Genomic DNA, 57,671 nt, shown 5'->3' with positions numbered 1-57,671 from the left:
ATAGGCTTCGGCGTGGATGTATGAAATTTCTTTGAGTTTTAATGCGCCCTCTAGGGCGATTGGGTAATGTAATCCACGGCCGAGGAATAAGGCATTTTCTTTGTTGGCGAATTCATCTGCCCACGCAATAATTTGCGGCTCCAGTGCCAACACTGCGCTGATCGCGACAGGCAAATGACGCATGGATTTGATGTGGGTTGCTTCTTCTTCTTCGGACAAACGACCTTTGCTTTGTGCCAGTGCCAGAGTCAGTAAGAATAAAGCGGCCAATTGTGTTGTGAATGCTTTGGTCGATGCCACGCCAACTTCGACACCCGCGCGGGTGATGTACGACAACGCGCATTCACGCACCATGGCGCTCGTGGAGACGTTACAGATGGTGAGCGTGTGATGCATACCTAGGCTGCGTGCGTGTTTGAGTGCAGCGAGGGTATCAGCGGTCTCACCACTCTGAGAGATGGTGACGACCAAGCTGTTTGGATTGGGCACACTATCGCGGTAGCGGTATTCACTGGCGATTTCTACATTGACGGGGATTTTTGCAATCGATTCAAGCCAGTATTTAGCAGTCAGACCTGCGTAATAGCTGGTACCGCAAGCCAAAATCAGTACTGAATCAATTTGTTTGAAAATGCCGTACGCATTATCACCAAACAACTCTGGCATGATGCCAGTGACGCCTTCTAAGGTGTCGCTGATGGCGCGTGGCTGCTCAAAGATTTCTTTTTGCATGTAGTGACGGTAAGGGCCTAGTTCGGCCGCACCGCTATGCGCATGCACTGTACGAACTTCACGGTCCACTGATTTGCCGTTCACATCGACGATCCAGACGCGTTGCAATTGCAAATCCACGACGTCACCGTCTTCCAGATACGTGATCTGGTCTGTCACGCCGGCTAAGGCCATCGCATCAGAGGCAATGAAGTTCTCGCCTTTGCCAATACCAACGATCAAAGGAGAACCATGGCGCGCGCCAACGACGCGGTGCGGCTCATCACGGCAGAAGACAGCGATGGCGTAAGCACCAGTGAGGCGCTTGACAGCGAGTTTGACGGTTTCAAATAAATCACCTTGGTACATATGATCGACCAGATGGGCGATCACTTCGGTATCTGTCTGACTTTCAAACACATAACCAAGTGCTGTTAATTCTGCGCGTAATTCTTCGTGGTTTTCAATAATGCCGTTGTGGACCAGTGCGATACGATCGCGTGAGAAGTGTGGGTGCGCGTTAGCAGAAGATGGAACACCATGGGTTGCCCAACGGGTGTGTGCAATACCTGTAAAGCCTGCTAAGCCTGTTTGCTCAATTTGAGCCTGCAACTCTGCCACGCGTGAGGTGCTGCGAGAGCGTTGTAACTGGCCATTGACATGCAAGGCCACGCCACAAGAGTCATAGCCACGGTATTCAAGTCGCTTTAAACCTTCAAGCAAAATAGGAGTGATGTTACGTTGAGCAACTGCCGCGACGATACCGCACATAATGACCTCACAAAGAAAAATAATATGACGTCATGCTAATCGAGTTTGAATGACGATTTATTTCAAATTTTTATTGATTTTGAAATAAATCATCGATACGATTAAAGACAGGTGTTATATTTCATTTTTAATTCTATTTTGAAATTTTATGTCAAAAATATTGATATTAGATGAGCTGGACAAACGAATTTTGTTGCAAATACAACAAAATTCTGCCTTAACTAATCACGAACTGGCAGCGCGGGTGCATGCGTCTCCTCCGACCAGTCTGCGGCGGGTAAAACGATTGGTGGATGAGGGGGTGATTTTGCGTCAGGTTGCGCTGTTGGCACCCGACAAGCTGGGACCAAGTCTGACTGCCATCGTTGAGATCACGCTGGATATGCAAACTAGTGAAAAAATGCAGGCATTTGAGGAGTTGGTCGCCCATGAAGGCGCGGTGCAGCAGTGCTACCGTGTATCACCGGGCCCTGATTTTGTGTTGGTCATTCAAGTCGCAGATATGCCCGCTTATCATGCACTTGCACATCGCTTATTTGCGACGCAGAGCAACATCCGTAACGTGCGGAGTTTTTTTTCAATGCATCGCAGTAAATTTGAGACGCAAATTGCGCTCTGATGCATTGACTCACAGCGGCCGAACGCCCTCTTGCAGGAGTTCTTCGCGATAGTAGCGGCGGAAGCCTTTCCAGACCAGACCTTTGCTCTCAATATAAAGAAAAATTTCTTGTAGGGCATGCCGATCTTCTATGCTTAAGGCTTTTTTGGAAAAATAAACACCGCTCTCCCCCCACGGCATTTCTGCCAGCGTTTCGTAACGCAAATGGTTAACCATGTCCTCGACGCGTTGATCAGTTTGTGATGTGCCAGCCAGAATTGTCGGCCCCATCAGCGCGTAATCGACACTACCCAGTTTTAACAACCGCGCCACAGACAACGGATCGGTATCCACCACCAGCCGTCCCTGCTTTTGTAATTCAGTGATCAGTTCCAAATAGCGCTCGCCATAATCAAAGCCGCGTACAACAGCGACTTTAGATTTTGGTTGTGATAACAGATCCTGCATCGTCTTGACGGCTGGCAGCGTTGTTTGTATTGACATCAACACAGCACGATTACGAATCAATGGAATGAACATTCCATATTGATCACGATGAGGCGTACGCGTTGCGGGGATCATGAGATCGGCTTCTCCCGTTTCAAACATCAACTCCAGACGTGCCCGCGGTACTAGGGTAATAAGAAAAACACAGCCCTTTTTAGCGGCAACTGAGCGTAATATTTCCGGATAAATACCGCTAATGATCTCGCCTTGATCAATCACACTCAGTCCAGTCGCTGCCACAGGCACATTCATCGGCCGCGAACAACGCGCCAAGGCAGATAACGACACGCCTGCTAACAGCAAAACAAGCAAGCCTTTTAAAGATCTGAACGATTGAAGGTTAGACATACTGAAGCTCAAGGGATGTGCGTCAGAAATAGTCTACCTGAAACATTCACTTTTAAAACAAAAAGTAGTAGGCAGGAGCGAAAAATAGGATGGAAATACAATGTGAAGTTATCTTGGGCGAGAGCCGAGGTTAAACGCGTCTGATTGATAATAATTTTTGAAAAGTTTCCATACAGCACCAGACTTCGTAAAAGCGGTAAATAAAGTCTTAAGACTTTGCTGATCTTGTTCATTCAATGTTGTCTGAGAAAGATAAACACCACTATCAAGCCAAGGCAATTCAGGCAGCACTTCATAGTGTAACTTGTCTTCTATATCGCGTATTCGAGCGTCCATCTGCACTTCACCAATCAAGATGTAAGGGGCAATGATGGTGTAATCGGCCGCACCCGCTTTTAACATCCGGGCAACCGACCCTGGATCCGCTTCATAAATCAGGCGGTCTTGCTTGGTAAGCTCTTGCATCAAATTCATATAAATTTCGCCATAGTCATAACCACGGACCACAACCACCTTCGACGTTTTTCTGTCGATCAACTCTTGGATATTGGCAACTAAAGGCAAATCCGTTCGCATCGACACTAACGTTGCCCTCGTGTAGAGGAGTGGAATAAAAATGCCAAATGCATCGCGCCGAGAGGTTTTGATGGCGGGGAGTAGCAAGTCAGTTTGGCCGTGTTGAAACATCAATTCCTGACGTGTGCGAGGCACCATCGAAAAATCAAATACGCACCCATCCTTGGCAGGGACAGAGGATAGCAAAGTTGGATAGACACCCGAGAGACCATTTTCCGAGGCAATAGCGGTCAAGCCCGTCGGCGAAAAGGTGACGTTGATCTTGCGAGTACACTTTGCATAAACTGCAGACATGATGCAATTGCAAAAGAAAATGATTAAGAAACAGCAACAATAACGAATCACTATGTGCGCCATTTAAAAAATCCAGGAACTGTGTCGGTTAATCTTTTAGGATAGAACATAAATATTCTTTTTACAAAAAATAATCATGCGGCGAACACCGTATTGCTCAATGCTGATCAGAATAATCGGATAACGCGGTTGCTGAGATGATATTGATTGCGCGGTATTTCAGTGCAATCACTCTTTGCTGCGACAAAAATTTCAATTCTTTTGATAACGTCTGACGACTCATTCCTAACATCATTGCCAGCGATTCCTGTGACACAGGAACGCAATTGTGCGAAGCGGATGTGTGCATCGTGTTACTGCCTGCAAGCAATAACAGGCGACGTGCAACACGTGCCCTTGGCGAACGCAAATGCGCATCTTCGACAATGCCATAGAGCAATCTAATTCTGTACGCCAACATGTGAGCAATCGCCGTTGCAAACACGGGATCTCGCATCAGTGCTGAAAAACAAAGTGGCGTCACAAGCAGCAGTTCAACGATGCCCACCGCAGTTGCATCATGCGTTCGGGGCTGGCCATCAATGAGCGAGATTTCACCAAACCAGGTACTCGGCTCAAGGATTGTCAGTATTCCTTCGCGGCCATCTTCACTTAGCGTCGACATTTTTATATTGCCTTTGAGTAAGGCATAAAAACCGCTGGGAGCATCTCCGCGCCTGAACAACATTTCACCTGCAACGAGGTGCACACTGGTTGCGTTAAGCAGCAATGCTTGACGCAATTCGGGTGACAACGCCGCAAACCAGCTATCCTCAGACAATGCTGATAAGTGAGACACAAAAGGAGTTTTATTTGGTAACACTGTGAATGACATTTTGTTACCATTCATTTGAAGAAATATTCTTTAAATCAATTGTAGAATATTTGACAGTTTGCTGCCCTGAATCACTGTATGGTTGTGTCAACATAAACCAACACTGTACGAGCCAGCCCTGAAAAACTCAATATCGTCTGCGTTTTTTTCGACATTGAAGTACAAACATGTTTTCAAGGAAGGTGTTACGTCGGTGTAATAATTCAACAGGAGTGAGACAAATGCATCATCGTAGTGATTTCGTCCGCATGGAAGACAGTAAAAAAGAAGACTGGCAAATTATCGGCGGCGAGTTCGTGCAATTCGCCCAAAAATTGCCTGAACGCATTATCCGCCATTTACAATTATTGGAAGGCGACTACGGCGGTTTTCCGATTGATCGCTATACCCATTCCCTTCAAACAGCAACGCGCGCATTACGCGATGGCAGAGATGAAGAATATGTTTGCTGCGCACTCTTGCATGATATCGGTGATACGCTGGGCAGCTATAACCATCCGGACATCGCCGCGGCCATCCTCAAGCCGTTTGTCAGCGAAGACAATGTATGGATGGTGCAGCATCATGGGATTTTCCAGGGGCATTATTTTTTTCATCACCTTGGTATGGACAGAGATATGCGTGAGCAATTCCGTGGTCACCCCCACTTTGAGAAGACAGCAGAATTCTGCGCTTTGTATGACAACCCCTCCTTTGATCCGCATGCAGAGACTTTTCCGATAATTGAATTTGAACCGATGCTACAACGTTTATTCGCCCGCCCTAAAAATACGATCTATCGGGCGGCATTAAGCGAGAAGAACTAAAAAAATACAGCATGACAGCGGTTACGCATTTTATTTATTCTGACACCGCGACGACGCTACGGTAGTTTTGTATACATCTTATAAAAAATAATTGGAGACATCATGTTAATACCCTCATTAAAAGACCAAGTCAGTCCTGAAGAATGGCAATTGCGTGTCGATCTCGCAGCCTGTTACCGCTTAGTTGCGCTGTATGGTTGGAGCGATCTGGTATTCACCCACATCAGTGTGCGCATCCCTGGTCCAGAGCATCATTTTCTAATTAATCCATACGGGCTGATGTTCGATGAAATCACCGCCTCATCGCTGATTAAAGTCGACCAGCAATGCCATAAGGTGATTGACTCGCCATTTCCGGTCAATCCGGCCGGCTTTGTCATCCACAGTGCCGTCCACGCAGCGCGTGACGATGTGCAATGCGTACTGCATACACATACGCGCGCTGGTGTGGCGGTCAGTGCACAGGAATGTGGAATTTTGCCGATTTCACAACAATCTACATTTGTATTGGCTTCACTCGCGTATCATGATTATGAAGGCGTGGCGTTTCGCGAAGATGAAAAACCACGCTTGCAGACAGATATGGGGCGCGCCAATTTTTTAATACTGCGTAACCATGGCTTGCTGACAGCAGGTAAATCCATTGCGGATGCATTTTTGTCGATGTACACCTTCGAGTCAACGTGCCAGATTCAGCTTGCAGCTCAAGCCGGTGGTGCACTGACACAGATCAATCCACAGATCGTCAAAGGTGTTTCCGAAGCGATGCGCGTGCAAACCGGCGGCCTTGGTGGTGCGTTTGTCTGGCCATCCCTTATTCGTAAACTCAACCGTATTGACGAAAGCTACGCATTATGACGAAACGACATCGCGTCATTGTTATTACCGGTGCCTCTGACGGCATTGGTGCTGAAATGGCGCGGCAACTTGCCCATAAATATAAAGGTGACTTGGGAATCGTGCTGGCGGCACGCAACGAAGAAGCGCTGCATGAGGTCGCCAGTGATTGCAAACTGTTTGGCAGTGTATGTCTGGTAGTAAAAACGGACGTTGGTTCCGAACCGGATTGTCGGCGTCTGATACGCGCCACGATTGAAGCGTTCGGTAGTATTGACTGTCTCATCAATAACGCTGGCAAATCGGCGCAAGCCTTATTTAGCGACGTAGAAGACCTAGGCTGGTACCAGGAACTGATGCGGATTAATTTCTGGGGCAGTGTTTGGTGTACCCATGCTGCGCTGCCCTATTTGAAAGAAACCCGTGGCAATATCGTCGCAGTGTCATCTCTGGCGGGCTTAATCGGTGTGCCCGGACGCACTGCTTACAGCGCCAGCAAATTCGCGATGAATGGCTTCTTTGAAAGTCTGCGCAGCGAAATCAGTGATACTGGTGTACACATCACGCTCGCCTACCCTGGTGTGGTTGCAACACGGATTCGCTATCACGGCTACAACGCCGCAGGTGATGCCGCAGGTCAGAGTGGACTCAAAGAAGACAATGCGATGTCCGTGACAGAATGCGCACGGCTGATCATCGACGGCATGGAAAGCAATAAACGCGAAGTGGTGATGACAAGCAAAGGCAAACTAGCACGCCTGCTCAAACTGCTAGCGCCTAGTCTGGTCGAAAAAATGGCAATGTCTGCATTGAAAAAAGAGGTTCGTCCGCAATAATTTCTTATCGCGGTCAACGAACCCTTTTTGTACAGATCAGCCAGTGAAGATCCACTGAAATAAGAAAAAACTCAGCAATCCAGCCGCGATGGTGAGTAACTGCCGCCTGCCTAATAAACATACGACAACCGCGACCAGCGATGCCAGCAATTGTGGATTATGTAGATTGAGTTCAAGATTTTCTCCATGGGGCGCGAGAATCATGGGCGTGATAATGGCGGTCAATACCGTCACCGGCACAAAACTCAGTGCCTGATTTAACCACGCCGGAAAACTCAGACGGTCACCTAGAATAAAAAAGATCGCTTTAATGAGCACGGTAATGACCGCCATGCCAAGAATGAGCAGGGTATAGTTCATACGCTCTCCTTGTTGCTCAACATCTGACGCGACAAGACCATCCCTACCGTCACCCCCACAAATACCGCTGTCAACAAACCCAGTTTGTAGGGCAGATCACGCAATAAAAAGGCAAAGCTACCCGCTGCCACCGCTGCCGCCAAGTAAGGCAGCTTATGCAGTTGCGGCACAATAATGGCAATAAACGTCGCCACCATCGCGTAATCAAGCCCCATATTTTGTAGCCCCGGAAACAGAGTGCCAAATAATAAGCCAATCAACGTCCAACATTGCCAATTACTGTACATCGCCAGTCCAGAACCCAAAAAATACCAATGCGCATACCGTCGTTCAGTAGCACTGAGGGGCTGTTGATGATGCCCTGCCACCACGGCAAAGGTTTCGTCAGTCAGTAAAAACCCCAGCAGCCAGCGCCAGCGTGCCGACAAATGTGCCACATGCGGCAAGAGCGTCGCCGCATACAGCATGTGTCGTAGGTTAACGATAAACGTGGTAAGCCAAATCACCAGCATGCCAGTATGACTGGCAACAAGCCCCGCCGCAATAAACTGACTCGACCCCGCGTACACAGACAAGGACATCAACTGCCCATGCCAAGGCATCATCGTACTGGTGGAAACCAGCGCCCCAAAAATCATCCCAAACGGCGCCGCACCCACCAACATCGGAATCGTATCTCTGGCACCTTTCACCAAATTGGACAGCTTGAGCGCGCGAGCAGACAGCGGCGTCTCGTTGTTAATAGTCATGAAGTCTCCTTTGGGGGAGAAGTATACATGGCGTTACGAGGGGTGCTAGATATATCAAAGACGAGTACGACTTCTTGCGGAAGATAACGAGTACAAGCAAAACCAAGCTATCATTTTTCATGATACCCCTATTTTAATTCCATATTTTCCCAAACCCACTTTCTGCCCTACACTGTGAACACAGCAGATTTCAAAGGAAGTCGAAGAAGCGCTGCAGCGAAATTTCGGAAAGCTTCTTTTGATGTCTCTTTGATTCGGCCAAAACAGATACCGATGTTCTTATTGCATGACACCCGACAATCGGCGTCGCGTTTATTTGGGTAAGCGCGCCGCCAATTGCACAGAGAGGCAATAAGCTAGCGTCTTGCTATCGAATTTTGTGCCGAATTCGAATAAAATGGCTGCCATCTCAGCCAACGCAACGAGAGCCTATACCCGATACCTCGCTATAGGTTACGAGCAGACTTGTGTCTTACCGGATGCAACGCATGTTCTTTGCGATCTAAATTACCCATTTTGGAGCCACACATGTCATCCGACACCCAACTGGAGTCTGCTGGACTCACGTCCGCGTCTTCCTCTGCGCAAGAACAAACATCGAGCGCAAACGCCACTACCACCCCTCAGTTACACGATGTCAGTCTCGACGATAAATATACGTCGAACAAGGGCATCATCTTTTTATCCGGCATTCAGGCATTAGTGCGCTTGCCGATGATACAACGACAACGTGATCTCGCTGCGGGCCTCAATACTGCCGGATTTATTTCTGGCTATCGTGGCTCGCCCTTGGGTGGTCTCGACGAGACATTGTGGAAAACCAAAAAATTACTCGAACAAAACCATGTGCAATTTGTACCGGGCGTCAATGAAGACTTAGCCGCCACGGCAGTCTGGGGCACGCAAACGGTCGATCTGATCGGTCCTGCCAAATACGATGGTGTGTATGCCATGTGGTACGGCAAAGGTCCTGGCGTGGACCGTAGTGCTGACGTGTTTAAGCACATGAACCACGCTGGCACCTCCAAGCATGGTGGTGTGTTGTTAGTCGCCGGAGACGATCACGGCGCGTACTCGTCAACCTTGCCGCATCAATCGGATCATATTTTTTCTGCTTGTATGATCCCAATGCTATACCCTGCCAACGTGCAGGAATATCTGGATCTGGGCTTGCACGCGTGGGCGATGTCCCGTTTTTCTGGTTGCGCAGTTGGCTTTAAAGCGCTGGCCGATACGGTTGAATCAACGTCGTCTGTCGATGCGGACCCATTCCGTCTCAAGATCACGATCCCTGAAGATTTTGTGATGCCAGAAGGCGGCCTGAACACCCGCTTGTCCTTGGATACGCTTGGCATTCAGGCGCGTAAGCAAGAAGCGCTGATGCAGGATTACAAAATCTACGCCGCGCTCGCCTATGCCCGCGCCAACAAACTCAATCACGTCACGATTGACAGTCCCCACGCCAAACTGGGGATTGTTGCCTCTGGTAAATCGTACTTAGACGTATTAGAAGCCTTAGAGGAACTCGGTATCGATGAGAAATTTGCGGCTGACATCGGCATTCGTTTATTTAAAGTGTCGATGCCATGGCCATTAGAGCCGGATGGCGTACGTGAATTTGCGCAAGGTCTGGATGAAATTCTGGTCATCGAAGAAAAGCGCCAGATGGTCGAATACCAGCTCAAAGAACAACTGTACAACTGGCGTGACGACGTGCGTCCACGCGTGATTGGTAAGTTCGATGAAAAAGGCGAATGGGTCCATCCGCGCGGAGAATGGCTGCTGACTTCAAAGGCCGATTTCTCGGTTGCGCAGATTGCCCGCGTCATTTCTTCACGGATTGCACGTTTCCATACCAGCGATCTGATCAAAGCGCGTCTGGCGTTTCTGGAAGCCAAAGATGTGGTGCTGACCAAGCAAGTCAACACACCAGCGCGTCCGGCTTACTATTGCTCCGGTTGCCCGCATAATACCTCCACCAAAGTACCTGAAGGTAGTTTGGCGCTGGCAGGGATTGGTTGTCACGTGATGGCGACAGCGATTTATCCTGAATTTAATAAGCTCACCACCCACATGGGCGGTGAAGGTGCGCCATGGATTGGTCAGGCCGCCTTTTCTACCTTGCCGCATGTGTTCCAAAATCTTGGCGATGGGACTTACTTCCATTCGGGTTATCTGGCGATCCGAGCGGCGGTTGCAGCCAAGGTCAATATTACCTATAAGATTTTGTATAACGATGCCGTTGCGATGACGGGTGGTCAACCTGTCGATGGCACGATCAGTGTCCCGATGATGGCGCAACAAATGGCCGCCGAAGGCGTCAAGCGTATCGCCTTGGTGACGGAAGATTTGTCCCGCTACACCGACCGCTCGCAATTGCCAGCTTCGGTGACGTTGCATGATCGTAAAGACATGGATGCGGTCCAGCGTGAATTGCGCGAATTACCAGGCTGTAGCGTCTTAATTTACGATCAGACCTGCGCCGCAGAAAAACGTCGCCGTCGCAAAAAAGGCGAATTCCCTGACCCTAACCAACGCATGTTCATCAACGACGCCGTTTGTGAAGGTTGTGGCGATTGTGGCGTGCAATCGAATTGCACTTCCATCATGCCGCTGGAAACGGAATTTGGTCGCAAGCGCACAATTGACCAATCGTCATGCAATAAAGATTATTCATGCGTCAAAGGTTTCTGCCCAAGTTTTGTGACCGTAGAAGGCGGTAAATTACGTAAATCAAAAACTGGCACAGCAAAAACCGATGACTTTGGCACCTTGCCTGCACCGGTATTACCAACCTGTGCAACGTCCTACAATATCCTCATCAACGGCATTGGTGGCACGGGTGTCATCACGGTCGGTGCCTTACTGGGTATGGCAGCCCACCTTGAAGGCAAAGGCGCCTCCGTGCTGGATATGACTGGGATGTCGCAAAAGAATGGCTCAGTGACATCGCATATCCGTATCGTCAATGACCGCAACAAACTGCGCGCACAACGAATTGCCACGGGTGAAGCTGACCTGATTTTAGGCTGCGATATTCTGACTGCTGGCGCCCATGATGCGATTTCAAAAATGCGTGCAGGCCGTACCCGCGCTGTCATCAATACCAACGAACAACCAACCGGCCCGTTTGCTAAAAATCCGGACTGGCAATTCCCATTAGAATCTACCGAGCATTTAATTTCTGAATCCGTTGACGGTAACGCTGATTTCATCAACGCGACCAAAATTGCAACGGCATTGATGGGCGATTCGATCGCCACCAACCTATTTATGCTTGGTTTTGCCTTCCAAAAAGGTGCAATTCCTTTGTCTGAAACAGCGCTGTTACGGGCAATCGAGCTCAATGGTGTGGCGATTGAATCAAACAAAAAAGCCTTCTTATGGGGACGTCGTGCGGCGGTGGATCTGCCACGCGTCGAAAAAATTGCAATGCCAACGCAGACCGTCGTTGTACAGATGCCACAGAATCTCGATACCGTCATCAAGCGCCGTATCGACTATCTGACTGCTTATCAACACGCGGCATATGCTGAGCAATATCGCGCATTGGTTACCCATGTCCGCAATACGGAAACGGCGCTAGGGCTCGGTAATAGGCTGACCACCGCAGTGGCCAAGTACTACTTCAAATTGATGGCCTATAAAGACGAATACGAAGTCGCACGGTTGTACACAGATGGCCAGTTCACCGACAAACTTAAGCAACAGTTTGAAGGCGATTTCAGTCTGAAATTCAATATTGCCCCACCTTTATTCTCCAAAAAAGATGCAGAAGGGCATTTAATCAAGGCGCAATATGGCTCATGGATGTGGCGTGCGTTTGGCATCCTCGCCAAATTAAAAGGCTTACGCGGTACTAAGCTCGATCTCTTTGGTTACACCGAAGAGCGCAAAGCAGAACGTGCCATGATTGCTGATTATCGTGCTGCGATCGAGCAACTGTTGTCAAATTTAACATCTGACACTCTCGAGACAGCGATTGCTGTGGCGAACTTGCCTGAAAAAGTTCGCGGATTTGGCCACGTCAAAGAAAAGGCAATGCAAGCGTACCAGCTCGAAAAAGCCAGTCTGCTAAACCAGCCAGCAAAGCGCGCTGCGGCATAAAACGCAACGACCAGCGCTTACTCCTAGGGAAAGAGCGCTGGTCGATAGCAAAAAAATATCAATTTACCAAGTCCAATAAGAAAGCCACTCTTGAGCCATTTTTGCCTTAAGAACCGCATGAATAATGGACTTGGCATTTCTAACTGTTTCTCAATATTCGTATTGACGTTTACGTTAACGTCATATAAGTTAGCGGCAAACAAACTGATCAATTCGTTAGCAATAACCACCCCGATAAGCATATGTAAGCGTATGCTTATCCAAAAAAAATAGACTGTTGAGGATGACATGACCGACCTGTCCGTAGCCCAAAATCTGACCGAATACAAACCTGCGAATAAGGTGCGTTTCGTTACCGCCGCTTCACTATTCGATGGCCATGACGCCTCGATCAACATCATGCGCCGCATTTTGATGGCCAATGGTGCTGAAGTGATCCATCTCGGACACAACCGTTCGGTAGAAGAAATCGTGACCGCCGCTCTGCAAGAAGATGCGCAAGGGATTGCCATTTCCAGCTATCAGGGTGGTCACGTTGAATACTTCAAATACATGATCGACCTGCTAAAACAACGTGGCGGCGCGCATATTAAAGTGTTTGGCGGCGGCGGTGGTGTGATCGTGCCAGAAGAAATCGCGGATCTGCATGCGTATGGCGTGACCCGCATTTTTAGTCCGGAAGATGGTCAGCGCATGGGCCTAGTCGGCATGATTCTGTCGATGATCCAGGCGTGCGACGTCGATCTCTCCAGCTACGCACCAACCAGTCTAAGTGTGTTGCAAGAAGGCGATATCGCTAAAAAACATCGCCCTTTAGCCCAACTGATCACCGCCCTCGAAAACGATAAAGTCGCGCCTGAATTACGCGCCGACATTATCAAAGCCGCAGAACAAATCACCATCCCTGCCTTCGGCATCACTGGTACGGGCGGTGCCGGTAAGTCTTCTCTGACCGATGAACTGATCCGCCGCATCCGTCTGGATCAGGATGACAATCTGAACATCGCGTTGATCTCGATTGATCCATCACGTCGTAAATCGGGCGGTGCGTTGCTGGGTGACCGGATTCGGATGAATGCGATCAATCCATGGAAAGGTAACGTCAAAGTCTTCATGCGCTCGCTGGCAACGCGTGAAGCGGGTTCGGAAATTTCTCAGGCGTTACCCGACGTCATTGCCGCCTGCAAAGTCGCGGGCTTTGATCTGGTGATTGTAGAAACCTCCGGTATTGGTCAGGGCGATGCTGCAATTGTGCCGCACGTTGATGTCTCAATGTACGTGATGACCCCAGAATTTGGTGCCGCATCGCAATTAGAAAAAATCGACATGCTCGATTTTGCTGACTTTGTGGCGATCAACAAGTTTGACCGCAAAGGCGCGCAAGATGCGTTGCGTGACGTCGCTAAACAGTATCAGCGTAACCGCGAACTGTGGACCAAGAAGCCAGACGATATGCCCGTCTATGGGACACAAGCGTCACGCTTTAATGATGATGGCGTGACGGCGTTGTATCAGGGCTTGTTACCAGTGCTGACTGCGCATGGTCTGAAAACCACCACCAGCAAACTGGCCGCAATCAACGTAAAATTCTCTAGTGCGAAGAATGTTATTGTGCCGCCAGCACGCAGCCGATATCTGGCGGAAATTGCCGATACTGTGCGCAATTATCACAAGCAAGCCGGCAAACAAGTATCGCTGGCACGTGAGCGTCAACAACTGCAAGAAACAAAACGTATGCTGGGCAACGCCGGCAAAGCGCACGATGCTTTCGGTGCCCTTGATGAGCTAATTTCTGAGCGCGACAATCATCTGAACGCCGAATCCAAAAAGCTCATCACCATGTGGCCGGATATGCAGGCCGCATATGCCGGTGATGAATATGTCGTCAAAATTCGTGACAAAGAAATTCGCACCCGTCTGACGCAACAAACCTTATCCGGCACTACCATTCGTAAAGTCGCTCTGCCGCGTTTTGTCGATCATGGCGAAATTCTGCGCTGGTTATTGCTGGAAAACGTGCCTGGTTCTTACCCATTCACCGCTGGCGTATTTGCATTTAAACGCGAAGGTGAAGACCCAACACGGATGTTTGCTGGTGAAGGCGACCCGTTCCGTACTAACCGCCGCTTCAAGCTGGTATCTCAGGGTATGGATGCGAAGCGTCTGTCGACAGCGTTTGACTCCGTGACCTTGTATGGTGCTGATCCAGCCATCCGTCCGGACATCTACGGTAAAGTCGGTAACTCTGGCGTCTCCGTGGCTACACTGGAAGACATGAAAGTCTTGTACGATGGTTTCGATCTGTGTGATCCTGCGACCTCTGTTTCCATGACGATCAATGGTCCCGCACCAACGATTTTGGCGTTCTTCATGAACACCGCGATTGATCAGCAGATGAACAAATTCCGCGCTGACAACAAACGTGAGCCAACTGCCGATGAAGCCGCAAAAATCCGTGCGTGGGTGTTAATGAATGTGCGTGGTACCGTGCAGGCTGATATTCTGAAAGAAGATCAGGGTCAGAACACCTGTATCTTCTCGACAGAATTCTCACTCAAAGTGATGGGTGATATTCAGGAATACTTTGTCCATCATCAGGTACGTAACTTCTACTCGGTATCCATCTCTGGCTACCATATCGCAGAAGCGGGCGCGAACCCGATTTCACAACTTGCGTTCACTCTGTCCAACGGCTTTACCTTCGTCGAAGCCTACCTTGCACGTGGTATGCACATCGACGATTTTGCAGCGAACTTGTCGTTCTTCTTCAGTAACGGTATGGATCCTGAATACACCGTTCTGGGCCGCGTTGCACGTCGTATCTGGGCAATTGCCATGCGCGATAAATACGGCGCGAATGATCGTAGTCAGAAATTGAAATACCATATCCAGACCTCTGGGCGTTCATTGCATGCACAAGAAATCGACTTCAACGATATCCGCACGACCTTGCAAGCGTTGATCGCGATTTACGATAACTGCAACAGTCTGCACACTAATGCGTACGATGAAGCGATCACGACTCCCACCGATGAATCCGTTCGCCGCGCGTTAGCGATTCAGCTCATCATCAACCGCGAATGGGGTTTGGCGAAAAACGAAAATCCGATCCAGGGCAGCTTCATCATTGAAGAATTAACGGATTTGGTCGAAGAAGCCGTGATGCAGGAATTTGAACGTATCGCTGAACGCGGTGGCGTATTGGGCGCAATGGAAACTGGCTATCAACGCGGTAAAATCCAAGAAGAGTCGATGCACTACGAGCACCTCAAGCACGACGGTACCTTGCCTATTATCGGTGTCAACACTTTCCGTAATCCGAAGGCAGGCGATGCACCACAAAAAATCGAACTGGCCCGGTCCACCGAGGAAGAAAAGCAATCGCAATTAACGCGCTTAGCTGACTTCCATCAACGCCACGCCGACGTCGCACCGCAAGCACTGGCCGCATTACAGCAAGCGGCTATCAACAATGAAAACGTGTTCGCCAAACTGATGGATGCCGCCCGCGTCTGCTCGCTCGGCCAGATCACCACCGCCTTGTTTGAAGTCGGCGGGCAATATCGTCGTAATATGTAATGGATGGGCGGGGACTCCCCCGCCTCACTTTCTACAACGACTTTCACTCCACGACGTGCAATCCAACAAATTAACCAAAATATAACTACTGCCCCCACCTGAATGTTCATAACAACGCTGAACATCGTCGCAAGATGTCGACTGACGACCACAAAACAATAAATCAATGCACCAAGCCATGATGCATGTTATCTTCCCCTCGAGATATTTCAGGAGAACATGTTGTATTCGATGTGGATGGTCGTTGCCGGCTTTTGCTTCGCCTTAATGGGCGTATTAATCAAACATGTGTCTGATACATTGGCGGTGCCTGATGTTTTATTTTACCGGTCACTGATTAATTTAATCATGATCGTTTTTCTGATGCGTCAGAAAGGCGTTGCGTTTTCAACCTCAGTACCGTTGTTGCATGTGCGTCGCGCCATGACGGGTAATCTGTCGTTGATTTGCATGTTCTTCTCGATTGCGCATCTTCCTATCGCAACCGCAACCACGCTCAATTATACGAATCCGATCTTCCTCGCGCTACTATCCATTTTTCTGTTCAAAGAAAAACCAACCTGGCTGGTGTATGTCGCTATCTTTATTGGATTTATTGGCATCGTCACCATACTGCATCCCTCCTTCTCACCAAATCAATATTTAGGTGGCCTTGCAGGTTTGACCAGTGGCCTACTAACGGCACTGGCGTATTACAGTGTTGGTGTACTGGTGCAGAATGGTGAATCGGAATTACGTGTCGTCTTTTATTTTTCCCTCACTGGCGTCGTCATGAGTCTATTGTGGCTCATGGGTACGGGCTTTTCTCATGTTGATCCGAGTAATTTCCCGACGATTATCGGCTTTGGTACACTAGGCTCTCTGGGGCAGTTGTGCATGACGCGTGCTTATGGGCGAGGGAAAGCACTGACAACGAGTGCATTGTCGTACACCACGGTTATTTTTTCTGCCTTGTTATCGTGGTTAATGTTGAAAGATACCCTACCTGGCAGCACCATACTTGGAATCGCTTTGATCATCATTGGTGGTGTGTTGAGTATGCTGTTTAACTCGGACAGACGTAAAGTCTCGTAGTGCTGGATAAATAGGTACCTTATCTACAGCATTCAAAAAGTGATCAAACTACTGTTTAGTAAACCTCCTAAACTACCACCGTTTCTCTCCTCTTGATTGACCCATTATTCCTATCACTGTATAAATACTAGCTAGAGAAAGGTGTCATCATTTGTCATTTGACACCTTAAGTTGACTGTTTAGTTAAGCATTGCGGAGAACATCGTATGACGGTCAGTATTAGGGACATCGCCCGTCAGACTGGCCTGTCGGTCGGCACCGTATCGCGTGCACTCAAGAATCAAGATGGGCTCACAGAAACCACGCGGGTCAGAGTCAGCAAAGTTGCTCATGCCATGGGTTATGATTTTTCTCGCCTAAAACAAGGCAAGATACGGCGCGTCGTGTTTCTGTTGCATCGCCAACATGAAGGCGAATCAGCCAGTCTATTTTTTTCTCCCGTGTTGCAAGGTGCTGAAACCGCCTGCCGTCAGGCGGGTGTTGCTTTATCACTGATCACCAGCGGCCCGACTGAACCACTTCTGGAACAAATTCGTCTGCATCAAGCGGATGCCATTATCTGTGCGGGTTATGTTGAACCTGAAGTTCTGACTGCACTACGCCACACCAATAAGCCCATGGTCTTGCTCGATGCAAGGCAAGCTGGTTTTCATTCAGTTTGTCCTGATCATCGTCTGGGTGGATTATTGGCAACGCGTCATTTGATTCAGAATGGTCGCAAGCGGATTGCGATGATCAGCGGTTCGCTCGCGCATTTTAGTATTGCAGAACGGGCACGCGGCTTTAGGCAGGCATTATTTGATAACAAAATGTTGGCAGATCCAGCCTTAGAAATTAATCTCGACGATGTTCATGATCTGCATGCAAGCATCGCTCGCGCAATGGATTATCTGATCCACTTACCGCAACCACCCGATGCGGTATTTTGCTACAACGACAGCACGGCACTTGAGGTAGTGAAATACTGTCATCAGCGCGGTATAAAGATCCCTTCGCAACTTGCCATCATTGGTTTTGATGATATCCAAGCTGCAGCGCAGTCGATACCGCCGTTAAGCAGCATCCGAATCGACAAACACGCCTTGGGAGCGACAGGTATCGGGATGTTGCTTCATCAAGCACCAGCAACCGATTCACCGTTGCTATCGACAAATGAAACCATCCAGCCAGTCACGCTGATCATGCGCGAAAGCACTTGCGACGATTAATTTTTTTATCTACCGACTCTCTCACTATGCCCTCTCATCCGACGACCGTGGATTTCTTTTCTGCAGATACGCTCCTTGAGCATATCGCGACAACGATGCGTTTTTATCATCCACGGTGCATTGATCCAAGTGGTGGTTTTTATCACTACTTCAAAGACGACGGTACGGTGTACAACCACCACCACCGACATCTGGTCAGCAGTACCCGGTTTGTCTTTAATTATGCGATGGCTTACCGACAGTTCAACGATCCGGCATATCTGGAACAAGTGCGGCACGGTGTGCGTTTTTTGCGAGAGATTCATCGCGATCCGATCACCGGTGGCTACGCATGGCAGCTTGAGTGGCGTGATGGTGAAAAGCAAGTCACCGATGCCGATAACCATTGCTATGGCCTAGCATTTGTGGTGCTGGCCTATGCACATGCAGTGATGGCAGGTGTATCAGAAACGCGAACGTATCTCGATGATACCGTGCAGTTAATGGATGATAAATTCTGGAGTACCACTCACGGACTCTATGCAGACCAGGCCAGTGCAGATTGGCAGCATGTTGACCCATATCGCGGACAAAATGCCAATATGCACGCCTGCGAAGCGCTCTTAGCCGCGTATCACGCAACCGGAACGGTCGCCTATTTACACAAAGCAGAACTGCTGGCACACAACATCACGCAACGTCAGGCAGGTTTAGCACAAGGTATGATTTGGGAGCATTATGACCCGCAATGGCAAATCGACTGGAACTACAATCTGCATGACAAAGCCAATTTATTCCGCCCCTGGGGATATCAGCCTGGCCACTTCACAGAGTGGGCCAAGTTGCTGGTACTACTGGAAGCAGAACGGGATCATCTACTGCATGATAGTCATTGGATGATACCCACAGCGGAACACTTGTTTAACACCGCGATACAGTATGCCTGGGATAAGCAGCACGGTGGTATTTGTTATGGCGTTGCACCAGACCTAACCGTCTGCGACAGCGATAAATATTTTTGGGTACAAGCAGAATCGCTGGCGGCGGCAGCGCTGCTTGCCCAACGAACTGAGCAGCATCACAATCAACAGCACTACCGAGACTGGTATAGCAAAATCTGGAACTATAGCTGGCAACACATGATCGATCATCAGCATGGTGCGTGGTTCAGAATGTTGTCGCGAGACAATCAGAAATATAGCGATGAAAAAAGTCCGGCAGGCAAGACCGATTATCACACGATGGGCGCTTGTTACGATGTCCTAAAAAGTTTTTCCCGAACCCCTTCAGGAGTCACTCATGCAGAATAAATTTCCATCTATCGTGTGCGCTGGTGAAGCATTAACTGACATGATTGCTAGCGGTGATGATCAATGGCGCAGTCTCGTCGGCGGCTCTACGTGGAACGTCGCGCGCGTTCTGGCTCGCGCTGGTGTGCGTACGGGGTTTGCGGGTGCAATCAGCAATGATGTCTTTGGTGATCAGTTGTATGCCGCCAGCGACGCCGCTGGTTTAGACTTGCGTCTGCTACAAAGAAATGATCATGCGCCCTTATTAGCGATCGTGGCACAGAGCTCACCACCGAGTTACTTTTTTATTGGCGACGACAGCGCCGATTTGCATTTTGATGTCACTCAGTTACCCACTGGCTGGAGCAACGATGTGGTGTGGGCGCATTTTGGCGGCATCAGTCTGGCACGTCAGCCGCTGGCATCAACCTTGGTCGCGCTCGCTCAGCAATTAAAATCGCAAGGAGTAAAGATCAGCTACGATCCTAACTTCAGAAATATAATGAACGAACACTACGACAGCATCTTACAAACGATGACGCCACTTGCGGATGTGATCAAAGTGTCTGATGAAGATCTGTGCGGACTATTCAGAATAGATAACGCAGATAAGGGGCTGCAACGTTTGCGCAGCATGAATCCGCATGCCACTTATCTGTATACACGCGGTGCAGAGGGTGCAAGTTTATATGTAGGCGACGAGGTCTGGCACACAACAACGCCGCGTATCAAGGTCGTCGATACGGTAGGCGCGGGAGATGCAAGTATGGCAGGGCTGTTGTACAGTTTATCGCTGCATCCGGAACGAGACTGGCAAGCGCATTTGCATTATGCAGTAGCAAGCGGTGCCGCCGCTTGCACAGCGGCGGGCGCTCAGGCGGTGCCTGTTGAACAGGTTGTTACTTTATTTTCTGAGTTACAGCGGGCGACAAATCAATAATATCTGTACGCGCTACTCTCCACTACTTTCTTGAATATTTTCTTCAGCTATTTTTTAGTGATTGCGATGTTAAAACGAATCCACCATGCCGCCATTATTTGTTCCGATTATGTGGCATCAAAAGATTTTTATGTCGGAAAGCTTGGCCTGCGTATTATCGCGGAAAACTATCGTCCGGCACGCCAGTCGTATAAGCTTGATCTGGCACTGCCTGATGGCAGCCAAATCGAGCTGTTCTCGTTTCCGGATGCACCAAAGCGCCCCTCCTACCCCGAAGCACAGGGCTTACGGCATTTGGCTTTTGTCGTCGAGGATATCGCCAAAGCCAAACAAGACCTAGAAGCACAAGGCATCTCAATGGAAGAGATCCGTATCGATGAATATACCGACCGACGTTTTGTGTTTTTTTCTGACCCCGATGGTTTGCCATTGGAGCTATACGAAGCCTAATGGAGGAACAACTCTTTACGGCACGGTATAGCGCAAAGAGTTAAAATGAACGCTGCATTGCGGTTTCGCTTTTGCATCACTTTTTTGAGAGAACTTCATATGAAACTGCACACTTGGTGGCTATTTGTTACGGCAACATTTTTTATCTCTGCCGCACCTGGTCCGAACATGCTTCTGATCATGAGCCAGAGTGTCCGTTTTAATTTTCGTGCGGCGATGTGCGGCGCGATGGGGTGTTTGACTGCCTTGTTTCTGATGATGTCAGCGTCTGCCGCTGGCTTGGGTGTCCTATTGCGTAGTGCCCCAGCGGTATTTGAAGCCTTACGCTGGGCTGGTGCGCTGTATCTCGCTTATCTAGGCTATAAGGTCTGGACTGCCCCCGTCAGCGAGTCAGCCGTTGATCAGAATGCCGCACCTCAAGCCAGTAAAGCAGCTGCGTGGGATTTATATCGCGTTGGCTTTGTTACTGCGGCCAGCAATCCTAAAGCCTTGTTATTTGCTGCTGCATTTTTGCCACAATTTATCCAACCGGGCCTGCCACAATTACCGCAATTTGGCATTTTATTAAGTAGTTTTACTGTCATCGAAATGAGCTGGTACCTGATTTATGCACTGGGTGGTTTTAAACTTTCTACTTATTTGAAAAAAGCCAGCGTCTTAAAAATGTTCAACCGCGTCACCGGTGGCGCCTTCGTTGGGTTCGCTGCAGTCATGGCTGGAATGAAAGCTTAAAAAAAAACGGATCTATCAATTTCACAACAAAAATTCATCAAAAAAAACTGTATTTTTATTGCAAAAAAATAACTGCAACGTGTCCCAGCAAGACCATAAAGACAAAGATAGAATGAAAGTACCAACTCTCATTTTGGGCGCTATCACGTCGCTGGGACGGTTTGTAACACGTCAACATTAATTGTGATGCTTTCTGCTCTCAGCACGCTACAACAATTCCGCTTCATGCTAGTATAAGAACTTGCTATTCCCATGCCAGGATCACTTTTTTGAGGACTGAAGTAGCGCCTCTGTTGCGCCCACGATGCCCGAACTGAAAAGAGGATTGATCTCACGTGTCCTGCGCCGCAAAACGTTTAATGTGCCATCCATTTTTGGGCGAGAAATCTTATGACAGCGACAATCTTTGTCAGTTCAACACCATTTGATCTGGCTTTGCATAGACAAAAGATCATTGAAAGCTGCGGTCACGCGGGAGCAGCGAGACCAGATGTGTCCGTTGTTGCAACGCTTCCTGAGACCTCAATCGAAAATCGCCTACATCTTGTACGCGCAGCAAAAGCCTACATTGGGATTTTTGGTATGGTGCTCGGCGATGTCGATCCAAAAACAAAAAAATCGTTGGTGCAATTAGAGTTAGAAGAAGCGTTGGCACATCATATTCCAATGTTAATTTATATCATGGATGAAGATGAGCATTGGGTTTTACCAAAACACGTTGATACTGGTACGTCAGCACATCAACTGAGTGAATTAAAAGGCTTACTGAGCCAAGTACAAGATGTACGTTTTTTTGATTCTGCTGATGATCTGGTCAATAAGGTACATAACGACTTATTCCGAGTACTGGGAGCAATTAACGCGATACGGCAGACGGTGGCCCAACCGACAGCAGCCGTCAATAAAGTAGAAACAAAACCTGAAGCCAAGCCTGAAGCAAAAGTAGCACCGGTGAACGTCAGCGAACCTGTCGCTACTCCAGCCAAGACCGCGGTCAAGACGACAGATAATGCACCTGCTGCTCAACCAACAGCGCCCAAAACGACGCCTGACATCTCTGCGATTTCTGCTACGCCTGTTGCCCCAGCTACGCCTGCCGCCGCAGTGGCCCCTGCATCCACAGGAACACCAACGCCTCCGGTAGCTAGTCTCGCGTCCAAAAAATATGCATTAACTCAACCACGATTTGAGTTTTTTAAGGAGAAGGTCAAACATTTGTTTGGCCCCTACATGTCAGATGCAGTCTTGAAGGACGTCCTAGAATATGTCTTAGCAGGCAACACGATGTCTGCCTCTTCGGCCTTAGCCCGTGGCACCAGTCTGCCGCTGGAAGATGCGATTGAAGAAATACGAAAAACTGAGTTAATTATTCTCGAAACCGTTCAGCGCCACGCGGCACAAAATAACGAAACGAAATAAGTCAGTTGTATCATTATTCCAAACGGACGAATTGCGATACCAGGCAATTCGTCCGTTTTATTTTCAGTATTAAATTTGACTTACTTAGCATTGATCGGCCTCTGCACACGATAAAATAGGCATCTTTCACTTCTGACTTTCTCATGACCATTCAGATCGCCAAAGAGGCTCGCAAAGAAGCAATCACATCCATTGAACGCTATGCACGAGAAAATTTCCCAGAACCGATAGGTAGTCTGGAGGCAGACAGTCTGCTGACTTTTTTTCTCGAAGAAATTGGTCCGTTGGTTTACAACAAAGCGGTCACTGATGTGCAAGAACGTTTGCAAGCGAGAATCATGGAAGTGGATATCGAAGTCCACGAAGCGGAGTTTCAGTACTGGCGCAAACACGATGCAAAGCGTCAAAAAAGATAATGCGCTAAAGCGAAACGCATCTGCCCTACCGACTCACCGAGTTTATTCAACGTCTAAGTACTTGCAAGCAACCACTTCCCCTGCCCACGCTACCGCTTGCGACAGAAGAGAGTGTTCGAGCTGCATGAAAGAGCGCAGAGATTGAACTACCGCAAGCCGCCTATTAAAAATCGAGGGCATCACCATCTGGTCGGTTATACTGCCAGCCTGTTATTCGCACTCTGAAGAAAAAAATGTCTAATTTACCAGCATGCCCACAATGTGGCTTGGAAAATACTTACCCTGACGGCGACAACTATGTATGTGCAGATTGCGGCCACGAATGGCCTCAGGTCGCCGCTGCCAGCGCTGATGATAACGATGAACGCATCGTGAAAGATTCTAACGGCAATGTCTTGGCTGACGGTGATGCGGTTGTCCTGATCAAAGATCTGAAAGTCAAAGGCTCGTCGACCACTTTAAAAATGGGGACGAAGATCAAGAGCATCCGTATTGTTGGCGGCGATCATGAAGTCGACTGCAAAATGGATGGCGGCAGTTTTATGCTCAAAGCCTGCTATCTGAAAAAAGTCTGATCGAACGCTGATCGATCAGCGTCACAAACCCGGCTGCGTGGCATTGCAGACCGGGGTTTTATTTTGCCGCCTGGAATTGCACTGCCTTCCAGATTTCCAGTTCAGTCGCAACACGTCGGGCAACAGCCGTCCAGTTTTCATCCGGCTGTTGGCGAAATAAACGCATTACCTCGGGATACCACGGACTATCATCACGCGCCGTCATCCAGCGCCAATCAGCACGATAGTCGGGCAATAGGACCCAGCATGTTTTGCCCAACGCACCAGTGAGATGAGCAACCGAGGTGTCGACAGTAATGACGAGGTCGAGCTGGGAAATCAGTGCGGCGGTATCTGCAAAATCCTGAATAAATTCTCCGCCCGGAACCACTCTCAGACCAGCATATTGATGGATCTGACTTTCGCCAGCCCCTTTTTGCAGACTAATAAACTCCATGCCATCGAGCTCAAGAACGGGGCTGAGCATAGCAAGCTGCGGGATCGATCTGTCATCATTGTTTTCAAACAAGGTGTTGCCTTGCCAGACGAGACCCACTTTGAAGGTTTTATCAGAAAACAAGCTGCTGAAAGAGGCGATTTTTTCTGGATCGGCACGCAGATATGGAATATGTGCGGGAATCGATTCAAGCCGCGTTCCACACAAAAAGGGCAAGCTGATGAGAGGTACCCAGTAATCCCAGCCTGATTTATCAACATCAAGGTGGTAAGAGTAGACGTCGTCCAACTCCGGCATACGGTCGAACAACGCCGTCAATGCAGGATGGCAGATCAGACTTACTCTGCTAGCACCGTTGGCCTTTAACACCGATGCGTACCGACTAAATTGAATCATGTCGCCAAAGCCACCTTCGAAGCAAATCAGGATAGATTTACCTTGCAAAGATTCACCTTGCCAACGTGGAAAATAAAAGTAATTACTAAATAAATCCTGCCAGTCGCGTGATTCGAGACTAAGTAAGCCTTCTTCAAACCGTGCTTGGCGCAATAAAATATAACTGAGATTAAAACGGGCTTTGGGGTAGGAGGGATCGATCGTTAATGCTTTCCGATAACATTGCTCAGCCTCCTCCTCACGTTTCATGCAAGCGAGTAACACCCCATAATTCGACCAGCTACCCGGAGAATAGGGGTCGATTTGCAACGCTACCCGATAAGTGAATTCTGCCTCTGCAAAGCGCTTCTGCTTCACCAGCATGACGCCTAAGTTCAGGTAAATTTGTATCGTTGTCGGAAGTAAGATGAGCGCCTGACGATAATAATGCTCGGCCTGTAACAAGTCGCCCTGTAACTCTCTCAGAAAGGCGAGATTAGCAATCACTTCTCCGGATTGGGCATTGATCTCCAATGCTGCCATGAAACATTTTTCTGCAGCAAGCAGGTCACCGCTGTTCATCAGCGCGTTACCTTCTAAAAAACGTTGAAGGAGAGTGTTTTCAGACATGAATTTCCGACAAGAGTAGGGTCATCCCTTTATTGTAACGGACATCGAATGCAAAAGACCGGTTGTCACTGGGCGTTGACCAAGAACAACGGGACCGTATTGTGGGCATCAAAAGCCATTCCGGTGATACCAGTTATTATCGAAATCCCTCAGACAGCATGTTAAAATTCTGCCATTACCTTTTTAGCGATTACTTCCGCACAAACACCTATGAATGTCGTGATTCTGGCTGCCGGTATGGGCAAACGTATGCAATCCTCTTTGCCCAAAGTATTACATCCTTTGGCTGGTAAGGCATTGCTTTCCCACGTGATCGATACGGCGCGTAGCCTAAAGGTATCATCGATTTGTGTCATTTACGGTCATGGTGGCGAACAGGTGTTAAGTGTTGTCGCCGCAGACGATCTGCGTTTTGCTAAGCAAGAACCGCAATTAGGCACAGGCCATGCCGTTGCTCAGGCGATTCCTGTACTTGATGAGTCCGTACCAACTTTAGTGTTGTACGGCGATGTCCCATTGACGACCGCCGCTAGTTTGCAACGCCTGATGGATGTAGCAGGCAATGACCGCCTAGCAATCCTGACGGCGGAAATGGCAGATCCAACCGGTTTAGGACGGATTGTGCGTGAAGGTGGTGAGATCAAACGTATCGTTGAACAAAAAGATGCCAACGAAGCAGAACGCCTGATCACTGAGATCAACACAGGCATCATGATCGCGCCGACTGCGCATCTGAAGCAATGGCTGAGCACCTTGTCGAATAACAATGCTCAGGGCGAATACTATCTGACCGATATTGTGGCCCGTGCGGTTGCCGATGGCGTCAACGTTGTCTCCGCCCAGCCTGATGCCATTTGGGAAACGTTGGGTGTCAACAGCAAAGTGCAACTGGCGGAGCTAGAACGCATTCATCAACTCAATATTGCCCGCAAGTTGCTAGAGCAAGGCGTACACCTGCTCGATCCTGCGCGTATTGATGTCCGTGGTAAGCTGGTGTGCGGACGTGACGTGAGTATCGACGTTGGTTGCGTCTTTGAGGGGAATGTCACGCTAGAAGATGGCGTTTCTGTTGCCGCCAATTGCGTCATCAAAAATGCACACATCGGCGCAGGCGCAAATATCAAGGCGTTCTGCCATATTGAAGATGCTAAAGTCGGTGCGCAATCACAAATCGGCCCTTACGCGCGTTTGCGTCCTGGCACAGAGTTAGCAGAAGACGTCCATATTGGTAATTTTGTGGAAGTCAAAAATAGCCAGATTGCAGCACATAGCAAAGCCAACCATCTTGCTTACGTTGGCGATGCTACCGTCGGCAGTCGAGTGAATATCGGCGCTGGTACCATTACCTGCAATTATGATGGTGCAAACAAGTTTCGGACTGTGATTGAAGATGATGTCTTTATCGGCAGCGATACGCAGTTAGTCGCACCAGTGAAAGTCGGTAAGGGCGCTACGCTGGGAGCAGGAACGACACTGACCAAAGATGCACCAGAAGGTAAGCTGACCGTCTCACGCGCCCGACAAATCACGATCGAAAACTGGCAGCGCCCAGTCAAAATCAAAAAATAAATCCTTCATTGTTGCCATAGCCGAATAGGACTTACTCGGCCATGACCACGTGTTTCATTGACAAAGAGCCTCTCAACACAGTTACCTGACGTAACGTTGCTGAGAGGCTCTTTGTCATGAGAACGACAATCTATTACCGCCGTTGTACACGATTGCGTGCCACGCCCGCATCAATCTGTGCGGCATGACTGACGAGGTATCCCTCAAGCGCATCGAGATCACGACCAATGATTTTACGATCACGGCCTTGTTTAAAGACACTAAAGCTATCTCCGCCATCGGCAAGGAAATTATTGACGACCACGGTGTAATCTTGGTTGATGTTCAATGGTTGCCCATGTATTTTCACATTGTCAATGAGGATGTCAGTCCCCATACCTTTTTTCCAGGTATAAGAAAGTGACTCGGAGACATAGAGTTTTCTTGGCTCGTCTGCCGTTTTCCCAGCCCATTGTTGCTGCAGCAGTTGCATAATCTGCGCACCGCTGAGTTGCATGCTCACCAGCATATTACCAAATGGTTGTGTCGCATATAAATCACCAAACGTCACGGTAATCGGCGCTGATCGCTGACCTGAAGGAAGATCATTGCGGATACTTCCTTCGTTGATGAAAGCCACATCAGCGTGACCATGTTGATGCGCAAAATCTAAATGCGCATCGGCAATCACGTTACCAAAGACGCTGTCAAAATGCTGTGCATCGCTATCGCGTAACAAAGCGCTATTGAGCGTCACAACCGGACGGAGGCGCATTGCCGCAGTCTGTGTGGTCACTTGCGTCACCAGTTTCTGAGCGCTAGCATCAGCAACGAGATGCTGCTGATCGATCAGGTGATTCACTGCAACGGCATTGATTACCTGATGCGTCTGCTTATCAATCGTCAACGTCGATTCAGTTAAAAACGCCCCGTAACTGCGGCCTTGCACCACTAAATGACCACCGATTTTGCACGTGTAACCCTGATGAGAGTGCGCAGAAACAATCAGACTGATACGCTGATCCAGTTTGTTGGCAATATCGATAATCGGCCCTTGCAAACCATCGCAACGGTAGGTCGAATCGTTCTCATCGCCTTTGTACATGGCACCTTCATGAATCAGCACAACGATCGCATCGACGCCTTGTTTTTGCACCTCAGGCACGTAGCGATTGATGGCGGTTGCTTCGTCTTCAAAGCGTAATCGCTTTACCGCGTCACCCGCCACCAGATGAGGTACATCGGCAGTCACCGCGCCGATAAAGCCGATTTTGATATCACCCACCTGACGAATAACGTAAGGCTTCAACCATGGGTTTGAGCTACCGACTTGGGATACGTTGGCACCGAGATAGTCGTAATTGGCGCCATGGAAATCCGCATAGGTACAGCCTGTATCGGGACACTTACCCTCAATCTTACGCATGAGTTCATCAGTGCCGCGGTCAAATTCATGATTGCCGACCGCGGTCACCGACAGACCGATCTGGTTCATGGCCTCAATCACTGGCTCATCGTTGAGGAGCGCGGAGCCCATTGGTGAAGCGCCCATCAGGTCACCAGCGCCAACCAGAATACTGGCATGGACCGCTTGGCGACGCTCTTTCAGTTTTGTAGCGAGGTAGGCTTAACCACCAGCTGGCACACTCACCATTTGCCCAGCGTGTTGCGCATCTGGTTTGCTAGCGACGTACGGAACTGGCTGCTCTGCTTGCAGATTGCCATGAAAATCGTTAATGCTGAAAATCGTGATGTCTTCGTAACGGTTACTCTGAATAACATCTTTGGTAGCGCAAGCGGAAAGACTCGCCAGCACAATCAAAACGGAAATTTTTTTTGAAATAGAAGTCATGTTTTTTGCGAAATCGCATTTCAATCATCGAAATGACAATGATAGCGAAATAAAAAAAAGGCCTGCAACGTTACTTTGTTACAGACCTTTTCTATTTTCTCTGTTTGCTGCGTCTATGTCACAGCAATGCGTTTTTAATGTGATTAGAAATCAGCAGAAACAGTCACAGAGGTAAAGCGTGGTGCACCAAGGTAGTAGAACACTGATTTGGCCGTTGCTGCACCGTAGGTGGTAGCATTTAATACGTTGAAACTTGACGGATTACGATATTGCTTGTTCGTGATGTTGCTGACGTTCAAACGGATCGTTGGTTTTTTGAACATACCGGCATTGGCGAACTGGTAGCCAGCGTCAAAGTCGATCAGCGTATACGACGGCACCAATTCATCGTTGGTCATCGTCGCCCATTGCTTACCAGTATATTTCGCTTTCAGACGCGTGTACCAGTTTGCTGTTTCATATTGAGCACTTAAACCAGCTTTCCATTTTGGCGTATCGGTCATCTGTTTACCGTTGGTCGGCAACATCACGCCTGAAGACTGGATATCATTCTCAATAATGCTCTTGATATAACCCATTGAGCTATAGAACGACCAGCCATTAACTGGCGTATTGCCTAATTCGAACTCAGCACCAGTTGAGCGTACTTTGCCGGCATTGACCAAGGTAGTGATTTGGTTAATAGGATTTGTCGTCGATGCTAAACGGTTTTTAAAATCAACAGCATAGATGGTGGCTTGTGCTGTAATTTTATCGGTTTGCAAGCGATAACCCATATCGAGGTTATACGAAGTCTCTTTGGCGACTTCGATAGGCATCGTTGGTTGCCCATTGACGATAACGACGTTGCCAGTAGTTGCGTAAGCAAAGTTACCTGGTACTTTCATATTTTTCGCAATACTTGCGAAAACTTGATTGTCGTGGTCAATTTGATACTTCACGCCGAACTGTGGCAACACATCAGAATAAGTACGCTGAATGTTGTAAGCAACTGGCTCACCTTCACTAGGGTGATTAGTAAAATCACGCTTCATGGTTGGTGCACGGGCGCCGACGTTGACTGTCAACTTGTCATTCAACAGTGAAATAGTGTCTTGTACAAAAAATTGATACGCAGTACTGATTGTTTTCCAGTCACGTGATTCGTACGGCGTGCCGTCTGGGCGCAAGATGCGACCGTTTCGTAACCAGATATCAGCAGGATTGCCGTTAGCATCAACAGCGACCATTGGTCCAAATTGCTCATGCACTGCACGTTCAATCCAGAAACCTGCTAACAATTGTTGGTTGTCGATGGTATGTGTGATTGAGCCTGTAATACCAGGACGATTAGTACGCGTCACACTACTTGTTGCGACGATCACTTTATCTTTTGTATCGCCGTCGCCGTTGAGGTCCACGCCCGCATTGACTTTACCTGTTGTCGTATTAAGGAAACCTGTCTCAGACATCAGTTTTTGTTGAACGCCACCCGTACCATAGCCGTACCAGTAGTAAGGTATCACTTTGATGTCGGTGTTTTCGTTGATGCGGAATTTACCAGTGACAGAAGCGATCACATTCTGGAATGGATTTTGGGTTAATTTATAAAACGAGTCTGCATTGGCTTGCGTTGGATCATTGACAGCAGTACCTGGTGAAGGTGCTGCATGACCAACGAAGCTTGTCGAGTAATCGTAATAGTAACCATGTTTTTGCAAGTCAGACAGAGTGAATGTGCTGACATTTTGGTTAATCGCACGGTTGATCAAGATCGTACCGTTAATCGAGTTAAAGCGATCGAAGTCAGTACGGAAACCCATATCGACATGGTAACGATCAGCACCGCCCTGACCTTTCCATTTGTCAGTTGTCCCATGCGAGGCCGAAATGAACAGACGTGTCTTTTGATCTGCTAGCAAACCGGTATCGTAGCGCATGTAGGTCTTGAACATGTTTAGTTCGCCGACTGTTTGCATGACGCGGAAATTTTTCTCTTTGGATGGATCACAAGTGGTAATACCCATGATGCCGCCAGTCGCTCCGATTTGCGGAGAGTCGACGTCAGTAGAACCTTGTGTCACGAATTGCGTACACGTGTTTTCTTGATCGACGAATTCTTGAGGGAATACCGAGAATGAACCGGAGTCATTCACCGGAACGCCATTGATAGTCACACCAATTTGATCGCTATTAAAACCGCGCAATGTCAAACCACCGCCAAACAAACCGGTTGCGTCATAGTTGAAACTATTAACGGACGGCATCAACTCCAGCGCTTGGTAAGCATTACCAGTTGGACGTTGTTTTGCTAATTCTTCCGCGTTGATGGTACTACGCGCTTTAGGTGCGTTTTCTTGCACCATCAGACCCATACCCACTTTTTTACCAGTAATAGTTACTTGCTTGGAATCTACTGGATCATTGTTTGTTTCAGTCTGATCAGCAGCATAGGCTGAGGACATACTCATGCATACCAGTTGACATGCAATGGCGACCATCGACAGGCGCGGTGACAACGCTGGCGATTTAGTGATGTGTTTCATTTACTGCTCCCTAGTCAGATTTCAGATAAATTAAATATAAAAATAAAAACAATATTTCTCGTCAAACGTTGGTGCCTGTGATGCTAATCATCTGGCCTGGGCATATCTCCGGTATGACCCGCATTCCCCAGATATGGTGATTTTTTTATTCTTTTATCACTATTCGTTCATCAACATATTACTTATTCACGCCCCATCATCGCTGGTGCGCAAACGATTGCTAAAATGAGAGTGAGTAATTCCGCTGTCATTACGCAAACGATTGCTCTTGCAGTTAAAAAAAGAATGTTGGTGAAACGTATGCCTATTTCAGGCGGGTTCGACGTGCAAACTTTGTATTTACAATGTAATAAATATCTACAAAATAAATATATTGATATGCAAAAAAGTCTATCACAGAAGTTTTTTGAACCACGCAGAGTGTTACATCCAATTATGAAAAGACGATGACAAAGGTGGTGAATTGGATAAAATGTGTCATAAACACACCACAAAAATGACTTTTTGCAATTTATTTGTGGTTTAAATAGCAGAATAAGTCGCAAATACTTACGATTTGAAATAGTTTGAAATATTTCTTGAATTATTTAGTCGCCAGAAAATAGTGCCTAGAAGTTAAATTTTCACGAACTTTTTGTGTCGTCGACCGCGTAAGACAACCCTAAAAAAGAGTCCCGAATTTAAGGGTAAGAGACCGCGCTGATTCCTTTGACGTTAGCTTGATATGGAGCAAGTTTATGAACATCAACCCCATGCGCTTTGGCGTACAAAGGCATCACTTCAGGCAGGTGTTTCTGAATTTCAGCAATCCGGTTATTACCTGCGGGATGCGTCGATAACCACTGCGGAGGTGAAGATTTATTGACCATCGCCATCTTTTGCCATAAGACAATGCCAGCACGCGGGTCAAAACCAGCGCGGGCAGCAATATCGAGGCCAACGATATCTGCCTCTGTCTCATCCTGACGTGAAAATGCCAGCATGCCTACTTTAGCGACGCTACCCGCAAGCGCGCCAGCAAAACGTGGGTCATAGCCTTTGAGACCAGCAACGACTTCTGTGCCTTGAACCATAAAATTGAGAATATTGGCTTTGCCAGCACGCTCCGCACCATGCTCACGCAACGCATGCGCAATTTCATGCCCCATTACAATGGCGATTTCGTCGTCGGTCAGCTTAAGCGTATCGAGAATACCAGAATAAAATGCAATTTTTCCACCAGGCATGCAGTAAGCGTTAATTTGCTTGGAGCCAAGTAAATTTATTTCCCACTTCCAGTTTTTTGACCGTGGATTCCAACTGAGCGTGTACGGAATAAGCTTGTTGGCGATTGAACGCAGGCGTACAACCTGAGAAAAATCGTCCGGTCCCAGTGCCCGCTTCTGACGGGCGTCCTGGATCACCTGCGCATACTGCAATGCAGCTTGTTGCTCTAACCCACTACCGCCAAATTTACGTGCCCATGACATGTTACCGACGTTGACGCCATCCTGACGTGGCGCTTCCTGCGCATGAGCAATACCGCCAGAGAGTGCAGAGCACAACAATAATGAACATGAGACAAATTTCATGGCAACGTACCTTTTCGTTAGCGTATAAATGGTGGCAGCATCGATAAAAATAAAGTATCCCTGTGCCGCACGATACAACATCGTTACACCCTGACCTCAGGCACCCCGTTTTTGCAACCGAAAAACTGCCAGACTCCCGCGCCAGTTAGGCAGTACATGCACTTGTTTTCCCTCATGTAGGGCCACGCATTCCACGACCTCCAGACCGACTTCATTGGCAAGATCGGAGAAGTCATAAATCGTCGCACAACGGACATTCGGCGTGTCATACCATTGGTAAGGCAACGATTTTGAGACCGGCATTTTACCCATAAGCAACGCAGTACGATGTGGCCAATAACCAAAGTTTGGAAACGATACAATCGCATCCCTGCCCACACGGGCAATATCGCGTAACAGCGGCTCGACATGTTTCATCATTTGCAGCGAATTGAGACAGAGAACGGTATCAAACGCATTGTCATCAAACATGCTCAGCCCGCGTTCCATATCCTGCTGAATGACATTCACGTGGCGCGTGGCACAGGCCAGTACTTTATCATCGGCAATTTCAATCCCATAACCGACGCACCGTTTATCGGTCTGCAGGTAATCCAGCATCACGCCGTCACCACAACCAACGTCGAGTACATGCGTGTCGGCTTTAATCCAGTCAGCAATAAACGCCAGATCTGGACGCAGGCGGTTTAAGTCTGAGAAATTCATGCTGGTGTTCCTTGTAATTCGGTGTCGATGCGGTCAAAGTAGGCGGCAATCAGGTTGAGGTAGCGGGAGTCATCGAGCAAAAACGCATCATGTCCATGGGGCGCATCGATTTCTGCGTAACTGACGGTCCGTTTATTGGAAATCAACGCACGCACAATTTCACGACTACGTTCCGGCGAAAAGCGCCAGTCTGTCATAAATGAAGCGATCAAAAATTGCGCTTTGGTTTGCGCTAACGCCTGAGTCAAATTGCCATCGGTATGTCGCGCTGGGTCAAAGTAATCGAGCGCTTTGGTGATCAGCAGATAAGTATTCGCGTCAAAGTAATCTGAGAATTTATCACCCTGATAACGTAGATACGATTCGATTTCGAAATCAACACCGTAACCAAACTGATAATCGCCTGTCTTTAAATCACGACCAAATTTTTCAGCCATATCGTCATCGGACAAATAGGTGATATGGCCGATCATACGCGCGACACGCAAGCCATTCCGTGGCACCACACCGTGTGCATAAAAATCACCACCATGAAAATCAGGATCGGTCAGAATCGCTTGTCGGGCAACGTCGTTAAACGCAATATTCTGCGCAGATAATTTTGGTGTTGATGCGACCACAACGCAGTGTTTAAGGCGATCCGGATACAAAATACTCCAGGCTAAGGCCTGCATCCCGCCCAGTGACCCACCCATGACCGCCGCAAACTGTTGGATGCCCATTTCATCGGCAACACGTGCCTGCGCATTGACCCAGTCTTCGACAGTAACGACAGGAAAATCAGCGCCATAGGGCTTGCCTGTTCCCGGATTGGTATGCATAGGACCAGTAGAGCCGAAACACGATCCTAGGTTATTAATCCCGATCACAAAAAAACGATTGGTGTCGACGGGCTTACCAGGGCCGACCATGTTATCCCACCAGCCGATATTCTTCGGATCATCCGCGTAAAAGCCCGCCACGTGGTGCGAGGCGTTCAAGGCATGACAAATTAAAACGGCGTTAGATTTGGTGGCATTGAGCGTACCGTAGGTTTCTACCATCAAGGTATATTCTGCAATACTGGCACCGCTTTGCAAATGCAATGGCTGATCAAAGAAAAATGCTTGGGGCACAACGGCACCAACGGATTGAGGTGAGGCTGACATACACACTTCCATCGAGAAATTTCTCGTTCAAAAAAAATCAAGGAAGGCTAAAAGAGGGGCTGAATGAAAGAGAAAAGCAGCATTCAAGCTCGCTTTAGCCGTATTTATTGTCTGGATACTCCAGACTGCGCCCGCAAGCTGATTTTCAAATCGGCGCATGAATTCAACAAATTGTTTTAAGACGACAGCGATAAGTGATTGCCACTTATTTTTGCTTTATCTAAGCTGTAAAGGATAACCAAGTCTAGGGCAGACGTCAAACAATGACGGTCCACGACCACGATTATGCCGCGATACGCCGCAGACCCGCGGCACAATATCAATGGAGGGTTTGCCCCAGACTCTCCATGGCAGCGAGTGTTTCACGAATGGCAATAGGATCGTAACTACGTAAGATTTTTTTAACGTAAGGTTGTACGTTTTCCAGATGCATATTCAGAATGGCTTGCTTGATTTCCGGTAATAAAGCAGCGGGCATGGAGAGTTCGCGAAAGCCCATCCCCGTTAAGAGGCGCGTGAGACGCAAGTCGCCTGCCATTCCACCACATATAGACACCGGTACATTGGCTTTTTCGGCAGTGGTCACAATGGTATTGAGCAACTGCAAGATGGCGGGATGTAAGTCATCATACAGATGCGCTACCTCATGATCGGCGCGATCAATCGCCAGCGTGTACTGGATCAGATCATTCGTACCGACCGAGAGGAAATCCAGTTTTTTGACAAACATGGGCAACGCTAATGCAGCCGCTGGGATTTCGATCATTGCCCCGACTGGCACTGCGGCATCAAAATCCTTGCCCTCCACGAGCAATTCTTGCTTGGCTTGGGCGACCATGGCTAAGGTCTGGTCTATCTCAAAACTATGCGCCATCATCGGAAATAAAATCTTCACAGGACCAAACGCAGACGCTCGGAGAATAGCACGCAGTTGTGTCAGAAAAAGTTGCGGTTCGCTCAGGCAATAACGAATCGCACGCAATCCTAGCGCCGGGTTCATAATATTGTGCTCTGATGCCTCCAGCGGTTTATCAGCACCGACATCAAGTGTTCGGATAGTGACGGGACGTCCTTTCATCCCTTGGACCGCAGCGCGATAGGCTTCAAATTGTTCTTCTTCGGTCGGCAATTTATGCTCTTGCCCACTGCGCTCCATAAAGAGGAACTCAGAACGGAACAGACCAACACCACTGGCGCCAACCTCTAAGGCATGCACGGTGTCTTCTGGCAATTCAATATTGGCGAGCAACGTCACTTCAACGCCATCTTGCGTAATTGCTGGGGTCTTTTTGAGCTTACCGAGTTTTTTACGCTGTTTTTGCAGAAGAATCTGGCGTTCGCGGTATTGTTCGAGTACTTGCGAAGTCGGTGCGACGATGACAACTCCTGCATCACTGTCAATAATCAGCCAGTCATCTTGTTCAATCAGGTGCGAGGCATTGCCCATACCGACCACGGCAGGAATTCCAAGACTGCGCGAGACAATCGCGGTATGTGAGTTTTGACCACCTTCATCAGTGATAAAACCAGCAAATGCTACATCGCGAAATTGCATCATGTCGGCCGGAGATATATCTTTGGCGACGACGATCATATTGGCGCTGCGCTCATCGATACCATCAGAACGCGGCACGTCATTAGCAGAGCCTGTGAGGACTTTGAGGATACGTTCTGCGACTTGCTGGATATCGGCTTTGCGTTCACGAAGGTATTCATCTTCGATCTCATCAAACTGGGCGGACAGCTCATCAACCTGCGTCACTAAAGCCCACTCGGCGTTATAGTGTCGCGAGCGGATGATGTCCAGCGGCGCTTCAGAGACCATGGGGTCCGACAAGATCAGCACATGGACATCAATGAACGCACCTAACTCTGTCGGGGCGTCTTGCGGCAAATCGGCCCAGATTGCTTGCAATTCTTTGTGCACTTGCGCAATGGCAGTTTGCAGGCGCAGCACCTCGGCTTCTACCTGTTCTTGCGCCACCAGATAATGTTCAACATCCAAGGCGGCTGGGCGTAAGAGATGCGCTCTACCAATCGCTATACCGCGGGAAACTGGGATGCCCTGCAATGTAAATGATGCCATGCCTTGTCCCCACTCTTTAATTTATTATATGCATCAGTGCGATAATGAATCTAGTGTTGCTGGTGTTGCTTGTTTCGTGCGCTCTCCCAGTCAGTGGCATGTCAATGGTGCATGCTCAGGATAAGGCCATTCAACGTCAACACGATCAACACCTGTCAGCTGATGCAATAGCTTATTCGCCTTCGCCAAACTTGTCGTTAATCAATGCCAACATTGCCGTAAAGCACTCTTGCTCATCTTCACCGTTCGTCTCTAACAGGATTTTGCTACCTTTGCCTGCGGCCAGCATCATGACGCCCATAATAGATTTGCCATTGACGCGGCGATTGTTACGGCTGACCCACACTTCACTTTTAAACTTGCTGGCAAGTTGCGTAAATTTTGCTGATGCGCGGGCATGTAATCCCAATTTATTGACGATTTCGATTTCTTGTTGAACCATGTTTTACTTTCAAATTAATTAGGAGAGAGCCGCACTCTGTTGTCTATCCGCAAAGCACCATTTTGCCCACCTGCCAGTGCCATTTCAACCACGACATCTAGCACATCACTACGATAGGTAATTGCGCGTAACAGCATCGGCAAACTAATCCCTGCAATAATGGCGACCTGATCGGGCTCACCGAGCTGGCGACAGCAATTGGAGGGGGTTCCCCCCATCATGTCAGTCATCACCAGCACGCCTGAGCCGTCATTAAGACGTTGCACAGCGTCGAGGGCCAGTTGATGTACTTCCTCAGTATTTTGATCGGCAATTACATCAATCGCTTCAATCCGCTCGGGTTTGCCACGAAAAACATGCGCTGCAGCCTCAATAAAAGCAGAGCCCAACGGGGCATGTGTCATCAAAAGTATACCGACCATCTTTTCTCTATCTCGGGTGGAAGCGACTACATCGCCACTTTTTTCAGTTCAAGCCAGCGTTTCACGTACCCGGTGCGAGTATAGTGAACGCAAGTGTCAAGTGTATGTCAGCTGTTATCTTTTTTGTAAGCACTTGTGACTGCGACTTCCAAGGCATCAATAAACATTGCAGCCACATCAAATCCTTTTTGCTGGGTAATTTCTTGGAAGCATGTCGGACTGGTCACATTAACTTCAGTCAGACAACTACCGATCACGTCTAATCCTACCAGTAACAAGCCTCTTTGATACAGTTCAGGGGCCAAAGTCTGTGCAATCTCAAGATCACGAGCCGACAATTCCTGTGCGACGCCAACACCGCCCGCAGCCAGATTGCCGCGCACTTCGCCGTTTTGTGGGATACGTGCGAGGGCGTATGGCACCACCTTGCCACCAATCAATAAAATACGTTTGTCGCCATGAACAATCTCGGGAATATAACGCTGCACCATGATAGTACGGGTACCGTTAAGTGTCAGTGTTTCAATGACGGATCCCAGATTCATCCCATCGTCGCAAATCCGAAAAATACCTGCGCCACCCATGCCGTCGAGTGGTTTGAGGATGATATCGTGATGGGTACGATGAAACGCACGTATGCGCTGTTCGTCCCGGGTTACCAGCGTTGGGGTAGTGAACTGACTGAACTGAGCAATACTCAGTTTTTCGTTATGGTTGCGAATCGCCGCCGGTTTATTGAACACCTTCGCGCCTTGACGCTCTGCCATTTCCAGCAAATACGTCGCGTAGATATACTCCATATCGAAGGGGGGATCTTTGCGTTGCAAGACGGCGTCAAAGCTGCTCAATGGCAGAGATACGGGCGCCTCGGCCCGGTACCAGTCGCTGTCGTCACCCGTCAATGTGATTTTGCTGATATTGGCGATCACCTGACCTGACTCTAGCGCCATGTCTTGCGGACCAAACGCATAGATCTGGTAGCCTCGTTGGTGGGCTTCGCGCATCATGGCGAAGGTCGAATCCTTGTAGGTTTTGAACTGCGCTAAAGGATCAGTCAGGAATGCAATTTTCATAGCAAATTTCTGTAGGCCGGGGCAACCAGCGGTTTAATAAATTTCCGGATTCGGATCGGTTTTTTCCATCTCTAACGATGCAGCCAGCAAAGCCAGTCGCGCCACCACGCCGTACATGTAAAAACGATTCGGTGCTGCGGTACCTGGTTTGGCTTTCATATCTGGCACCGCATGTTGCTGGGCAAACGCCAGCGGGACAAAATGCATACCAGGCGCGTTGAGATTTTCATCGACACCGCGCTCTTCGTGAAAACGATAAAAACCACCAACGACATAGCGATCAATCATATACACCACCGGCTCGGCAACAGATTCTTTGATTTGCTCGAAGGTATAGACTCCTTCCTGCACAATCACATCGCGCACTTCCATGCCATCCTTAACGACGGACATTTTATTGCGCTGTTTGCGATTGAGATCACGAACTTCATCCGAACTATGAATGGTCATGATACCCATGCCATAGGTGCCAGCATCCGCTTTAACAATGACAAACGGTTTTTCTTTGATGCCGTACTCTTTATATTTTTTGCGAATTTTGGCGAGGATCGTATCCACCGCCGCTGCCAACGCATCTTCGCCAGTACCCTCATTGAAATCGACGTCTTTCACCTTGGTAAAAAACGGATTCAACATCCAAGGATCAATGTCCACCATTTTGGCAAACTTTTTCACTACCTCATCGTACGCCGAGAAATGATTACTCTTACGACGCAAGGCCCAACCAGCGTGTAACGGCGGCAATAATGTTTGCTCGTTGAGCTCTTCTAGAATTGCCGGAATCCCCGCAGACAAATCGTTATTAAGGACGATCGTACAGGGATCAAAATTCTTCAGCCCAAGGCGACGACCATTTGCGGATCGCTCTAATGGCTCTAAAATCAATTGGGTGCCATCCGGCAAATCAATCGGTGTTGGCTCGGTGATATCGGCAGACAAAGAACCGAGACGGACATTGAGCCCAGTCTGACGAAAAATCTGCATCATCCGTGCGATATTCTGCAGATAAAACGTGTTGCGGGTGTGGCTCTCAGGAATGAGCAACAAATTCTTAGCGTCCGGACAATATTTTTCAATCGCTGCCATTGCCGCCTGAACGGCCAGTGGCAACATTTCGTTCGCAAGATTATTAAACCCGCCAGGAAACAGATTGGTATCCACCGGCGCCAGCTTAAAACCAGCATTGCGCAAATCTACTGAGCAATAAAATGGCGGGGTGTGTTCTTGCCATTCCATACGGAACCAGCGTTCTATCGCGGGGGTCGCTTCAAGGATTTTTTTTTCTAGATCGAGCAGAGGCCCATTCAGAGCCGTGACGAGATGCGGAACCATATTGACCTTTTTGATGAGCTGCCTGTATCACCGGCAGCTATAACCAAAATAAACTGACTAGACAACCGGCGTTTGATGACTTACCTAGCTTGGGGTGAAACCGCGGGAATCAAGTCTGTCCTGGCTATACCCCTACAGATATCAGGCCGATTTTGCTAATAAATGAAAATGCTCCACCACAGGGGCTTGGGCAAAAAACGGCCCAACAATAGCACGCCATTGTAAAAAAGCCGGCGATTCGCGGAAGTCAACAGTATGATTTTCAAGGGTAGCCCAATAAATCATCAATACATAACGTTCCGGAGATTCGATACCCTGATTGATTTTAAATCCACTAAAACCTTTTGCATGGCGAATCACTTCATCGACACCACGTTGTATCGCAGCGTTAAATTCGGCTTGTTGTCCAGGGTGGATGCGGATATCAGCAATTTCGAGAATCATTTTAAGCTCTTGGTTAGTCGTGATAGTTAGTCGTGAAAAAGAAAAGAATGCATAGTGGCTTATATTATGGCACTAATCAGACCAAATCACTGTCGCTTAACTCCTTTTTCAACAATGCATAATAAACTGGCGCGGCTACCAGACCAGGAACACCAAAAAGTGTCTCCATCACCAGAATCGCCGTCAGCAACTCCCATGCTTTAGCGTTGATCTGCGCACCAATAATCCGGGCATTCAAAAAATACTCAGCTTTGTGAATCAGTATCATAAACACCAACGAAACAACCGCTATATTGAGAGAGTGTGACAAAGCCACAATCACCAGAATTGCATTAGAAGCAATATTTCCAGCAACTGGGATCAACCCTGCGACAAAAGTGATCGCGATCATCGTCTTCGTCAAGGGTAAATGAACACCTGACAGTGGCAGGACAACTAGTAGATACAAGGCGGCGAGACAGGTATTGATCAACGAAATTTTGAACTGAGCGAAAACGATTTTTTCAAAAATAGTCGCCAGATTACTCAAACGCTGCTGCAACGCTGCTGCAAAGGGCTTAGGATCCCCGCCCTCTGTCGTCTCACGCAGAGCAACCATGCAACCAATGATCATGCCTAATAACAGATGGACAATCATATGGCCAGCCTCAGGGACGAGCAGTTTTGCCTCACCTGCGTGTTCGCGCAGCCATTGCGTAATCATCTCCTGCAGAGTACCAACATCCTCCGGAAAGTTAGTGCTCACCCACTCAGGAACCTGCCCGCGTGAAGCCTCGATGATATCAGCCAGCTTTTGCAAAAAAGTATGTAGGTTACCGCTATCACTGCGCAGAAACACGTGTAATGCCCATGCTGCCAATAATAAGCCGCTGGTCAGCACTGTCGCTAACACCACGACAGCAATCGTCCTGGGGCGTCGCTGGTTAAAGATCCGACCAATTGCCGGTGCCATCAGATGAATCAGAGAATATAAGAGCAACCCCGAAAACAACGCGATCAATAATCCTGCCTTCAAAATAATGAACAGACCACTCCCAACCAGGAGATAAGAAGCAGTCGTTGACGCTGATAATTTCGTACTCGTGATCATCTTTATTCTCTCACTTGATGAGTCCGGTCAAACCAATCACCGCACCCATCCATAAAGCAAGCGAAGCAAGAACTGATACAGCAAAACCTGAAGCCCGTTTTGAAGGATCTTTTAAATAGCCTAACGCGTAGGCAATACGTCCGACTACCCAGAGCGCGCCAGCAATCGCCGCTGCGTGATCACTGAACCAGATGGCGCATAGCCACAATGCAGGAAAGAAGAAAATAAGTTGCTCTACCGTGTTCGCCTGCACCCGTAAGGCACGAAGAAACTCTTCAGGTCCATCGACAGAGGGCGCTTTCACACCATATTTACCGCGTGCCTTGCCCACGATCACGATCGTCCAAAAGTACATTGCAAAAACAACCACACTAATCCACGATGTCCACAACATTTGCATGATAACTCCAATAAAACAACAATAAGACAGAAGCAACCTGAGTCCGACCAAGCTGAGCGACGAAGACTATCTACCTAGTACGGCCAAGAAGCAGCACGTCATTGGGACAGTGTTTGCGTAGGCCTAAAAAAAATGAACTGATGAAGCTAGTAATTCTTTGATCAAGCCTAACATAGAGAAATGAAAATGGTACTTCTGATACGGATATATAGCTAGAAAGAATAATTACAAGAATTCAACATCTGAAATTTGCACGACGTGATGTCGATATCAAGTATGTCCGATGACGAAAAAGAATAATAAGAAAATATTTTTTATTACTTGTCTTCTTTTTGTGAACTTTAAGCGTTAAATACTGACTAAATGATGACAATTGCATCAAGGTAAAAAAATGAAACTCATACTAAAAACCCTTTCCCTATCGACCGCGCTGATTGCTTCTGGATTAGCGATGCCAGCTGCTCAAGCAGCAGATTTTGAAGAATACGCCCGTATTGTGAATGTTGTGCCGCAGGTTGAACAAGTGAATATGCCACGTCAGGAATGTCAGACTGTCTATGAAAATGTGCAACAACCCCAAGAACGTAGTAATGCGGGTGGGATTATTGGCGGGATTGCTGGTGGCTTACTGGGAAGTCAGGTCGGTGGTGGCAATGGTCGTATTGCTGCGGCTGCGGCGGGGGCACTCACTGGCGCTATTGTTGGCGATCGCGTGGATAATAACAACAATCAGCCATCTGGTTACACGACGCGTCCTGTGCGCCAATGTCGCAATGTTGATAACTGGCAAACCCGCACCAACGGCTACGCAGTGACGTATGAGTACAACGGTCGTAGTTATACTTCGATCATGCCATACGATCCGGGTGCACGTCTGCGGCTGCGTGTCTCGATTACCCCGCTACCATAATTAAGCTGGGCAATAATGGCACGGCCTCGTCTGGTAGTGCTGTACTTAAACACAAGTTAAAACGTTATAAAAATAGAAAAAATGCCGCCTCGAGCGGCTTTTTTTTGAATATTGCCACAAAACAACTTTAATCGGGAGCTATATTGATCTGAAACCGCATAGGTTTATAGTATGATCACAGAACAAAATTGTTGCACACCCTCCGTCTACAGCTCATGAAAAACATGTTAAAAAAATATGGTCGGCTGATATGGCTATTTCTGATTTTGATTGTTGGATTTGCTGGCACCACCGGTGCTAGTTTTTTTATTTCACAAAATACGCTGACACACTCACTTGCCGAGCAAAGCTTACCTGCTCTCAGCGATAATCTGGCGGCAGAATTTCAAAGCGCTTTTTCACGCCCGCAAGCTGTCTCTCAGTTGGCAAACAATGCTTTTGCCCGCGACTGGCTGACCAATGGCGAAGAAGATACGGAACAACTCAGCCAATTTCTGAAAGAGATCAAAAACAAACACAATGCCCAAGAAAGTGTCGTGGTTTCAGAACAGAGCAGACGTCTACACAACAGTGCGGGGGCCATCAAAACATTAAGCATTACCGAGCCACATGATAATTGGTACTTTCAATTCAGAAATCTGAAAGCTCCCTATGAAATCAGGCTGGATGCGGACCCGTTAAATCATGAAGTGATGAGCATCGCCATCAATTACAAACTTGCAAGCGCCAATGGCAAGTTCCTTGGCATCATTGGACTCAGTGGCATCAGCATTAATACTGATCGTCTAAAAACGATGATCGACACCTATCAGGATCACTTTCAGACGACGATTTATTTTGTCGATAAACAAGGTGAGATTGTATTGTCGGGGACCAGAGCCACTAGTCGTAGCGATAACCTGAACGCCATTGATGGATTAAAAAATATTGCATCGAACATAGTATCAAATAAAAAAAACACGCCCTTAGCTTTGGAATATCAGCTCGATGCCAGTAAGCATTTAGTCAACATCCGATCCCTACCCGACCTCGGTTGGCAGTTAGTTATCGACAAAAACCTAGATGAAGTACTAAAACCCCAAGTCAGTACCCTGTTTTTCAATCTGGCGGTTGGACTGATTTTGACGTTAACGCTGACGATAATCGCTTTCTTTACCATTAGAAAGTATGAGGCAAAGCTGGAAAAATCAGCAACGACGGATACGCTGACCAATCTGTTAAACCGGCATGCTTTTGATTTCGTTTTCCAGCAATCGTTACTGGATGCAGGACGGTCACGTCAGCCAATGTGTGTGTTATTACTGGATATTGATTTTTTTAAGAAAATTAACGATAAGCAGGGTCGTCAAGTGGGAGATCATGTGCTCCGAGAGATCGCTGCAATTTCTAAACGATCTCTACGTGAAAGCGACGTGATTTGCCGTTGGGGCGGTGAAGAATTTTTAATTTTACTGAAAAACTGTACCCTAGAAAAAGCAACCTCAATCGCTGAAAACTTACGCAGTACGATCGCCGCTAACGATTTTTCACGGACCACGGATCTGACCCGTACACGGCTGAGTATTACCGTCAGTATGGGTGTTGCAGAATGTCGGGAAAGCGAAACCGAAGACAGCGTCTTTGACCGTGCTGATGAGGCGCTAGCGCAGGCTAAGAAAAACGGCCGTAACAGCGTTTATTTTTCTGAATGACGCTTGAGCTCTGCTAAATCCTCTGTTGGTGAAATGAACGCCTGATATAAATCACCTGCCTTAGCGTCCCAATGGCGGACCACCATTTGTTGACGCATGACCGTCTGCATATCACCGCGCGCTATGGGCCCAGTCAACGCTGCAGCGCCCCCCAAGGCGAATACGTTTTCCATGGACTGTCGCGCTAACGGCGCGGCCATTGCTAGCGACAATTCGGCGGGAATCCCTGCTGCCTGGTAGGCGCGCAGTGCCGTGTCGAGCAGCGTTACCAGATAATTACTCGCCAATACCGATCCAGCGTGATACAACAATTTTGACTCAGCGCTAATCTGTACAACACGTGCCCCAATCGCGCTCAGTGCAGGAACGAGTACATCAAGTGCGCGCTGGTCCCCCTCGACACTGCAAATGGTACCTTGAAATTGCTGGGCAACCTGTGCAGGATCAGCAAAACTCGCAACAGGATGAACACTAGCTATCGCCGCACCACAAGCAATTGCTGCTTTCAGTTCAGTCGAGGCTTTGGAGCCACTACAATGAAAAATAACGCTGTTGGCATGTAAGACTTGCTGCTGTTGGAGCGTTTCACAAACGTCGACGATTTGATCATCGCTTACTGCAAGCATCCATACATCAGCAGCACGGAGAAAAGTGATGTCGGCCAGAGCAAGCTGATTTTCCACACCGATGAATTCACAGGCACTGATCGCCGTTTCTACACGACGATTGTGGATTTGTGTGAGCTTAAAGAGGTGATGTTCCTGAAAACATCGACCCAGAACTTTTCCGACCTTACCAGCGCCAATAATCGATAATGTTTTCATGATGTGGTGTATTCCGTGAAGCGAAAAATCGTGTGAGGTAGTAGATTATGGCGCAAAACCCACCAACACAGAGCGCATGACGACAATAGCAGTTACCCGCCACGGCGAACAAGCAGGCAATAAAGTGGTCAGTCGATCAGTTGCCACTATGAACAAAGCAACTCAGCACAAATACACTTATGCTAAAAAAAGCCGTAATCGCCACGCAATAGCTACTACATCGGGGGATGGATCTGCCGAAGCTTGTGCGTCGCTTGACATTAAAATCTGCGACATCGAATCCGGCTCAACGATATCGGTTATTACCAGCGGTGTTCGCCACGATAACCCCAGCTTGGTGCGATAACAACAGGAACAGGTGCAACCACGTAGCCACGTGGTACAGGTACATAGACTGCGCAACCACTTGTTATGGCAGATGTGATGATAAGTGCCAAAAGGCTCAGAACTGCCGATTGAGGAAAACGCATGATAGGCTCCTTAAGCGTTTAATTACTGGTAAGCAGGAGTGAATTCCTACTAGTAACTAAGCGCTTGAAGTGCACTTACGTTGACACGATGAATGTATGACTATGTAGTACGATCTCAACTCAATGTAACAACAGACTAGTCTGAGTATCATTGGGGCAAAATCAAGCGCGGCTTGCGCCCCAAGGATTTGATTGCAAAAACTTGGGGGAGCGGTTGTTCAACTAGGCCCGCTCTTAGTTGGATTCTTTAATCAGACGGCCACTCGCTTTTTGCATTGGTCGTGCATTCATCGGATACAAATGATTGAAAATCGCCAGTTGTTCCGATGATAATTCGATCGGTTCTTTCATGACCATCCACAAAACGCCTTCACTACATGGTGGCGTGGTGAGTGATCCCATATACGTAAAGTAGTCCCTCTTGCCTGGCAGGAGCTGATTGAGATCCAACGCTGTCAGCGCTTCTTGCGGTTGATTTTTTTCCAATGGCAAGTTGTTCCATACCTGCTGTACCGCGTTTTGTGGTTTACCGCGCTCGATCAACACGGCAATAACGGCGAGCTTACCATCGGCGTCTTTATGGACCAGATGAATGACCATTTCAAATCCTCTGCCATTCACACGTTCTTCCGACGGTTTATGAAAATGGAACTGAACTAATTCGTAATTACGTCCCATCACGGTAATATAGTTGCCTGCACCTACATTGACCTGAATCGTGTGTCCGTTATCAATGACATTAAAGCCAGATGCGCGATAATCAAAGACAATTGGATCAAGGTTAACTTTGATACCGTCACGAATATCAATCGGTGACTGACGATCACCTGAATCACATTTCGCATTTGCTAAATTGAGCTTACCCCAGCTTAGCGGGCCATTATCACCCTGATAAGTCCAGCCACCAGCGCCATGCGCGTCCATCGCTGCCGCAATCGCTGCTGTACCATGTAGCTCTGCGGATGAGACCGCAGCCTTCGGTTTAGCGGGCTCTGCACGACGCGCAGCATAGGTCGGACGCATGACAGAGCGCGCGGCGGCTGCAGGACTAACGGATTCTTTTTCTTTCTTTAAAATTGCTAATCTTTCTGCAATTTTTGCTGCAAGCTCATCTGCTGCAAGAGACTCTTTCGCCGCATCTTTGCTCTCTTTACTTTCCTTACTTTCTTTCGCTTCTTTGGACGATTTTTTACCTTCTTTTTCTTTGTCTTTTTCCTTGTCTTTTTCTTTTTCTTTGGAAGAAGACGAAGACGAACTAGAAGATTCCTCTTTCTCTTTGTCTTTTTCTTTAGACGATGCTTGTTTGATTGGTTTCGACGGCGGGGACGACGACGAACCTTCGTTCGCGAAAGCGGATATCGCCAACAACAGTGAAAGCAGGAGAACAGAGTAGCGGCGCATAATCAGGCAAGAGTGAGAGAAGATAATCCGGTTACGGCAGATCTGTCTTTAAACTTGAATCATTTGATGCAGCAGCGCAACAAGATTGTCTTTTTGACTCGTATAAAAAATGCCAGTCGCAAGCGACCAGCATTGATTTATCAGTCAGGATTTCTACAAAATTATCTCAAGCATCATGTCGCTCGATCGATTTTACAAAAATCCTTTTAGTATCTTTTGTGCCAAATTAATCAGCACGGATTAAAGATCAAGCAAGCGTGATTTCGCGGCAGCATACTCATTTCCAAGACGTGCCACAACTTCTGCCACTGAAGGCGCATCATTCATTAATCCAACGCCTTGACCTGCACCCCAGATATCACGCCAAGCTTTTGCCTTGCTGCCACCAGTGCCAAAATCCATTTTACTTTTATCGGCAACGGGTAAATTATCTGGATCTAGACCAGCAGCTACAATCGATTTTTTTAAATAATTGCCATGTACACCAGTAAACAAATTCGTATAAACAATGTCAGCCGCTGTCGACTCCAGAATAGCCTGACGATAGGCGTCATCCACATTGGATTCTGGTGTCGCCAACCACCGCGAGCCAATATATGCAAAATCTGCCCCCATCGCCTGTGCCGCTAATATAGCGTCACCGGTAGCAATGGATCCAGACAAAGCGATTGGACCTTTAAAAAATTTTCGTACTTCGCCAACCAATGCAAACGGTGACAAGCCCCCTGCGTGTCCGCCCGCGCCAGCAGCGACAAGAATCAAACCATCAACACCGGCTTCTAATGCTTTTTGGGCATGACGAATAGAAATCACATCGTGTAGCACGATACCGCCATAACTATGGATAGCATCAAGCATTTCTTTTGGCGGAGCGCGCAACGAAGAAATGATGATAGGAATCTGATGTTTGACGCACACAGCCACATCGTGGGCAAGGCGGTCATTAGACTGATGCACAATTTGATTGACGGCAATTGGCCCGACGATGGCTTCAGGATTGGCGGCCTGATATTGGGCCAACTCTTGTTTTAAGTCGGTCAGCCATGTATCGAGCAGCTCTGCCGGACGGGCGTTAAGTGCAGGAAAGGAACCAACAATCCCCGCTTTACATTGCGCAGCCACGAGCTTTGGGCCGCTGGCAATAAATAAAGGCGAGGCAATTACAGGTAACGCGAGATGTTGCAAAACTTTCGGTAAATGCGCATTGCTGGACATAGTCAGTCTCCACACGAGGTTGGGGTTGAGTCGTTTTTTTGGGTTTTATTGATATTTGATGATTACCACTGATATGATGTTATCAGAAAAAACGTTGTTTTTTAAATCGCTGCATTTTCCTTATCTAAATGAAACCTAAGCTCGTCGACTTTCGCCAGGAACAAGAAACATTACGACTATCCATGCGTGAGGGTATGCTGGAGGCCGCCAGTCGCTTATTGCTGGAAGAAGGTGCAAGCTCACTGACCGTTCGCAAGGTTGCTGACGCAGTCAATTGCTCAACGACACTGCTGTATTCAATTTTTGGCGGTAAAGACGGCTTATCCAATGCGCTGTATCTCGAGGGATTTGCCCGCTATAAACGAGAATTCCCAGTGTATGCAGCACAACAACTGGGCGCGCCTATCACTCGGGGTATCGATAGTCTGTATTTATACGCTAACTATTACCACGCCTTCGCCCGCCGGTACCCTAGCTATTACATGGTGATGTTTGGCGATGCAATTGCGGGCTTCGTCCCTCCGGAAGCGTCTCGTATTGCCGCATGGGAGAGCTTTACGCCATTGATTGCCGAATTCCAGCATTGCATGCAAAGCGGAGCCTTACCCGTATCCAGCGCCAGCGCTGCAGCACGTCTGATGTGGGCGGCGATGCATGGTGTGATCAGTCTGGAATTAAAAGGTTTTTACCTCAAGCACGACCACGCAAATCACCTATTCCAGTCCGCTGTACGTGCTGTCTTATTCTCTCTCCAACACCCTGAAGAACATCCAACAAAGTAACCACCACAACCTCTATCCAAGGACTCTTTATGACTTACCAGTGTTTTGATTTTAGTATTGACAATACAATTGCCCATCTGCGTTTTAGTCGTCCGGATAGCCTCAACACGATGCAACCCGTGTTTTTTAAAGAGCTGGTGACCATTTTGCAAGAGCTACAACAGCAAGCGACGGCGCGGGTACTGGTCATCTCGTCGAGCGGCAAGCATTTCACGGCAGGTATGGCGTTGGATGTGTTTGCCGGCGGGGGTATTTCTCTTGATGATAACAAAGCAGTAGGGCGTGCCAATATTGCATTGATACTACAAGACATGCATCAATCGTTCAATCTGATTGAACAATTACGGATGCCAGTGATTGCGGCAATTCAGGGTGGATGTATTGGTGGTGGGGTCGATCTGGTGTGTGCGGCTGACATCCGTCTGGCGACGAGCAATGCATTTTTCTGCATCCAAGAAATCAACATCGGAATGACTGCGGACTTAGGTACATTGCAACGTCTGCCTAAACTGATCCCTGAGGGCATTGTGCATGAAATGGCTTACACAGGACGCAGACTCAACGCGCAGCGCGCACTCAACTGTGGCTTAGTCAATGAGGTCTTTGAAACGCCCGAGTCCATGCTGGAAGCAGCACTGCAAATGGCCAAAGAAATCACTGAAAAACCACCGGTAGCGATCTGGGGTAGCAAGCAGGCGATTCACTACGCACGTGATCACAGCACGCACGATGCACTACAACAAATGGGCTGGCTGCAGTCCGGCATCTGGCAAAGTGATAATCTGATGGAGGCATTTATGGCGAAACAGCAAAACCGCCCGACAAACTATGCAGATCTGGCGCCGTTGCAGTCATTCAGTGATGCGCCTTACGAACTTAAATAATCACGTACTCAGTAAACGCTCGCCCTCAAGGCGAGCAGCTCCGGCCTTGATGAGTTCCTGAATCAATTGCGGCAGCAACGTGGTAGCTGGCACGGCCAGTTGTTCTACAGCAATCCGCATCATGCGTACGCTGGTCAGATAGTGTGATAACTGGCTCACGGTGATTTCACGTTTGTCGAGCAACATAAACGCGATCAGAACTTTGATGGCGTTGCGGGCATTTCTTTTTGTGTCTGCCGCCAGATAGTCTAGCCGGCTACGAGCGCGATCAATCGCCGCTTGTTTATCGGTAAAGGCCGCTCCGTGACCGGGAATCACAAGACGGATATCAAGCTCTTCAATCAATTGTAAAATGGCAGCCTGCTCGGCAAATCCTGACTCACCTTCTAATTCAGGAAAAATCACGCCAAATCCGTTTTCCCATAGCGCATCGGCCGAAATCAGCAGTCCTTCTTGCGCACAATACAAAACCACGGAATGCGGATCATGGCCAGGTGCACCTAATACCTGCCAACTTAAATGACCAAGTTGCAGCAGTTGCCCTTCTTGTAGCCCAAGATCAGCGGTAAAACGCGGACATTCCTGACCAGTGCCATCAAACGATAATTGTGTCTCATCCCAGCGTTCAACCAATGGCATATCGGCTGAAGGAATCAGCGTCTTGCAAGCATACGTCTGCTGCAATAACGCATTACCACCGCAATGATCAGAATGGAGATGCGTGTTGACTAGCAGATCAAGCGACTGCCCTTGTAGCGCATGCTGAACCAGCGCGAGGGTTTGTGGCGCATGACGTACGTAGCCACTATCGACTAAAGCGGTTCCGGTGTCGCTGACGAATAAAATATTATTTGATGATAACCAGCCACGTTCGAACAGGTGCATACCGACTGGAAGCTGAAACTGTGCATCACCCATGTTGTGGCTCTCAAAAAGAAGACGTTAAAATAGCCGGTGCTTTACTTGTTGCCAGATTTCCAGCTTGCGTTCATTGCTGGCAGTGCCCCAGCCTCGCAATTCATCAAGAGTACGAAAACAGCCCGCACACCATCCCGCCTTTTCATCCATTTTACAGACGCCAACACAAGGCGATGGTACAGGCTCAGAGAGTGAGGCTGTACTGGGTTCAAATTCATACAAAATACTCATAGACTGATTCAGTTCAATTCAAGAAAGCAAAGCGACGTCTGCCACAGGGGCGTTGGTCATGGCAATTAGTTGTTGCGGAGAGAGGCTAAATACCGCGTGAGGATGTCCGGCAGCAACCCATACGGTTTTGTATTTCAGCAAATCCTGATCAACCAGAATAATCGTTTTTTCTGCGTGACCTAGCGGACAAACACCACCAATCGCGTAGCCAGTTTTTTCACGTACAAACTGAGCATTAGCCTTTCCTAACGGGCCGACAATCGCCGCGACTTTATCGACATCAACACGGTTAATGCCACTGGTGACTACCATCACACCAACATCATCAGCAACGCGACGGAAAACGATAGATTTCGCAATTTCGGCGATGTCACATCCAAGTCCGGCTGCCGCCTCAGAAGCTGTTTTACCTGAGGCTGGAAGAATAACGATAGGCTGATCGTGACCGATGCTTGCCAGTAAGCTAGCAACGCGCAGAGACGATTCAGGCAAAGTGTGGTCGACGTGGACAGTATTCATTTTCGCGATCATGGTTACACGTTCCGGATAAGAATATCCAAGAGCACCATTTATAACACAGTGAAAAAAGACTTGCTCTACGCTCAAAAACTGACTGACGTTAGCCGACAGTTTATTGTCAGGCCTACTTAAACTGATATCACAAGTGTCGTGACACGCAAGTCAACAGCGCTTAACCGCCCCAGCTTTCTAACAGCTCCTGATGCTGCGGCGGCAAATCGGTACACTTAATACCAGCACGATATTCATTCCCACTCAATATGGTGTACTGACAAGTTCCTTTGCAAACTACCTGTGTACGTGCCGAAGCATCGTTGTGACTTGGGATTTCCATCATCATTGGATAGGTTTGCTTTTCCCTTAGCATGACGCTGGTTTGTATCTGAATACCAGCAGCAGAAAAATTAACAATTTTCGCGGGCACTATTCTGCCGGCCGCAATCTGTATTGCGGCCCGCCAGGCGACCGCAAGGCGCGGAGAAGTTCGGGAATCACTCATAAAAACAGTCGATGCTACTAATCAAGGATTTTGCTGAATAGCAAAACCAAGATTGTAACAACTAATCGGAGGAACTTGCAGAGGGATTCTTAAAAATGGCACTTTTATTGACTTCACTTTTGCTTGTTCTTTGCAAAGATGGCTAACAGACATTCATTCACCATGACAACTAGCCATCGCAAGAAAATATCCATTGTTAGTGCGAGTCTCCAGCGGCATCATTTATGTTCTGCTGAAGTGGTTTAATACATTTTCAGCGGTCTGCTTCCCGCTTGCCAGACAAGCTGTTAATAGATAGCCACCGGTCGGTGCTTCCCAGTCTAACATTTCGCCCGCACAATATACGGTTCGACAAGCATTCAACATTCCCTGCGCACTCAACGCTTCAAATTTCACACCACCAGCACTACTGATTGCTTCATCAATCGGACGAGGTGTCATCAACCGTAAGGGCAACTTTTTGATCAGTGACGTTAATTCAACGGTAGATTGCATTTGTTCTTTCGTAAGCACCTCATACAACATTGCTAGCTTAAGAGAATCAAGGCCAAGCGTTGATTTCAGATACGTTGAAAAAGAACGTGAACCGCGCCCCGAACTTAACAGCTGCAGCACACGCTCGACGCTAGTGTCTGGCAATAGATCGAGTTCCAGAATGGCATGCCCCATGACATTGATTTGTTCTCGCAGACGTGCTGACAAGGCGTAAATCAGACTACCTTCGACGCCACCTTCAGTAATCACAAATTGTCCTTTACGCATACCGTCTGACGAACCGCTAACTTGTGCGGCCACCGTCAGTACCGGCTTACCGGCAAACTTCTCTTTGAAAAAATGGCTCCAGGGAAGATCAAAGCCACAATTTGCGGGCTGCAATGGCGCAATATCAACACCACGTTGTTGCAAAAGTTCGACCCATTTCCCATCGGATCCAAGACGTGCCCAACTGGCGCCGCCCAAGGCTAGGATCACTGCATCCGCACGGGCGATATTGTTGCCATCGGGTGTTGAAAATTGCAAACCAAGTCCATCCTCTGTCCAACCAATCCAGCGATGCCGCATATGAAAGTGCACACCTTGCTCGCGCAGGCGATGCAACCAAGACCGCAATAATGGCGCGGCTTTCATATCAACCGGAAATACTCTTCCTGAACTACCAACAAAGGTCTCAATACCAAGGCCCTGCGCCCATGCACGGACTGCTGCACCATCAAACAAGGTGAGCATCGTCCTCAACGCTTCAGCACGGCTCCCGTAGCGAGACACAAATGCAGAAAAATCCTCCGAATGGGTCAGATTCATGCCGCCCTTACCAGCTAGCAAAAACTTCCTACCCACCGTCGCCATCGCATCATAGAGATCAACCCGAACGCCTTGTCTGGATAGCGTCTCAGCCGCCATTAAACCAGTGGGACCACCACCCACAATGATGACATGGGGTGACGGTGATGGATAAGACTGTGGATTCGTTGTTTGCATGTATAAGGTCGACAATAACACTAAGTTCCCATCGGGATAATCACTCGCGATGAATTCATCGGTAGGGGCGATATCATACGCGTTCTCTCTGCTTCACGGCATAGATATAAAACAAAGAGCGTCACAATTTCGGTATTGTAGACCCGTGCGGGTGTCGCCTGCCTGTTTTCATTGCCCAGTCGACATGACCACAAAAAACAGACTATTTCAGCCAGTTTTGCTGATAATGATTGCGATAATCGTTCGCAGGATCAAAGGTGTTTTTTGCACCGCCATCGTAAGCGATATTTTGTGCGGTGACTAAATGTACCGCGGTTACGTACCCACTTGGCGGTTGACCGGTCAACGCGCGGTTTAACTCATCGACCAATTGCCACGCGTGCATCGCCAGTGGTTCCGGCACGGTGCCAGTCTGAATATCATTTGCACGGATACGCTTATAAGCCGTCGGAGACCCGTCACCTGCCGATACGCCAACCAATTTGTTCGCAGCGACGAGCGCTGCGATGGATGAAGTATTGAGCAGATCAAAATAATAGTCGTTGACTGCAATCACATGGGTCCATTTAACACCGTGTCGTTTGACGAGATTCTCAATCACTAATCGCATTTTGAGATAAGCATCATTGATCGCAACGTCTTCAACACTCAATAAACGGCAGCCTTCGCATTGTTTAATCGTCTCGATGATGGCACTAGACTTGGCTAGCATGTACGGATTCGACGAATCAGTAAATACGACGATCCCTGCTTTATTATTCGATTCAACGACCGTGTATAGGGCGGCTACCTGAGCAACCTCTTTTGGATTCGATGTAATATTGGTAAATAAGCCCTCTGTCGGTCCACTCTTTACTGATGCATGCCATCCCACAACCGGCACTTTGACTTTGGCAGCTGCCGACAGCCCTTTTGTTTGCGTACTGTAATCAACACCGGCCAGAATAATGCCATCGGCTTTCATGTCCAATGCCTGGGTAATGATAGCGGCGCCCTGATTGCAACGCCCGCGGCAATCAATCGTTAACGTTTCCCATCCGCCCGCAGCAGATGCTTCTCTGACACCATTGAAAACAGCCGCCGTACCGGCGTCACTCATGTCGCCACCGATAAAAATGATTTTCTTTTTCTTTTGAAGCTTTGGGCTATCGATAGGTCCTTCCCAACGATTTTTAAGTGCTGCAGCACGTGCGACTTTGGCATTCGCACTACTCAGAAACTGCATAGGATTTTCTTGCGCGAATGCGCCGGAGATAAAACAAACTACTAAAAACAACGCTGTCACACACTTACTGTTGATAGTCATCATAGTTCTGGATTGGTCAGGTTGAGAGCAAACCCGCGTTGTGTTCCGCGGGTAAAACAGTTCACTTATGAAACAAATACTTACAGCCGCGCGCTGATTATTACAGAAAAGTTTCTAAGCAAATATAGTCACATCTACAACAACCGACCAATAGCGTTTAATTTAGTTATTTTGTAATCTTTCCATATTTTTACTAAACTTTAAAAAGTTAAACCAATTAATATTTTTGTGTAAAATATAATAATCGAATTGAAAGAGGCTGAATTACAACAAATCGACCCCTCTGATATATTTGCTGCATTGCCACAAGATGTACGAAAAAGACGGATTTAATTCGATGTTGAATTTATTTCGGTGCTTTTTAGTGCCAGATAGTCTGGCTCGACCCTGTATGCTGAATCGTCCGTCTGGCCGGTTTTCCATGAATGTGGAGATTACCACTGCCTGTGGTCACGGCCTTCACTTCATCATTGACAGTAACCGTCATATCTCCAGAACCAGCGAGGCGAACTTTGGCTTGAGTAGATCGCAGGCCAAGCGCGTTCATGCTACCGGAGCCAGCGAGCTCACTTTGCAAGAATTTGGTCTGTCCATCTAAAATCATGTTGCCAGAACCATGCGAATACACGGTCACTGTCTCACTGTTCGGCAGGCGTATTTGCATATTGCCGCTACCCGTTGTCCTCAACGAGAGCATCGCATAATCAGCATCAAGCATAAGATTGCCACTACCGCGTGCATCGACGTCCAGTTTTTCTCCTTTTAAATTCTGTACAAGCGTGTTGCCGCTGCCTATCAACTGAAGTCTCTCCAAGGATGGCAGATTTAACTCAACCGTAATGGGCTGTGTTTTTCCAACTGCAACAAAAATTCCACGTGTTCCGACATAGAGCGTATTACCTTCGATGCGTGTCGTCACTTTGTCGACCAACTTAGGATCACCGTTCACATAGATGTCAGGCTTGGGTTGCATTTTAATTGTTAATTGCATCGGTCCACTCATGACGACATTGACGACCTTCGTCGACAATTCACGGCGCTCTCGTGCTTCTCCGCCCACAATCTCATGCTGACTTTGAGCAAAAACAGGTGTTCCGACAGAAAAAATGCCCGCCAGCGTCAGACACTGGACAAGACCGTAAGAGATCCTCTTGAGCTTGGTAGAAATATGCTTTTTCATAATTTTCTCCAAAAATTCACAAATAGCAATGACAGCATTGAGCTGCGTCATAATGAGAGGATATGCATTTGTTGGAGGACACGCGACTGACTTGCGACAGTGCGTAAATTATTGGGGATGAGAAGCAAAATGACGCACCTGATCCGCACTGACCTTGTCGTTTTTAATCTGTTATCTGAAAGGGCGAAAAGGAATGTGAATTTATTACGCGCTGCTAATGCAGTGTTTTGCACGCATCGTAAGTACGCAACCAGGTCAGTTGCAAAATGCGGGCATCATTACTGGCACGGTGACGGTTAACATTCAGATCAATCTGAACCTGATCTTTCGTCTGATGCCATAGCTCCTCTTGCTTAGGGGAGAGAATTTCTCTGAAATCCGCCAACCGGAAATGCGGCTGCTGATCAGCTGCATCGAATAATTTGGCAAGCCAGACATAATCATGGGCCCAGCCATCGGTGTACACAGTATGTCCTGCAAGAATCTGATTCAGACTTTCAGCCACCCGTGCAACGGGGCGACCACGTTCAACCAATATTTCACGCGGAATCCGATGCACTTGTGCTGCCCCTTCATCCCAGTGTTGCCAGTCATCATGAGGGCGGATCAATGTGCACCATCCTTCACCATGCCGCTGTGAAAAACCGACTTCAATAGGATAACTTCCAGCTCCAAACCCAGACGCTTCAATATCCATCACAATGGGGACGGTCATCATAGGTAGCGCTCCGTTTACGAAAATAATTTAGTGTTAATGTAATGAAGTTTTATACGAAATAACTCTGTCTGCAAGGAATTTATGCAAACTTCATGCCCACTTTATTAATTTGAACTGATTTAGAGACGTTTATGAGCTAAGAACGCAAAGACGAGGAGATACAACGGTCGGAGAAAATTAGATTTCCATGAATACATGTGGCCGAAGATCAGGCAACGACCAGACTATCGTGGTGGGCTGGCGCAACAATATGTGGCAAGTTGAGTCTACATCGCGTTGGCGAGTTGGACCCGTCCTACAAAAGAATTCAGTTTGCTCTTTGTGATTCAAGGTTGGCAGAAAGTGTAATGCTTCTCTCTGCAGAGGAGACATTGAACTATCAATATCGAACTACAAGAATTCTCACTATAAAAGCAAAACCCCTCACTACGTAAGTAGAGAGGGGTTGCATGGGGGAGCCTGACGATAACCTACTTTCACACTGGTTGCAGCACTATCATTGGCGCAGAGTCGTTTCACGGTCCTGTTCG

General features: G+C 48.0%; 53 protein-coding genes (1 of these 53 running past the window's edge). 20 read left to right on the top strand and 33 right to left on the bottom strand.

Features of this window, described 5'->3' with window-relative positions; all coding sequences use genetic code 11:
* A protein-coding gene (gene glmS, locus ACO0KV_RS13700) for a glutamine--fructose-6-phosphate transaminase (isomerizing) (protein WP_423043096.1) crosses the window boundary here: on the bottom strand, positions 1-1,482 show its 5' portion. The gene continues 336 nt to the left of window position 1, outside the view; only the first 1,482 of its 1,818 coding nucleotides appear in the window; it begins with the start codon at positions 1,480-1,482; its stop codon lies off the left edge, out of view.
* A 148-nt stretch (positions 1,483-1,630) separates the two neighbouring features.
* Here glmS and ACO0KV_RS13695 point away from each other — a divergent pair, with 148 nt between their 5' ends.
* A complete protein-coding gene (locus ACO0KV_RS13695) occupies positions 1,631-2,101 on the top strand; it encodes an Lrp/AsnC family transcriptional regulator (RefSeq protein ID WP_423043095.1) in 471 nt (156 codons plus the stop codon).
* A gap of 9 nt (positions 2,102-2,110) precedes the next feature.
* Here the strand turns inward: ACO0KV_RS13695 and ACO0KV_RS13690 are convergent, their stop codons facing one another.
* From ACO0KV_RS13690 to ACO0KV_RS13680, 3 genes are all read right to left on the bottom strand, one after another.
* A complete protein-coding gene (locus ACO0KV_RS13690; protein WP_423043094.1) occupies positions 2,111-2,935 on the bottom strand; it encodes a substrate-binding periplasmic protein in 825 nt (274 codons plus the stop codon).
* 108 nt (positions 2,936-3,043) lie between these two features.
* Complete coding sequence (locus ACO0KV_RS13685; RefSeq protein WP_423043093.1) at positions 3,044-3,805, bottom strand: hypothetical protein; 762 nt, start codon at positions 3,803-3,805, stop codon at positions 3,044-3,046.
* A 157-nt stretch (positions 3,806-3,962) separates the two neighbouring features.
* Positions 3,963-4,679, bottom strand: a complete 717-nt coding sequence (locus tag ACO0KV_RS13680; protein ID WP_423043092.1) for a Crp/Fnr family transcriptional regulator — start codon at positions 4,677-4,679, stop codon at positions 3,963-3,965.
* A 221-nt stretch (positions 4,680-4,900) separates the two neighbouring features.
* Between ACO0KV_RS13680 and ACO0KV_RS13675 the strand changes: the two genes are divergently transcribed.
* From ACO0KV_RS13675 to ACO0KV_RS13665, 3 genes are all read left to right on the top strand, one after another.
* Complete coding sequence (locus ACO0KV_RS13675; protein ID WP_423043091.1) at positions 4,901-5,485, top strand: HD domain-containing protein; 585 nt, start codon at positions 4,901-4,903, stop codon at positions 5,483-5,485.
* A gap of 102 nt (positions 5,486-5,587) precedes the next feature.
* The gene (locus ACO0KV_RS13670) at positions 5,588-6,343 is read left to right on the top strand and encodes a class II aldolase/adducin family protein (RefSeq protein WP_423043090.1); all 756 of its coding nucleotides are present in this window, start codon (positions 5,588-5,590) and stop codon (positions 6,341-6,343) included.
* Positions 6,340-7,158 (top strand): SDR family oxidoreductase, encoded by an 819-nt coding sequence (locus tag ACO0KV_RS13665; RefSeq protein WP_423043089.1) that lies wholly within the window; start codon positions 6,340-6,342, stop codon positions 7,156-7,158. Before ACO0KV_RS13670 ends, ACO0KV_RS13665 begins: the two co-directional genes overlap by 4 nt.
* Positions 7,159-7,194: 36 nt before the next feature.
* Here the strand turns inward: ACO0KV_RS13665 and ACO0KV_RS13660 are convergent, their stop codons facing one another.
* Entirely contained in the window at positions 7,195-7,518 is a 324-nt protein-coding gene (locus ACO0KV_RS13660) for an AzlD domain-containing protein (protein WP_423043088.1), read from the bottom strand.
* Positions 7,515-8,267, bottom strand: coding sequence for an AzlC family ABC transporter permease (locus ACO0KV_RS13655; RefSeq protein WP_423043087.1), 753 nt, complete (start codon positions 8,265-8,267; stop codon positions 7,515-7,517). Before ACO0KV_RS13655 ends, ACO0KV_RS13660 begins: the two co-directional genes overlap by 4 nt.
* 528 nt (positions 8,268-8,795) lie before the next feature.
* Here ACO0KV_RS13655 and ACO0KV_RS13650 point away from each other — a divergent pair.
* The 11 genes from ACO0KV_RS13650 (at position 8,796) to ACO0KV_RS13600 (ending at position 24,035) form a co-directional block, all read left to right on the top strand.
* Positions 8,796-12,374, top strand: a complete 3,579-nt coding sequence (locus tag ACO0KV_RS13650; protein ID WP_423043086.1) for an indolepyruvate ferredoxin oxidoreductase family protein — start codon at positions 8,796-8,798, stop codon at positions 12,372-12,374.
* Between the two features lie 288 nt (positions 12,375-12,662).
* Positions 12,663-15,953 carry a fused isobutyryl-CoA mutase/GTPase IcmF gene (gene icmF, locus ACO0KV_RS13645; protein WP_423043085.1) on the top strand — a complete coding sequence of 1,097 codons (3,291 nt, stop codon included), beginning with the start codon at positions 12,663-12,665 and terminating at the stop codon, positions 15,951-15,953.
* Positions 15,954-16,172: 219 nt separating this feature from the next.
* The gene (locus tag ACO0KV_RS13640; RefSeq protein WP_423043084.1) at positions 16,173-17,027 is read left to right on the top strand and encodes a DMT family transporter; all 855 of its coding nucleotides are present in this window, start codon (positions 16,173-16,175) and stop codon (positions 17,025-17,027) included.
* Positions 17,028-17,233: 206 nt separating this feature from the next.
* Positions 17,234-18,235 carry a LacI family DNA-binding transcriptional regulator gene (locus ACO0KV_RS13635; RefSeq protein ID WP_423043083.1) on the top strand — a complete coding sequence of 334 codons (1,002 nt, stop codon included), beginning with the start codon at positions 17,234-17,236 and terminating at the stop codon, positions 18,233-18,235.
* 26 nt (positions 18,236-18,261) lie between these two features.
* Positions 18,262-19,524 carry an AGE family epimerase/isomerase gene (locus tag ACO0KV_RS13630; protein WP_423043082.1) on the top strand — a complete coding sequence of 421 codons (1,263 nt, stop codon included), beginning with the start codon at positions 18,262-18,264 and terminating at the stop codon, positions 19,522-19,524.
* Complete coding sequence (locus ACO0KV_RS13625) at positions 19,514-20,443, top strand: carbohydrate kinase family protein (protein ID WP_423043081.1); 930 nt, start codon at positions 19,514-19,516, stop codon at positions 20,441-20,443. Before ACO0KV_RS13630 ends, ACO0KV_RS13625 begins: the two co-directional genes overlap by 11 nt.
* Positions 20,444-20,509: 66 nt before the next feature.
* Entirely contained in the window at positions 20,510-20,893 is a 384-nt protein-coding gene (locus tag ACO0KV_RS13620; RefSeq protein ID WP_423043080.1) for a VOC family protein, read from the top strand.
* A 99-nt stretch (positions 20,894-20,992) separates the two neighbouring features.
* On the top strand, positions 20,993-21,625 hold the full coding sequence (locus ACO0KV_RS13615) for a LysE family translocator (RefSeq protein ID WP_423043079.1): 633 nt from the start codon (positions 20,993-20,995) through the stop codon (positions 21,623-21,625).
* 390 nt (positions 21,626-22,015) lie between these two features.
* Positions 22,016-23,044 (top strand): DUF4062 domain-containing protein, encoded by a 1,029-nt coding sequence (locus tag ACO0KV_RS13610; RefSeq protein ID WP_423043078.1) that lies wholly within the window; start codon positions 22,016-22,018, stop codon positions 23,042-23,044.
* Between the two features lie 143 nt (positions 23,045-23,187).
* Positions 23,188-23,460 (top strand): DUF2164 domain-containing protein, encoded by a 273-nt coding sequence (locus ACO0KV_RS13605; protein ID WP_423043077.1) that lies wholly within the window; start codon positions 23,188-23,190, stop codon positions 23,458-23,460.
* A gap of 233 nt (positions 23,461-23,693) precedes the next feature.
* Positions 23,694-24,035 carry a zinc ribbon domain-containing protein YjdM gene (locus ACO0KV_RS13600; RefSeq protein WP_423043076.1) on the top strand — a complete coding sequence of 114 codons (342 nt, stop codon included), beginning with the start codon at positions 23,694-23,696 and terminating at the stop codon, positions 24,033-24,035.
* 58 nt (positions 24,036-24,093) lie between these two features.
* On the opposite strand, the gene ACO0KV_RS13595 is transcribed toward ACO0KV_RS13600, so the two are convergent.
* On the bottom strand, positions 24,094-25,476 hold the full coding sequence (locus ACO0KV_RS13595; protein ID WP_423043075.1) for a tetratricopeptide repeat protein: 1,383 nt from the start codon (positions 25,474-25,476) through the stop codon (positions 24,094-24,096).
* Between the two features lie 210 nt (positions 25,477-25,686).
* On the opposite strand from ACO0KV_RS13595, the gene glmU reads away from it, so the two are divergent.
* Positions 25,687-27,045 carry a bifunctional UDP-N-acetylglucosamine diphosphorylase/glucosamine-1-phosphate N-acetyltransferase GlmU gene (glmU, locus tag ACO0KV_RS13590; RefSeq protein ID WP_423043074.1) on the top strand — a complete coding sequence of 453 codons (1,359 nt, stop codon included), beginning with the start codon at positions 25,687-25,689 and terminating at the stop codon, positions 27,043-27,045.
* A 133-nt stretch (positions 27,046-27,178) separates the two neighbouring features.
* Here glmU and ACO0KV_RS13585 read toward each other — a convergent pair whose 3' ends face one another.
* The 14 genes from ACO0KV_RS13585 to ACO0KV_RS13520 all read right to left on the bottom strand — a co-directional run bounded on the left by ACO0KV_RS13585 (position 27,179) and on the right by ACO0KV_RS13520 (position 42,114).
* Positions 27,179-28,576, bottom strand: coding sequence for a bifunctional metallophosphatase/5'-nucleotidase (locus ACO0KV_RS13585; RefSeq protein ID WP_423043073.1), 1,398 nt, complete (start codon positions 28,574-28,576; stop codon positions 27,179-27,181).
* A 75-nt stretch (positions 28,577-28,651) separates the two neighbouring features.
* Complete coding sequence (locus tag ACO0KV_RS13580) at positions 28,652-28,876, bottom strand: hypothetical protein (RefSeq protein ID WP_423043072.1); 225 nt, start codon at positions 28,874-28,876, stop codon at positions 28,652-28,654.
* 143 nt (positions 28,877-29,019) lie between these two features.
* Positions 29,020-31,401 (bottom strand): TonB-dependent receptor, encoded by a 2,382-nt coding sequence (locus ACO0KV_RS13575; protein ID WP_423043071.1) that lies wholly within the window; start codon positions 31,399-31,401, stop codon positions 29,020-29,022.
* A gap of 680 nt (positions 31,402-32,081) precedes the next feature.
* Entirely contained in the window at positions 32,082-32,972 is an 891-nt protein-coding gene (locus tag ACO0KV_RS13570; RefSeq protein ID WP_423043070.1) for a M48 family metallopeptidase, read from the bottom strand.
* 96 nt (positions 32,973-33,068) lie between these two features.
* The gene (metW, locus tag ACO0KV_RS13565) at positions 33,069-33,677 is read right to left on the bottom strand and encodes a methionine biosynthesis protein MetW (protein ID WP_423043069.1); all 609 of its coding nucleotides are present in this window, start codon (positions 33,675-33,677) and stop codon (positions 33,069-33,071) included.
* Positions 33,674-34,825 carry a homoserine O-succinyltransferase MetX gene (gene metX / locus ACO0KV_RS13560; protein ID WP_423043068.1) on the bottom strand — a complete coding sequence of 384 codons (1,152 nt, stop codon included), beginning with the start codon at positions 34,823-34,825 and terminating at the stop codon, positions 33,674-33,676. Before metX ends, metW begins: the two co-directional genes overlap by 4 nt.
* A gap of 319 nt (positions 34,826-35,144) precedes the next feature.
* A complete protein-coding gene (ptsP, locus tag ACO0KV_RS13555) occupies positions 35,145-36,911 on the bottom strand; it encodes a phosphoenolpyruvate--protein phosphotransferase (protein ID WP_423043067.1) in 1,767 nt (588 codons plus the stop codon).
* 172 nt (positions 36,912-37,083) lie between these two features.
* Positions 37,084-37,353 carry an HPr family phosphocarrier protein gene (locus ACO0KV_RS13550; protein ID WP_423043066.1) on the bottom strand — a complete coding sequence of 90 codons (270 nt, stop codon included), beginning with the start codon at positions 37,351-37,353 and terminating at the stop codon, positions 37,084-37,086.
* Between the two features lie 14 nt (positions 37,354-37,367).
* Positions 37,368-37,775, bottom strand: coding sequence for a PTS sugar transporter subunit IIA (locus ACO0KV_RS13545; protein ID WP_423043065.1), 408 nt, complete (start codon positions 37,773-37,775; stop codon positions 37,368-37,370).
* A gap of 107 nt (positions 37,776-37,882) precedes the next feature.
* Positions 37,883-38,848: a glutathione synthase gene (gshB, locus tag ACO0KV_RS13540; RefSeq protein ID WP_423043064.1), complete on the bottom strand. Its 966-nt coding sequence runs from the start codon at positions 38,846-38,848 to the stop codon at positions 37,883-37,885.
* 33 nt (positions 38,849-38,881) lie between these two features.
* A complete protein-coding gene (gene gshA / locus ACO0KV_RS13535; protein WP_423043063.1) occupies positions 38,882-40,180 on the bottom strand; it encodes a glutamate--cysteine ligase in 1,299 nt (432 codons plus the stop codon).
* A gap of 141 nt (positions 40,181-40,321) precedes the next feature.
* A complete protein-coding gene (locus ACO0KV_RS13530; RefSeq protein WP_423043062.1) occupies positions 40,322-40,624 on the bottom strand; it encodes an antibiotic biosynthesis monooxygenase family protein in 303 nt (100 codons plus the stop codon).
* A 76-nt stretch (positions 40,625-40,700) separates the two neighbouring features.
* Positions 40,701-41,714 carry an AI-2E family transporter gene (locus tag ACO0KV_RS13525; protein WP_423043061.1) on the bottom strand — a complete coding sequence of 338 codons (1,014 nt, stop codon included), beginning with the start codon at positions 41,712-41,714 and terminating at the stop codon, positions 40,701-40,703.
* A gap of 10 nt (positions 41,715-41,724) precedes the next feature.
* On the bottom strand, positions 41,725-42,114 hold the full coding sequence (locus ACO0KV_RS13520; RefSeq protein WP_423043060.1) for an MAPEG family protein: 390 nt from the start codon (positions 42,112-42,114) through the stop codon (positions 41,725-41,727).
* 391 nt (positions 42,115-42,505) lie between these two features.
* Here ACO0KV_RS13520 and ACO0KV_RS13515 point away from each other — a divergent pair, with 391 nt between their 5' ends.
* Positions 42,506-43,024, top strand: coding sequence for a glycine zipper 2TM domain-containing protein (locus ACO0KV_RS13515; protein WP_423043059.1), 519 nt, complete (start codon positions 42,506-42,508; stop codon positions 43,022-43,024).
* Between the two features lie 224 nt (positions 43,025-43,248).
* The gene (locus tag ACO0KV_RS13510) at positions 43,249-44,715 is read left to right on the top strand and encodes a sensor domain-containing diguanylate cyclase (protein WP_423043058.1); all 1,467 of its coding nucleotides are present in this window, start codon (positions 43,249-43,251) and stop codon (positions 44,713-44,715) included.
* Here ACO0KV_RS13510 and ACO0KV_RS13505 read toward each other — a convergent pair.
* The 4 genes from ACO0KV_RS13505 to ACO0KV_RS13490 all read right to left on the bottom strand — a co-directional run bounded on the left by ACO0KV_RS13505 (position 44,700) and on the right by ACO0KV_RS13490 (position 48,625).
* The gene (locus tag ACO0KV_RS13505; protein WP_423043057.1) at positions 44,700-45,539 is read right to left on the bottom strand and encodes a Rossmann-like and DUF2520 domain-containing protein; all 840 of its coding nucleotides are present in this window, start codon (positions 45,537-45,539) and stop codon (positions 44,700-44,702) included. The two genes, ACO0KV_RS13510 and ACO0KV_RS13505, sit on opposite strands and share 16 nt — an antisense overlap.
* 302 nt (positions 45,540-45,841) lie before the next feature.
* Positions 45,842-46,009, bottom strand: a complete 168-nt coding sequence (locus tag ACO0KV_RS13500) for a hypothetical protein (protein WP_423043056.1) — start codon at positions 46,007-46,009, stop codon at positions 45,842-45,844.
* Positions 46,010-46,243: 234 nt separating this feature from the next.
* Complete coding sequence (locus ACO0KV_RS13495; protein ID WP_423043055.1) at positions 46,244-47,410, bottom strand: carbonic anhydrase; 1,167 nt, start codon at positions 47,408-47,410, stop codon at positions 46,244-46,246.
* A 240-nt stretch (positions 47,411-47,650) separates the two neighbouring features.
* Positions 47,651-48,625: an NAD(P)H-dependent flavin oxidoreductase gene (locus ACO0KV_RS13490; protein ID WP_423043054.1), complete on the bottom strand. Its 975-nt coding sequence runs from the start codon at positions 48,623-48,625 to the stop codon at positions 47,651-47,653.
* A 128-nt stretch (positions 48,626-48,753) separates the two neighbouring features.
* Here ACO0KV_RS13490 and ACO0KV_RS13485 point away from each other — a divergent pair, with 128 nt between their 5' ends.
* Positions 48,754-49,407, top strand: coding sequence for a TetR/AcrR family transcriptional regulator (locus tag ACO0KV_RS13485; RefSeq protein ID WP_423043053.1), 654 nt, complete (start codon positions 48,754-48,756; stop codon positions 49,405-49,407).
* A gap of 29 nt (positions 49,408-49,436) precedes the next feature.
* Positions 49,437-50,291 carry an enoyl-CoA hydratase-related protein gene (locus tag ACO0KV_RS13480; protein ID WP_423043052.1) on the top strand — a complete coding sequence of 285 codons (855 nt, stop codon included), beginning with the start codon at positions 49,437-49,439 and terminating at the stop codon, positions 50,289-50,291.
* On the opposite strand, the gene ACO0KV_RS13475 is transcribed toward ACO0KV_RS13480, so the two are convergent.
* From ACO0KV_RS13475 to ACO0KV_RS13440, 8 genes are all read right to left on the bottom strand, one after another.
* The gene (locus ACO0KV_RS13475) at positions 50,292-51,209 is read right to left on the bottom strand and encodes an MBL fold metallo-hydrolase (RefSeq protein ID WP_423043051.1); all 918 of its coding nucleotides are present in this window, start codon (positions 51,207-51,209) and stop codon (positions 50,292-50,294) included.
* Between the two features lie 24 nt (positions 51,210-51,233).
* Positions 51,234-51,440 carry a DUF1289 domain-containing protein gene (locus ACO0KV_RS13470; RefSeq protein WP_423043050.1) on the bottom strand — a complete coding sequence of 69 codons (207 nt, stop codon included), beginning with the start codon at positions 51,438-51,440 and terminating at the stop codon, positions 51,234-51,236.
* Positions 51,441-51,458: 18 nt separating this feature from the next.
* Positions 51,459-51,959, bottom strand: coding sequence for a YbaK/EbsC family protein (locus ACO0KV_RS13465; RefSeq protein ID WP_423043049.1), 501 nt, complete (start codon positions 51,957-51,959; stop codon positions 51,459-51,461).
* A gap of 172 nt (positions 51,960-52,131) precedes the next feature.
* Positions 52,132-52,458 (bottom strand): PilZ domain-containing protein, encoded by a 327-nt coding sequence (locus ACO0KV_RS13460; protein WP_423043048.1) that lies wholly within the window; start codon positions 52,456-52,458, stop codon positions 52,132-52,134.
* A 222-nt stretch (positions 52,459-52,680) separates the two neighbouring features.
* The gene (locus ACO0KV_RS13455) at positions 52,681-53,937 is read right to left on the bottom strand and encodes a TIGR03862 family flavoprotein (RefSeq protein ID WP_423043047.1); all 1,257 of its coding nucleotides are present in this window, start codon (positions 53,935-53,937) and stop codon (positions 52,681-52,683) included.
* A gap of 202 nt (positions 53,938-54,139) precedes the next feature.
* Positions 54,140-55,246 (bottom strand): substrate-binding domain-containing protein, encoded by a 1,107-nt coding sequence (locus ACO0KV_RS13450; protein ID WP_423043046.1) that lies wholly within the window; start codon positions 55,244-55,246, stop codon positions 54,140-54,142.
* A gap of 358 nt (positions 55,247-55,604) precedes the next feature.
* Entirely contained in the window at positions 55,605-56,423 is an 819-nt protein-coding gene (locus tag ACO0KV_RS13445; RefSeq protein WP_423043045.1) for a head GIN domain-containing protein, read from the bottom strand.
* A 214-nt stretch (positions 56,424-56,637) separates the two neighbouring features.
* Positions 56,638-57,141 carry a hypothetical protein gene (locus ACO0KV_RS13440; protein ID WP_423043044.1) on the bottom strand — a complete coding sequence of 168 codons (504 nt, stop codon included), beginning with the start codon at positions 57,139-57,141 and terminating at the stop codon, positions 56,638-56,640.
* Positions 57,142-57,671 lie beyond the last annotated feature (530 nt).

Origin of the sequence: Undibacterium sp. RuRC25W, from assembly GCF_049339825.1 — a bacterium.
In the GTDB taxonomy this organism is placed as follows: Bacteria; Pseudomonadota; Gammaproteobacteria; order Burkholderiales; family Burkholderiaceae_D; genus Undibacterium.
The sequence above is the reverse complement of the archived record's forward strand: the minus strand, read 5'-3'. Positions and strand labels throughout refer to the sequence as shown.

Coding starts and splice junctions, on each gene's coding strand:
- ACO0KV_RS13695 (WP_423043095.1), top strand. CDS start 1,631: ATGTCAAAAATATTGATATTAGATGAGCTGGACAAACGAATTTTGTTG.
- ACO0KV_RS13690 (WP_423043094.1), bottom strand. CDS start 2,935: ATGTCTAACCTTCAATCGTTCAGATCTTTAAAAGGCTTGCTTGTTTTG.
- ACO0KV_RS13685 (WP_423043093.1), bottom strand. CDS start 3,805: ATGTCTGCAGTTTATGCAAAGTGTACTCGCAAGATCAACGTCACCTTT.
- ACO0KV_RS13680 (WP_423043092.1), bottom strand. CDS start 4,679: ATGTCATTCACAGTGTTACCAAATAAAACTCCTTTTGTGTCTCACTTA.
- ACO0KV_RS13675 (WP_423043091.1), top strand. CDS start 4,901: ATGCATCATCGTAGTGATTTCGTCCGCATGGAAGACAGTAAAAAAGAA.
- ACO0KV_RS13670 (WP_423043090.1), top strand. CDS start 5,588: ATGTTAATACCCTCATTAAAAGACCAAGTCAGTCCTGAAGAATGGCAA.
- ACO0KV_RS13665 (WP_423043089.1), top strand. CDS start 6,340: ATGACGAAACGACATCGCGTCATTGTTATTACCGGTGCCTCTGACGGC.
- ACO0KV_RS13660 (WP_423043088.1), bottom strand. CDS start 7,518: ATGAACTATACCCTGCTCATTCTTGGCATGGCGGTCATTACCGTGCTC.
- ACO0KV_RS13655 (WP_423043087.1), bottom strand. CDS start 8,267: ATGACTATTAACAACGAGACGCCGCTGTCTGCTCGCGCGCTCAAGCTG.
- ACO0KV_RS13650 (WP_423043086.1), top strand. CDS start 8,796: ATGTCATCCGACACCCAACTGGAGTCTGCTGGACTCACGTCCGCGTCT.
- icmF (WP_423043085.1), top strand. CDS start 12,663: ATGACCGACCTGTCCGTAGCCCAAAATCTGACCGAATACAAACCTGCG.
- ACO0KV_RS13640 (WP_423043084.1), top strand. CDS start 16,173: ATGTTGTATTCGATGTGGATGGTCGTTGCCGGCTTTTGCTTCGCCTTA.
- ACO0KV_RS13635 (WP_423043083.1), top strand. CDS start 17,234: ATGACGGTCAGTATTAGGGACATCGCCCGTCAGACTGGCCTGTCGGTC.
- ACO0KV_RS13630 (WP_423043082.1), top strand. CDS start 18,262: ATGCCCTCTCATCCGACGACCGTGGATTTCTTTTCTGCAGATACGCTC.
- ACO0KV_RS13625 (WP_423043081.1), top strand. CDS start 19,514: ATGCAGAATAAATTTCCATCTATCGTGTGCGCTGGTGAAGCATTAACT.
- ACO0KV_RS13620 (WP_423043080.1), top strand. CDS start 20,510: ATGTTAAAACGAATCCACCATGCCGCCATTATTTGTTCCGATTATGTG.
- ACO0KV_RS13615 (WP_423043079.1), top strand. CDS start 20,993: ATGAAACTGCACACTTGGTGGCTATTTGTTACGGCAACATTTTTTATC.
- ACO0KV_RS13610 (WP_423043078.1), top strand. CDS start 22,016: ATGACAGCGACAATCTTTGTCAGTTCAACACCATTTGATCTGGCTTTG.
- ACO0KV_RS13605 (WP_423043077.1), top strand. CDS start 23,188: ATGACCATTCAGATCGCCAAAGAGGCTCGCAAAGAAGCAATCACATCC.
- ACO0KV_RS13600 (WP_423043076.1), top strand. CDS start 23,694: ATGTCTAATTTACCAGCATGCCCACAATGTGGCTTGGAAAATACTTAC.
- ACO0KV_RS13595 (WP_423043075.1), bottom strand. CDS start 25,476: ATGTCTGAAAACACTCTCCTTCAACGTTTTTTAGAAGGTAACGCGCTG.
- glmU (WP_423043074.1), top strand. CDS start 25,687: ATGAATGTCGTGATTCTGGCTGCCGGTATGGGCAAACGTATGCAATCC.
- ACO0KV_RS13585 (WP_423043073.1), bottom strand. CDS start 28,576: ATGGGCGCTTCACCAATGGGCTCCGCGCTCCTCAACGATGAGCCAGTG.
- ACO0KV_RS13580 (WP_423043072.1), bottom strand. CDS start 28,876: ATGACTTCTATTTCAAAAAAAATTTCCGTTTTGATTGTGCTGGCGAGT.
- ACO0KV_RS13575 (WP_423043071.1), bottom strand. CDS start 31,401: ATGAAACACATCACTAAATCGCCAGCGTTGTCACCGCGCCTGTCGATG.
- ACO0KV_RS13570 (WP_423043070.1), bottom strand. CDS start 32,972: ATGAAATTTGTCTCATGTTCATTATTGTTGTGCTCTGCACTCTCTGGC.
- metW (WP_423043069.1), bottom strand. CDS start 33,677: ATGAATTTCTCAGACTTAAACCGCCTGCGTCCAGATCTGGCGTTTATT.
- metX (WP_423043068.1), bottom strand. CDS start 34,825: ATGTCAGCCTCACCTCAATCCGTTGGTGCCGTTGTGCCCCAAGCATTT.
- ptsP (WP_423043067.1), bottom strand. CDS start 36,911: ATGGCATCATTTACATTGCAGGGCATCCCAGTTTCCCGCGGTATAGCG.
- ACO0KV_RS13550 (WP_423043066.1), bottom strand. CDS start 37,353: ATGGTTCAACAAGAAATCGAAATCGTCAATAAATTGGGATTACATGCC.
- ACO0KV_RS13545 (WP_423043065.1), bottom strand. CDS start 37,775: ATGGTCGGTATACTTTTGATGACACATGCCCCGTTGGGCTCTGCTTTT.
- gshB (WP_423043064.1), bottom strand. CDS start 38,848: ATGAAAATTGCATTCCTGACTGATCCTTTAGCGCAGTTCAAAACCTAC.
- gshA (WP_423043063.1), bottom strand. CDS start 40,180: ATGGTTCCGCATCTCGTCACGGCTCTGAATGGGCCTCTGCTCGATCTA.
- ACO0KV_RS13530 (WP_423043062.1), bottom strand. CDS start 40,624: ATGATTCTCGAAATTGCTGATATCCGCATCCACCCTGGACAACAAGCC.
- ACO0KV_RS13525 (WP_423043061.1), bottom strand. CDS start 41,714: ATGATCACGAGTACGAAATTATCAGCGTCAACGACTGCTTCTTATCTC.
- ACO0KV_RS13520 (WP_423043060.1), bottom strand. CDS start 42,114: ATGCAAATGTTGTGGACATCGTGGATTAGTGTGGTTGTTTTTGCAATG.
- ACO0KV_RS13515 (WP_423043059.1), top strand. CDS start 42,506: ATGAAACTCATACTAAAAACCCTTTCCCTATCGACCGCGCTGATTGCT.
- ACO0KV_RS13510 (WP_423043058.1), top strand. CDS start 43,249: ATGTTAAAAAAATATGGTCGGCTGATATGGCTATTTCTGATTTTGATT.
- ACO0KV_RS13505 (WP_423043057.1), bottom strand. CDS start 45,539: ATGAAAACATTATCGATTATTGGCGCTGGTAAGGTCGGAAAAGTTCTG.
- ACO0KV_RS13500 (WP_423043056.1), bottom strand. CDS start 46,009: ATGCGTTTTCCTCAATCGGCAGTTCTGAGCCTTTTGGCACTTATCATC.
- ACO0KV_RS13495 (WP_423043055.1), bottom strand. CDS start 47,410: ATGCGCCGCTACTCTGTTCTCCTGCTTTCACTGTTGTTGGCGATATCC.
- ACO0KV_RS13490 (WP_423043054.1), bottom strand. CDS start 48,625: ATGTCCAGCAATGCGCATTTACCGAAAGTTTTGCAACATCTCGCGTTA.
- ACO0KV_RS13485 (WP_423043053.1), top strand. CDS start 48,754: ATGAAACCTAAGCTCGTCGACTTTCGCCAGGAACAAGAAACATTACGA.
- ACO0KV_RS13480 (WP_423043052.1), top strand. CDS start 49,437: ATGACTTACCAGTGTTTTGATTTTAGTATTGACAATACAATTGCCCAT.
- ACO0KV_RS13475 (WP_423043051.1), bottom strand. CDS start 51,209: ATGGGTGATGCACAGTTTCAGCTTCCAGTCGGTATGCACCTGTTCGAA.
- ACO0KV_RS13470 (WP_423043050.1), bottom strand. CDS start 51,440: ATGAGTATTTTGTATGAATTTGAACCCAGTACAGCCTCACTCTCTGAG.
- ACO0KV_RS13465 (WP_423043049.1), bottom strand. CDS start 51,959: ATGAATACTGTCCACGTCGACCACACTTTGCCTGAATCGTCTCTGCGC.
- ACO0KV_RS13460 (WP_423043048.1), bottom strand. CDS start 52,458: ATGAGTGATTCCCGAACTTCTCCGCGCCTTGCGGTCGCCTGGCGGGCC.
- ACO0KV_RS13455 (WP_423043047.1), bottom strand. CDS start 53,937: ATGCAAACAACGAATCCACAGTCTTATCCATCACCGTCACCCCATGTC.
- ACO0KV_RS13450 (WP_423043046.1), bottom strand. CDS start 55,246: ATGATGACTATCAACAGTAAGTGTGTGACAGCGTTGTTTTTAGTAGTT.
- ACO0KV_RS13445 (WP_423043045.1), bottom strand. CDS start 56,423: ATGAAAAAGCATATTTCTACCAAGCTCAAGAGGATCTCTTACGGTCTT.
- ACO0KV_RS13440 (WP_423043044.1), bottom strand. CDS start 57,141: ATGATGACCGTCCCCATTGTGATGGATATTGAAGCGTCTGGGTTTGGA.